Source organism: Pseudoflavitalea rhizosphaerae, from assembly GCF_003991355.1.
GTDB classification, from domain to species: domain Bacteria; phylum Bacteroidota; class Bacteroidia; order Chitinophagales; family Chitinophagaceae; genus Pseudobacter; species Pseudobacter rhizosphaerae.
Genome location: NZ_RCSU01000007.1, coordinates 57,672 through 115,342 on the forward strand (window position 1 = coordinate 57,672; position 57,671 = coordinate 115,342).

Here is a 57,671-nt window from a genome sequence, read left to right on the forward strand (position 1 = left end):
AAAACTGGTTGAATTCGATTCTGCTCTCGCCAACCGCTCCCTCAATGAAGGTTTCTCCGGTGGTGAAAAGAAAAGGAACGAGATCTTCCAACTGGCTATGCTGGACCCTAAACTGTCCATCCTCGATGAAACAGATTCCGGCCTGGATATCGATGCCCTCCGCATTGTTTCCCGCGGCGTGAACAAACTCCGCACCGGTAAGAATGCTTTCGTCCTCATCACCCACTATCAGCGCCTCCTCGAATACATCGTGCCTGATTATGTACATGTGCTCTGGAACGGGCAGATCGTGAAATCCGGCACCAAAGAACTGGCGCTGGAGCTGGAAGAAAAAGGATACGATTGGTTGAAAGAAGATGCAGCTGCTGCACCCAGCTTTCACTAATCAGAGCGGTAATCAGATAAAATTGTAACGCAGCCATGCTGCCGCTAAACAATCGGAATGGAAAATACGGCCACACAAATTATCAATTCGTTATACGATCAGTGCGTCGCAGACTTCGAACTGCGCAGCAGCATCACTGCCGAGCCTGCAGAACTGACTGCACTGCGTCAGAAAGCATTTCAGAATTTCAAGAAAGCAGGTTTCCCCTCCAATAAAGTGGAAGACTGGAAATATGTAAACCTTGCACCTTTTCTGAAGGAGTCATTCGCTACTTCCACTGAAGAAGCATTAGTGGAAGTTTCTGATGAAGTGATCAAAAACGCTACTATTCCTCACCTCGATGTTTGGAAGATCGTGCTCGTGAATGGTGAGTTCAGAAAAGACCTGTCAGATACAGTGAACCAGGAAGGCGTGTTTGTTCTTCCTATTGCTGAAGCAATCTCCAGGCCTGCATTCCAGAAACATTTCGGCGCATATACAGATCTTTCCAAAAATCATTTCGCAGCTGTGAACACCGCTCTGTTCCAGCACGGATTGTATGTTGAAGTAAAGAACAACGCTGTAGTGGACAAACCCCTGCACGTGATCCATATCAATACTGCTGATGAGCCGCTGTTTGTTCAGCCTCGTCACCTGTATATTACCGGTACATCTGCTAACGCAAGCATCATCGAAAGCTTCGTGATCAGCGGCACCAAAGCCAATGTATTTGTGAACAACGTGGCTGAAATTTTTGTAGGCGCCAATGCAAACCTGCATCACTACTATATTCAGGCCGGAAACGAAAAGAATCGTTACGTTCATCATACAGAAGTATACCAGCAGGAAGATAGTGTGTACAACAACTACAAGGCCAGCTTCCCCGGAACCAGCCTTCTTCGCAATAATCTCAATATTGCGCTCGATGGCGAAAACGTGGAAAGCCACCTGTACGGGCTGTACCTCTCCGGTGGCCGTCAACTGGTAGACAATCATACCATCGTTGACCACCGCAAACCACATTGCCAGAGCAATGAGCTGTACAAGGGTGTAATGAAAGATGAATCCACCGGCATTTTCAACGGTAAGATCTTTGTTCGTAAAGACGCACAGAAAACTAACGCCTTCCAGCAGAACAATAACCTCATGCTTGGAAAGAAAGCTGTAGTGGATTCCAAACCACAGCTCGAAATCTTTGCAGATGATGTGAAATGTTCCCACGGTTCAACCGTTGGTCAGTTCAACAATGATGCATTGTTCTACCTGAAAAGTCGTGGTATCGGGGAAGAAAAGGCGAGAGCCCTTCTCATCCACGCATTTGCTTTTGATGTAACAGAAAAGATCCCGCTCCCCGAAGTGCAGGATCATATCAATCACCTGATCGAAGAAGGTCTGAAAGCTTAATTGAATCATGAACGCTACTTCCTCCATATTACTGGATGTTGAAAGGATCAGAAAAGATTTTCCGATCCTTTCACTCACAGTGAACGGTAAACCATTGGTGTACCTGGATAATGCGGCCACATCACAGAAACCCAATTCCGTGATCAAGGCCATCGAGCATTATTACACACATCAGAACAGTAATATCCACCGCGGAGTACACTTTCTCAGCCAGCGCGCTACGGAAGCATACGAAGTGAGCAGGAAGAAAGTAGCGAAATTCATCAATGCTGCCCATGACCATGAATGTCTTTTTACCAAAGGCACTACCGATGGAATCAACCTGGTGGCTTACAGTTTCGGAAAACAATTCGTAAAAGCTGGTGATACCATCATCATTTCGGCGATGGAGCACCATTCCAATATCGTTCCCTGGCAGATCCTTTGTGAAGATCGCGGAGCCAATCTGAAAGTGATTCCCATCAATGAGAAGGGCGAATTGCTGATGGAAGAATACAAAAAGTTTTTGAACGAAGACAAGAACGTGAAGCTGGTTTCAGTTTGCTGGATCTCCAACTCGCTCGGAACTGTGAATCCCGTTAAGGAGATCATAGCGTTGGCGCACGAAAAAGGAGTTCCCGTATTACTGGACGCTGCACAAGCCGTGCAACACGTTGCCGTAGATGTGCAGGACCTGGATGTTGATTTCCTTGCTTTCTCCGGGCATAAACTGTATGGCCCCACCGGTAGCGGCATCCTTTACGGAAAAGAGAAATGGCTGAACCAGATGCCTCCCTACCAGGGCGGTGGTGACATGATCAAACATGTTACGTTCGAAAAAACAACCTACAACGAACTGCCCTTCAAATTTGAGGCAGGCACTCCCAATATTGAAGCCGGCATTTGCATCAGCGCAGGTCTCGATTATCTGAATGAACTCGGCATCGATGCAGTAGCACAATATGAGCATGAACTGCTCGAATACGTGACTGCAAAATTATCAGCAATCCCGGGTTTAAAGATCATCGGCACGGCTGATCAGAAAGCCAGTGTGGTTTCTTTCATCGTGGAAGGAACTCATCCTTCGGATATCGGTGTACTGCTGGATAAAATGGGCATCGCTGTGAGAACAGGACACCACTGTACACAGCCACTCATGGAGTTCTTCGGGATACCCGGAACAGTCAGGGCCAGCCTTGCATTCTGTAATACTAAACAGGAAATGGACCAGTTGGTGGATGGCGTGAAACGCGCAGTTGCCATGCTGGTATAATTCCACGGAGCCAATATGACCATCAAAGAAATACAGGACGAACTGATAGAGGAGTTTTCACTTTTTACAGACTGGATGGAGAAATATGAATACATCATCCAGATGGGAAAAGAGCTGCCACTCATCGATGAGCAATACAAAACGGATGATAATCTTATCCGTGGTTGTCAATCGCGCGTGTGGCTGCATGCAGATTACAAAGATGGAAAAGTGATCTTCACCGCAGATAGTGATGCCGTAATCACCAAAGGTTTGGTGAGCATGGTAGTACGTGTGCTCAGTGATCATGCGCCCGCAGAGATTGCACAGGCAGAATTGTATTTTGTAGATAAAGTGGGCCTGCGCGAACATCTTTCCATCACCCGCAGCAATGGCCTGCTTTCCATGATCAAACAAATGAAATTATATGCAGTGGCCCTGCAAACGCAGGCAAAGTAAAATCCTCCGCTATGCTGAACAAGGTGAAAATAGAAATGGATATTTACGAAAAGCTCAGAACGGTCTTCGATCCGGAGATCCCGGTGAATATCGTTGAGCTGGGATTGATCTATTCCGTAACTATTAACGATGATGGATATGTGAATTTGAGTATGACCCTCACTGCGCCTGCCTGTCCGGTTGCCGGAGAGATCATCCGTGAAGTGGATGAGAAGATCAGGGAAGTGGAAGGAGTGAAAGATGCGAATGTAATGCTGACGTTTGACCCACCCTGGAACAGGGAAATGATGAGTGAGGAAGCGAAACTGGAACTGGGGTTTCTGTAAATAAATGTAAAGACTTAAATGAAAAATGACCGATTTATCGGTCATTTTTCATTTAAAAAGACTGATAAATCATTCGATGGATAATAAATGTATGATTTATCAGTCATTTCGTTGTATTTTTGAATGAAATTTCAGGCATGTCAAAAAAAGAACTGAATGTGGGACCTGCAACGGAGGATCTGCTGAAGGATGTTGGTCACAACCTCAGGTTAGCCAGGTACCGAAGGGGCTTGTCTGCTTCACAGGTTGCGGACAGGGCCGGGATTTCCAGGTCAACTTTACAATTGATCGAAAGCGGAGAATCCAACATGTCATTGGTTTCGCTTGTGAGTATTTTACATGCTCTCAAATTGGATATAGTCGACTTTTTCCGGGGCGATGATCCGCTGGGAAGGAAGCTGCAGGATATCCAGTTGTTGTCTGGTAAGACAAAGAAAAATAAGAAATGAAAACGCAGGCAGGAAATAAGGAGATACTGGTTTACGCCGACTGGAGAGAACTGAAAAAGCCAATGCTGATGGGCAGGCTTCATGTTGATCAGTTACGGGGTAAGGAAGTGTTTTCTTTTTCTTACTCAACGGATTGGTTGGAAAACAGGGAAGCTTTACTGCTTGACCCCGATCTGGGTTTTTATGATGGACCACAATATAACAGTAAGGGTAAGCCGAATTTTGGACTATTTCTTGACTCCAGCCCGGACAGATGGGGACGAGTATTGATGCAGCGAAGAGAGCAGCTTATGGCGATGAAAGAAAAACGAAAGCCAGGAACGCTACTCGAGAGTGATTATTTATTAGGAGTGTCAGATCAATACAGGATGGGGGCATTACGATTTAAGTTGGTGGAGGATGGCCCGTTTCAAAATGAAGATATTGCGCTGGCTGCGCCACCTGTTGCATCCTTAAGAACACTGGAGGAAGCCAGTTTACGCCTGGAAGATGATAATGCCATTTCCGATCCGGCATTTGCGCAGTGGCTTAATATGTTGATCTCTCCCGGTTCTTCTTTAGGTGGAGCCAGGCCCAAAGCAAGTGTGATTGATCCTAAAGGGCAGTTGTGGATTGCCAAGTTTCCCAGCAAGAGAGATGACAGGAATATCGGTGGATGGGAATGGGTGGTGAATGAGCTCGCCCGGAAAGCAGGTCTTAATGTAGCGGAAGGGCAAATAAAGAAATTGACGAAAGAGCATCATACCTACCTTTCAAAAAGATTCGACCGTGTAGGAGAAACAAGGATCCATTTTGCCAGCGCCATGACTTTACTAGGGCGCAATGATGGAGCGGATGCGGCTGCAGGCACGTCCTACCTGGAGATAATGGATTTCCTGGCTTCAAATGGTGGGAATGCCACCGCAGATATGAAAGAGCTCTGGATGCGGATCGTTTTTAATATTTGTGTCAGCAATACTGATGACCATTTACGGAATCATGGATTTCTGCTGACTGCAAAAGGATGGGTTCTTTCGCCTGCATATGATCTCAATCCTGTTCCATTTTCAAATGGCCTCTCATTGAATGTCGATCGCTATAGTAATTTGTCAGACCTGGAACTGGCTCTGGGGGTTGCAGAAAAATTCCGTGTCAGTCACAAAGATGCGAAATCACTTATTTCGAAAACCAGGAAAGTGGTTGCTGCATGGCAGAAAACTGCTGCTGCGATAGGGATCCCGCGCAATGAGATTGCTGCCATGCAGCCGGCATTTGCTGTTTGATCCCAACAAAAAGCCCCACCCTTTCAGGTGAGGCTTGAAACACAACCTCTATACTGAGACACAACCATATATGAACACAAACTTCTGTTCTGATCCTTCTCTTCTATTTCGCTAATCCTTCATTACCTCTCGTTCTTGCCAGTTCGATCCCTGCACTGAGGTATTCAAATACTGCTTCTAAATAATTCAATTGTGCTGTGGTCAAAGCCAGTTCTGCATCGGTCAGTTCCAATCTTGAGGTTACTCCTTTCGCATACCTGTACGCTACGATATCATAACTCAGCAATGCGGTCTCTTTTACTTTCAGTTGTGTCTGCATCCTGTCATGTGTCTCTTTCAGGTTGGCGATCACTTGTTTTACTGTGGTCTTCAGTAGTTGTTGTGCTTCCGTGATCCGGATGCCGGATTGTTGCCGGGCCAGTTCAGCTTGTTTGATCTTTGCCTGGTTGCTGAATCCTGTAAACAATGGCAGTACTACCTGTGCACCTGCAAAAGATGCGGAAGGCCAGTAAGCATTCGCGAAATCGAATTTGCGGGCCTGGCTTTGGATCTGGTATTGTCCAACGATACTAACAACCGGCAATCTTGCGGCTTTTGCCAGTGATGTCTGTTGTTCGCTCACCTGTTGTTGCAGGACGAGCGCCTGCAGGTCCGGTCGCTGGCGGAGCGCTTCTTCATATAAACTGTTCTCATCAGGAATGGCTTCAGGGGAACTCACTGCCAGCGAATCTGTAAGTGATATGCTCGCGAGCGAATCCAGCCCCATTAAGGTGATGAGTTGTTGTTTCCCTACTTCTATGGCGTAATTGAGTTTAAGGATATCGGGTTGCAAATTTTGAACGGCGGTATAAGCCCGCAGGGTATCTACGCGAAGTCCGCGGCCCTGTGCCAGCAATGATCTTGAATCGGCCAATGCCTTTTCATTACGTTGCAGGCTCTCGTGTTGCAGTTTCAATCGCTCAGCCAGTACCAGTATGCCGAGATAGGTTTGCTGAACATCGGCGGCCACATCAATTGAGGATTGCCGGTAGTACGCCCTGCTCACATTCTCCTGTAACTGTGCTGCACGACGGGATGGCGCTGCCACCGGATTGTACACGGGATAACTTGCACTTAATGTTCCGGAGAACTGATCGCGGCCACCGATCCGTGAATAAGGGATCTTGCTGTTGCTGCCGTTCTCGCCAAATCCAAAGAAAGCCGGCAAAGCGAAATAATGAGTATATGCTGCTCCCAGTTGGGCGGCAGGCAGCGAAAGGCTTTTCGCTACCCGCACCTGCTCACCGGCAATGGAAATATCCAGGGCATTTGCTTTCAATGTTCTGTTATGTTGCGATGCCAGCAGCACTGCATCCTGCAGACTGAGGCTTCTTGCCTGCTGTGCCGTGCCGGCAATGGAGCTACCGGCAATCAGCAAAGACAGGAATATATATCGGGGAAAGGATTGTAATCTCATGATAAAACTGTGTTGTGTTGAAGAGTAGGAGCCACAGGAGAAACTGCTGTCCCGTTTGTGTTGTTTTGTACGGGTTTGGTTTTGCGGCTGAAGAAACTATAAACCGCAGGGATCACAAAGAGTGTGAGTACACCGGCGAAAACAAGTCCACCAACTACCACAATACCGAGTGATGCACGGCTGCCGGATGAATTACCCAGGCTCAATGCAATAGGCAGGGCGCCGAAGATCATCGCGAGTGTGGTCATCAGGATCGGCCTGAAGCGGGACGCAGCAGCGGATATAACGGCATCGCGCACACTCAATCCCTCCTGCTTCCGGTGATTCGCGAATTCCACAATCAGGATACCGTTCTTCGTGATCAGCCCTATCAGCATGATCATTCCGATCTGGCTGAAGATATTGATGGAGCTATCGCTCACCCAGAGGCTCAGCAGTGCGCCGGTGACGGCCATCGGCACAGTGAGGAGGATGATGAAGGGATCGATCAGGCTCTCGAACTGCGCTGCCAATACCAGGTAGATCAGGATGATGGCGAAGATGAAAGCAAATACAAGACTTGAACTACTCTCCTTGTAATCGCGGCTCTGACCAGCGAGTGAAGTTCTGAAACCTGCTGGCAGATTGTTTTTCGCGATCTGGTCCATTTCTTCCAAAGCTTCGCCCATACTAACTCCCGGAGCAGGTGTAGCCTGGATGGTAACACTGTAGCTTTGGTTGTATCGATAGATGGCAGGAGGACTGATCCCTTCTTTCAAGCTCACCAGGTTATCCAGCGGCACCATTTCATCATTGGATGATTTCAGGAAAAGTGAACGGAGATTTTCAGGCGTTGACCGCTCGGACCTTTCCAATTGCCCGATCACTTCATATTGACGATCATTGTAAATGAAATAGCCATAACGTCTTCCACTAAGCGCCAGTTGCAGTGTTCGGCCGATCTCCTGTGTGGAGATACCCAACTGTGCAGCACGCTGACGATCGATGGAAATACTGATCTCCGGCCTGTTCACTTTGAAATCAGGATTCACGAACGATAGCTTCTTGCTGCTGTAGGCAGCACCGGTAAGTTTCGGCATCACATCAATCAGGCTCTTCAGGTCTGGCGCCTGCACTACATATTCGATCGGTTGGTTGGAAGCGAATCCTCCGATGGTGGGGATCTGGATCGGGATCACGATCACGTTCCTGAAGCGGCCACTGGCAGCTACCAGTTTATCGTATACCTGTTGTTGCGTCATGCCGCTCTTCCTTTTGTGCGGGTCTTCGAGGAAGACCCACTGGAAACCACTATTGGGAGGTAGAACGAGGTTCCCGCTACCGGCGGCTACTGATGCATAGGTCACATTGTTGTTGAGGTCAGGGATGGAATCGGCTACATAGTTGCTGATCTCCTTCATGGATTCTTCCATACTCTCGAATGAAGTTCCTTCCGGAGCAATCACGGCTAATCCAACCAGGGAGCGGTCTTCCAGTGGAGCGAGCTCGGAAGGAAGTTTGGGCGCCAGCAGGTAGGCAATGCCGAAAGAAAGCAGCAGCAACACAAATCCTAACCAACGGAACCGCATGAATCCGCGCAGCAGGTTCTCATATCCGTTGTTCAGCTTCACGAAGAAAGGTTCTGTTTTACGATAGAGCCAGTTGTGATGTGCGCCGGCTTTCAAAAGATAAGCGCTCATCATAGGCGATAAGGTCAGTGCCACAAAAGCGGAGATCAATACAGAGCCGGCTACTACCACCACGAACTCCTTGAACAGTTTACCGGTGATGCCACCCAGGAACATGATCGGCAGGAACACGGCGGCGAGGGTAATAGTGGTGGAGATCACGGCAAAGTAAATTTCGCTTGATCCTTTCCGTGCGGCTTCCACAGGCCCCATCCCCTGTTCCACTTTCGAGTAGATATTTTCAAGTACCACAATGGCATCGTCCACCACCAATCCAATGGCTAACACCAGCCCAAGTAAGGTGAGTACGTTGATGGAGTAATCCGCCAGGTACATGATGAAGAAGGCAGAGATGATGGATACGGGGATCGCTACCAGCGGGATCAGCGTACTGCGCCAGTCGCGCAGGAAGATGAAGATGATGATGGTAACCAGGCCGAAAGCCAGTATCAAAGTTTCTTCCACCTCATCAAGTGAATTCTTTACTGGCACGGTAAAATCTTTACCCAGCCTGATATTGTAATCCTTTGGAGCTGTTTTGATGATATCATCAAATCGTTTATTGAACTCATCCACGATGGCGAGGGAGTTGGCGCCACGTTGTGGCTGCACACCTGTGCCTACGCCATAGCGGGCTTGTTGTCCTTCCGCTACGATCATCGCTGTGCGTTCGTTCTGCGAGCTCATGATGGCCTGCCCTACATCACGGAAGCGAACAATGGCTCCATTCTTTTCACTGATGATCATGTTATTGAAATCCTCTTCGGTCACCAGTCTTCCGAGTGTGCGAAGGGTCATTTCTGTTTGTTGCCCTTCGATCCGTCCGCTGGGAAGGTCTACGTTCTCGCGCTGCAAAGCATTCTGAATATCCGCGGGAGAAAGACCATAGGATGAAAGTTTAACGGGGTCCATTCTCAGGCGCATGGCGCGTCTGCGGCCGGCATAGGTATCTACCAGCCGAACACCGGGAATGGATTGAAGGCGTTCCTTGATATTGATGGTTACGAAGTCTGTAATGTCTTCCAGACTTTTAGTATCACTCTGCACAGTGAGGAACACGAGGAAGTCCGGCGGGCCTGCTTTCTCCACGATGGTAGGCTCGATATCGGTGGGCAACTGCTGGCGCGATTTCGATACCTTGTCGCGCACATCATTGGCTGCGGCTTCGAGATCGGCATTCATATTGAATTCCACGGTGATGATGCTCACCTGTTCGCGGCTCACGGAAGAGAGGGCGCGGATACCGTTGGCTTCGGCAATGGCTTCTTCCAGTGGTTTGGTCACCTGTGAGGCGATGATATCGGCGCTGGCGCCGGGATACACCGTAGTAACGGTTACAATGGGCGAATCAGTTACAGGATACTCACGTGTACCGAGGAACGTATAGCCCACTATGCCAAATAAGATCAAAAGGACTGACATCACCCCCGCCAGTACCGGCCTGGAGATGCTCATTTGTGAAATGGCGCTCATATATTTATTTGTAAATGGTCAATAGTAGGGCAGTGCAGTGAAATACACTGCCCGTTTAGCTGTTGTGCGATAAAATATTTTTGTTGCGAAGGGACGGAGATAAAAACAAAAACCTTTGATGCGAAGTGCGGACTATTTGATGTTCACGATCCGTACATCGGCATTGGGGCTCAGGCGGAGCTGGTTACTGACTATAACGGTGTCGCCTATGTGAATTCCACTGGTGATCTGTACATTGTTGGCATCACGTTGTCCTACCACCACAGGGGCCAAAATTGCTTTCCCGCTTTTCAGGAGGAAAACCGAATATCCCTGGGAAGAAGGCATCAGGCTTTGGCTTGGGATCTGCATCGCATCTGCCGAGGTGCGCAACGCAATGGCCAGCCTGGCGCTTTGTCCTACCACCAGTTTATTCTTCGGATTGGGCGCAATTGCCCTTACCATCAGGGTTCTGGTAGACTGATCAACAAAGGATTCTTTGGAGATCACTGTTGCTTTGTATTCGGTGCTGTCGCCTTCCACTGTAAAGGTTTGTGCTTTCCCGGGAGTTACCAATGTGGCATATTTCTCGGGAACAGAAAATTCCACCTTCAATTGTGCATCGTCCACAATGGTAGTGAGCGGAGCGCTGGGGCTAACCAGCGCGCCGGGATACGTGCGGATGATTCCGATCCTTCCACTAAAGGGGGCACGGATACGTGTTTTGTCGATAGTGGTTTGTAAAGCCCGGATCTCTGCTTTCAATACGGCCAGGTTGGTAGCTGCCTGGTCATATTCCTGCTGTGAAGCAGCATCATGAGCAATCAGGTCTTTCATGCGGCCTTCATTGAGGGCTGCGAGTTTTTCCTGTTGACGGAGTCTTTCCAGTTGTGCCTGGAGGTCTGCATCATCCAACTGGAAGAGCAATGTGCCTTTGGCTACAATATTTCCTTCTCTAACGGGGACGCTCACTACTTTTTTGGTCAGCTCGCTGGAGATGGCCACTTCCTGGTTGGCGGCCAGGGTGCCGGTGATCTCGAGGAGTTGTTTCACTTCTCCTGGTGTTACTACATGCGCATCTGCAGGAATGCCGGGGGCGGCAGCGATGGCAGTGCTGGCAGCTGGCGCCGGTTCATTGGCGCGACTGGCACAGGCGTGCAGGAAGATCATCAGGGGAAGGCTCAGTATGAGTAAAAGGCTGGTGGCAATCGGGGTTGATTTCAGTGCCGGTGCGGAGGATGTCCGGAGCCGGTGATCGATAGGTCTGGTAGGTAATAAGCGGTTCATAACTCTCAGTTTAAATAGATGTATCGAAATGCTTCGATGTGTTAACTTTAAAAAAAATCCCGGGGTTGGGATGGAATCGGACTGCAAACCTATCGAAACATTTCGATATGTCGATAATTTTTTTCAAAAAAAATTTTAAACCTTGAGGGCTAGCAGGAAATGTACATACTGGTCGATCACTTTATTGTTCATGCTGTACTTCATATTCCGGCCTTCTTTTTCAGCGATGATCAGCTCTGCCTCAGTGAGTTGTTTGAGGTGATGGGAGATGGAGGGCTGCGTAAGGTCTATAATTTCGTTAATATCTGAACAATACAGACAACTTTGCTTCTTGTGGAGGGATTTCAGTATTTGAAGTCTGTTGGGATCAGCCAGCGCTTTAGAGATTTTCTCTACTTTTTTAAGTTCCATAGCAATCTGTTTACTACATGATAATTCGTTGGTTTCAAAGGGTTGTTTCAGCAGGTGGTCCCGATCTTCATACAAAGGTTATTGGCAAAATTACATTTTTATGAACAAAACAAAAAGGGTACAGATGAACTGTACCCTTTGCCTGTGTGTGAATAGAACCCTGAACGTATTCCCCCTAAACCCAACTGAGGAATGAAGTTTTTGAATAACAGTGTAACAAACCTATTGGACAATGACCCTGCTTGTACCAATCTTTTGATGATGCCTGTCATAAACAGTCAACCAGTAAATACCTGGCGCAGCATGGCCACGTTCAAAGAATTCGATCTGGTCTGTCTGTTGGATATTGATATTTTTTATCAGGTGCAATTGTCCGGCAATATTCCTCAACTCAGCTACATAGCTGCCTTTCGGAAGTCCGCTGAAAATTGCCCTGATATTGCCTTTCACGGGATTTGGCGCGATGCTGATACTGCTATTGGGCAGTGCACCGGTTTTTGCTGCCACGATATTGGAATATTTGAAACTGCCATCTTTATCTACGATCCTGAGGCGGTAGAAGTTCATTCCATCGAATGGTTGTTTATCGTTGAAATGATAGTTGTTACTCACCTGCTGATTATCCCAGGGGAACACCATCCCGATATTCGTCCAGTTTGCTCCGTCTGCACTTTTTTCCACTTCATAAAAATTCAGGTTAAGTTCTTCGCGCACTTCCCAGCTAACTTCCACGGCTGTGTTTTTTAACGCAGCTTTAATTGAAACGATGGAAACGGGAAGTGTTGTTGATAGTGGATCGAAGCTGTATGCCTTGCCCAGTCCATTGCTGCCGGCAGCGAAGTCCAGAGTGGTTCCCAGTGTACTGTTGAGGTTGAGCAGGCTGCTGCTGAAGTCCAGCGCACTGAGCGGAGAACCGATCACCAGCCTGGAAGAACCGTTAGGTACGGAGCTCAGCGGAGCGGCTTTGCCGGCCGTGAGGGCTGCCTTGGCTGGGTCGGTGATCTTCTGCACTGCTGTTACGCTGTAACCGAAAAGCGCTGTGGCATTCACGCTGAGGAACTCATCGCCATAGGTTGCAGACACCTCAAAGCCTGGTGTGGTGTTGAAGGTCCCGTTCGCATTTCCGTAGTAGACATAAGTAGACCCTCCCACGAGATTGGTCTGCAGCAGGCTAAGATTAACACCGGATGATAATGGTTCGCCCACTACGATATCCGCATAGCCATCACCGTTCATGTCAAAAGCATTGTCTATTGCAGTACCGAAGAGCAGGCTGAGCTGCAAAGTACCGCTGAACAAGCCCTGCAGGAGACTGGAGGGCCTGGGTGATTCCAGTACCTGGTCTGCATTCACCAGGGACCCTGTGAAACCGGAAGCTTTTTGTTTGAACAGATGTACATTCCCGGTTTTGATATTGAGAGACAATGCATTTGCAAGCAGACCACCTAACGGTGCACCCACAACGATATTTCCGTTTCTTTTTCCATCGATACCGCGCATGCCTTTTACTTTCATGCCAAAGAAATTGGCTGCATTGCTGAGCAGGCCTGTTGAGGAAGCTTCCAGCCTTGTGCCGATGCTGCTGTTGATACCGGTCTTGTTTGTCTTACCATAATACACATACGCAGTTCCTCCCAGGATTTGTCCATTCAGGATATTGGTGAGGCTGGAGATGTTCACGCCGGCAGGAGCGCCTACAACCACATCCGGAGCGCCATCGTTATTGAAATCGCCCACGCCGTCCACGCTGAATCCGAACATCAGTCCGCTGATGCCGCTCAGTAACGGAACGTTGAGGATGCCCAGCAGGTTGAAACTGGGTGGGTCCAGTTGCACGATGCTGGAAAAATTGTTACTGTTCTTATCGGTAAGGAAAACGAAAGCCCCGCCGGTAGTAGTGGAAAGCAAAATGAGATCCACTTTCACAAAAGCGGGAGTGCCTACGATGATGTCTTGTTTCCCATCATTGTTCAGATCTTCCGTTACGGCCACTGAAAATCCGAAGAGTGCATTTGTTTTGATGCTGATACCGGTAACATGACTGGTATTCATATTCAGTGTGAGGAAATTGGTGGGATTGGTTGCTGCCTGGTTGCCGCCGGGAAACACATATACTTTTCCAACAGTTCCATCGATATTACCGAGTAAGCCCAGCGAGAGTTCCAGGTGGTCCAGCGGTGCGCCAACAACAATATCGTTGATGCCATCGCCTGTTACATCTCCTGCATCGATGCTCAGGCCGAAGAGGGCTCCGGCAACGGCAGTATTTGGTTGTAAAGTTTTTGCAGGCGTTTCGGCCAGACCTGTAGGTGTTCCGTAGTACACGAACACTGCGCCAACGCTTGCCAGGGAATTACCATTGAGCACACCGATCAGTCCGGGTGCGGATACAGCCACATCTCCGTAACCATCGTTGTTTACATCGCCTACACCACAAACAGCGTAGCCGTACAATGAGCTGAGGATCTGGGGGCCGGTAAGGCCAAGTCCTGCGAGAAGCCCGTTGGTATTGGTTTTCCAGTCGGCTGCCTTATTGATGGGATCAATGGTAACAGGATATTCTGCGCCGCTGTCATCCACTTCCAGCGTAAGGATATTGCCTTTCAGTTGCATGGTAGCCGGGAGCGGCTTGTACTGATTGTCCCATACTTTGAGATCTTCATACAGGAATACGGTTTGTTGCAGACTATCTTTTGTCTGGAACTCCAGCCGGTTATTTTGCAATACCGGTTCCAGATTACCGTTGATGGCTATGCGAATTTTAATTTTTCCTTTGCCTGATGGCTTTTGCTGAATGATAAAATTCTGACGAAGCCCTGCGTTGTTGTTGGTGTATTGTACTTCTATATTATTATAGGAGTAGCGGAGCATGTCTTTGTCTGTGTGCGGCGTACAGTAAGACCCTGGGGTCCAGAAAGATTTTTTTCTGTAGGCGCCGAGAATATTGAAGCGCATTATCCAACCAACCTCCTGGTATTGCTCCTGCACCTGTTGAACGGTGTAGCCTTTGGGGGAAATATCAAATGCCAGGCGGTTGGCGGAGTTGGCAACGCGGAAATGATTTTGTTGAGTGGATGGATAGAATTTGTTTTCAAGTTGCTGAATGTGATCCGTTATCTGTGCATACCAGTTGGCGTTGGCGGATGCAGGTAACTGATGTTTGGAAGAGCTGAGTTCAGGGATGCCATTGGCATTTAGCTGGGTACGTGAAAATGTTTGTTGGGCATGAATTGGATCAATGGTAAGGAACGGAACAACAAACATTACTGTGTAAAAAAGTTTCATAGAAGCTAATTTGGTGATTGACAGGATTGTCTTTAAAAGGCGAATACTGTCAGAGCCTTGCAATACGGATTTTTCGTCTCTGCCGTTCGGGCAATAAAGTAGCTGTTGCATAGGTTGAGACCTGTGCAGATGCAAGCGAATTCTTTCTTTCGAAAAAAAAGTTGCAAACAGAATAGTACAATGATGTCGCTTACTTGTTACTTAATTGAAGGGACATGCAGAGAGTCATGGATATTGAATGGATGGAGTTGTTGCTATTGGTTCTTTCTAAGGAATTGGATAATGAACAAGAAATAACCGGTGATCATTTCTGCGGTTAAAATTAATCACGAGTATCGTTGTGAGATGCCTGTAAGGATTCATAAAATACCCGTATAAGTTCAATAAACACTTAGGGTTTCTATTTAGTCGAAATAAATATTGAGAAAGATCAACAAGTAGTTGCATGACGAAAAAGTTTATCTAATTTTAGAGCTAACGATCTGGTATAATCGTTAACTCTCCACCCAAACCTTCATCCTTAGTTATTCACTCTGGTTTATCCTGATAGTAGCCAATCAGTAAGTCTGATGTTGCCGAACATGTTGTTGATAAGTATCAATTATTTGATACTAACTGTCAGCAATAGGGTATGTATGCAATAAAAAAAATGCCAATGTCAACCCGAACCAGTATGAGAAACTATCGAATCAAATTTCCTGCGATTGACCTCGATCATGAGTTTAAACAATTGAGCCACGAAATGAATGGAGAGGTGGTAGGCGAGGACCTGTTGAGGGTTTCCGGTCGCCTGGCCCGTGGTATCGTGCAAAGATGGCAACCTGAGCCGGCCTTTTCGCTTCGTGCATGGAACCTGCTGTTCCATCAGCCGGTGGAGTTTTATAAGCCCGGAACGGAAGGGGCTGATAAAAACTATACCATCATTTTTATTCTTACGCCTGAACATTGTACCTGGCAACAGATTGGCGCGCATCGCCAATATTCCAGACCCAACACTCGCAGTACCCTGTTGATTGCAGACAGTGTGCCGATGGACCTGGAGATCACGCCACATTTCCCTGCACAATGGATCGATGTGAATGTATCTGCCTTCTGGCTGGCGCAACAGTTCCAGAAAGCGAACCTTCCATTGGAGTCACTCTGGGAAAAACTGAGCGTTGATAATAAACCATTGGTATTGATAGAACCTGCTACTGCCACAGATAATGTTACAGTGAATGCTTTGTTCGAGGCGGCGATAAACCAGGGAAGTGATCCGCAATTGATCAGGACCATCACTATCAAGCTGATCAATAGCTTTCTGTTGCATGCATTGCGTCACCGGGTGCAGGGAATTCCTGCCACGCAGGATGTTCACTTTGAAAAGATCATGGAAGCGGAAGCCATCTTAAAAGCGCATTTGCAAAAAACACTTCCCAATCTCAATGCCATTGCGCAACAGGTGGCTCTTAGCGAGTCTACTTTAAAGCGTCACTTCAAGAATATTTTCGGCAAGAGTGTTTATGAATATTATCTCGATAAAAAAATGCAACTGGCCAAGAACCTGTTGATGGAAAAACCATTGACTGTGAATGAAGCTGCTGTGATGTTGGGATATGAGAAGGTGAGCAACTTTATCGATATATTTAAAAAGCATCACGGGATCTCTCCCGGCAGTGTAAAAAAGAAGGGGTTTCAGAGCTTATGAGGATGAAGTAAACACTATTGTTTTAAAATGCTTGTAGTAAAATAGCGGCATCGCTTAACCGTAAATAAAATTGGTCCGGCTGATTGGCTGAAATGGATTTTTTTCTAACTTTATAGAACAGTCCCTTCAGGTATCACCACACAACCAATGGGTATTTAGCAGCTCCACACGTAATCACATGAGTAGCTCTTCAATGATGAGCAAGTTTATTTCCTTTTTCTGGTTAAGTTTCTGATAGTGAAAATAATTATTGAAAAACCACAAAAACCAACAACCCCAGACTTTTAAGAACCGATAGAAGCCTCCGTACAATGAGCTTGATTGAGTGACACTATCCGGCAATGAACCTCCCGGCCGTATGGATGCGGCACGGTCAATTCTCTTATGAAAAGCCATTCCGATCTGTTACCCTACTGATTGCTATTTCTGTCTGTACGACCGCATGTACATCTCTATGTACATTTTTTTTCTTCTTGCTGCAGGCCTCCTATCCCGGCCAGCCCCTCTCAATTCCCCATCTTCCCGGGGCAATTATCTGTGTTTTAATTCACTTTTAATACGATATTTACAGCTCCGGCTGTATATAAGCCTGTTTATTTCTGATTTTTGCCGGCATAAGTCATAACTATGAATATGGATGAAGTCAAAATCTTGCTCGTAGAAGACGAAAAGAAGATAGCAGAAGCTCTCAGAAAAGGCCTGATGGAGCAACAATACCATGTGGAAGTTGCCTACGATGGATTGATCGGTAAAAAGATGGTGGAAACCTATAAGTTCGATCTCGTGATCCTGGACATCAACCTGCCGGGGATGAACGGTTACGAACTTTGCAAGGAGATCCGCAAACGCGATGAAAGGATCCCGGTAGTAATGCTTACCGCCCTCAGCGCCACAGATGATAAGATCGAAGGCTTCGATGCCGGCGCCGATGATTATATCGTAAAACCCTTCGATTTCAAAGAACTGCTCGTTCGCATCCGCGCTCTCCTCAAACGCATCTACCAGAACGTTCCCTCAGGGAATATGCTCAAAGTGGCCGACCTGGTAATGAACCTCGACAGTAAGGAAGTGACGCGCGCAGAAAGGCCCATCTCCCTCACAGCCAAAGAATTTCAATTGCTGGAATACCTGGTCCGCAATAAGAACCGCGTGGTGAGCCGCGCAGACATCGCACTCAATGTGTGGGATATTGACTTTGATACCAAAACCAATGTAATTGATGTGTATGTGAATTTCCTGCGCAAGAAACTCGACAGGGATTTCGATTCAAAACTCATCCATACACAGGTAGGCATGGGTTATATCCTGAAAGAAAATTCCTGATTGCTGATTGAAGATCAAGTATAAAATAACCGCCCTCTTTGCATTACTGGCTACTGCCATCATGTTATTAAGCAGTGTGAGTGTTTATTACTTTACTTCAAGCGACCGCGCCGAAGCATTTACGAGACGGCTGAAAGGCCGCGCCAATAACAATGCACAGATCTATTCCATCTTCGGGGACAGCAGTATCAAATTACTCACGCAGATAGATTCAGGCTCTGTAAGCACATTGCCCCGCAAGAGTGTAGTGATCTTCGATTACCTGGATAACCCACTCTATGTTTTCAATGCCAAAGGTGAAACCGCTCCGCCGGTTGACCGTACCATCCTGGAAAGATCACGCGTTGAAGAAGAGGTCTATTTCAAAGTCAAAGGCCGCGAAGCCATTGCCTTTCATCACACCGATGCCCGTAACCGGCTTGTGGTGGTAGTGGCGGCTTATGATGAAGACGGATGGGCAAGACTGGTGCAACTGCGGCATATCCTCTTTCTCGGACTCCTGATCGGGATTGCCATTGCGCTGATCGGAGGCTGGGTATTCTCCGTACAGCTGGTCAGGCCCCTATCCATGATCATACAGGAAGTAAAAGATATTTCTTTGCAAAACCTTTCCCACAGGCTGGAAGCCGGCAGCGGCCAGGATGAGCTTCATCAACTGGCCAATACTTTCAATGAACTGCTGAACCGCTTGCAGGAATCTTTCATGATCCAACGAAGGTTCATCTCCAATGCGTCGCATGAACTGAGCACACCGCTCACTTCCATCTCCAGTCAGCTGGAAGTTACCCTGCACAAAGACCGCAATATCGAAGAATACAAGCAGGTTATGCTGAGTATCCGCGAAGATGTAAAGCAGATGCAACAACTCACCAAAAGCCTGCTGGAGATTGCAAAGACAGGCTCCCAGGGCACCATTGAACTGGTGGAAGTGCGCATCGATGAAGTGATGTTCAAAGTGATGGGTGATGTGCAAAAGATCAGTCCGGATTATAAGGTGGAATTGCATTTTGAAGATATTCCGGAAGACGACAGGGAGTTCCTGGTATTCGGCAACAACGACCTGCTGTACAGCGCTATCAAGAATTTTGTGGAGAATGGATGTAAGTATTCGCAGGACCATACTTCATGGGTTGATCTCAGTTTTCAGAGCGGACAGATCATCATACGTGTGAAGAACCAGGGTGATGTGATTGCTGAAGAAGAGATCGAGCATATCTTCCAGCCATTTTACCGTACAAGTTCTGCCGCTACACGAACAAAGGGATTCGGGCTGGGGCTTGCGCTGGCCAAAAGAATCATCGGATTGCATAAAGGAGCCATCAATGTGCAGAGTGATATTGTTGCCGGCACTGTCTTTACCATCGTTTTACCCAGTATCAAAGCTTTCTCACGCTGATTTAATTCCTTTTTAATGCTGGATTAATGCACGTTTAAGGGGTTTAGATCAAATTTGGCGACTTATAAAATGGTATGAACTACCGATCGCTAATTCATTGGATCCCTCTTTGTTGTATTATCGCTCTGCTGGTAGCTGGCGCAATGCTCAAAAAAAAGAACGTTGAGCTTGCATCAAAGAATAAACGTTTGGTGCTCCAAAACGATTCCATCCTCTCTGTAAATATTGTCCTGGAAAAACAGCTTGCAAAACTGCAAAAATCACTTGACAGTCTTCGTCCTCATTAGGGTGAAACCCTTACTGCGTCTTACTTTAATAGGCTTTTAATATGTGCTTAACTGGGTTTTAATTACTTAAGCATAGCTTTATTTAAAGCGGAAGTCCGATAGCATGAATAAGCTGTTCAATAATATCCTGGTGCCTGTTGAATTCAGTAAACAGACCAGCCGGGTGATCAGTCAGGCAGTAATGATAGCCAATCACTTCAGGTGTGATCTGCACCTGGTGCATGTGGAACATAATAGTATGGCCGATGCTGAGAAACATCTGGTTCAGGCGCTCACGGAAGGTGAGCTGGCCGATTACGAAGTACAGATGATGGAACTCAAAGCAGAATTCTTCCCGCAACTGGAAGAGGGCCTGCAGCTCATAACGGCCATGCGCAGGGGCAGCAGGGAACTACATGTTACTTCTTACGCTTTACAGCACGCAATAGACCTCATTATCGTAGAGAAACCGCGAAGTATTCTTCCCATGCGGTTTTCAAGATCTTTCAATATCAACAGGATCTCCAAAAAGACAGGCTGCCCGGTCCTGACCGTTAAGGGAACGGCAAGACTGGAAGCAATCAAAAATATCGTGCTGCCGGTGGATGCACATCTTCCATTAAGAAAAGTGATGTTTGCCAGTTACCTGGCCAGGCATTTCAATGCAAGGATCCACCTGATTGCATTAAGTGAGCCCGGCGAGGAAGACAATGCAGTGAACAAAGTATACCTCTATAAGACTTACCAGTTGTTGCGCGAGAACACTAACCTGACGGTGGAATGTCATACCGTTCATGGTGGCAATATTGCGGATACAACATTGGAATATGCCCGTCAGATCAATGCAGACCTGATAGTCGTGAATCCCGGTAAGGAAATGCTGCTGAGCGGGTTTGTGAACAGGCTTTTTGCCCGCCTCCTCTTCAATGAAAGCAGGATACCTGTAATGACTGTAGCGCCTGCCCGTTAATCCGTCATTTGTTTGAATACGCATACATCCGTACCCTTACTTTCTTCCCTGGTTACGATAATTTAATCCGGTTCCGTTACGGAAATCCAGGAGTATTGTCGTAACTTTTACGTCCTCCCAAATACATACCGTCATTCAGTGTAGGCTATCCGTCTGTATGGACCAACGATTGATTGCTTAGGAATTGTTTTCTGCAAACCTAAAATGGAGCGATCATGAAAACGCATGAATATCCTTACGTGAACAAGCGGAAAAAGACCATCCGTTTTGTGGTGCACAACAGTTGCGCCGACCATATTGCACTCTGCGGCAGTTTCAATCACTGGGAACATGATAAACTACTGCTGAAGCCCGACAAGAAAGGGCAATGGTATATCGAAATCCCGATGCTGCCCGAGGGGAAGTATCATTACAAATTCTTTATCGACGACAGGATGTGGATGGAAGACATCGAGAATATGCACCGGGAGCCCGATGGTGTTTCGGGATGGAATAGTGTATTGATGATCGGTTGATCCTATGCGTTATTATACATCTTATAAACCGGCTCACGGATGGCATCGCCTTTTTCAGAGCAGATGAAATCCAGCAGGTCGGCTATTTGCTCCGGCTTCACCCATTTGCTGGTATCGGCATCAGGCATGTCTTTCCGATTGGCGGCTGTATCGATGGTGCCAGGGGCCACAACGGAAGTAACCACATTAATCCCTTTGGCGGTTTCATTGAGAAGCTCAGCCAGTTTGAAAAGCATATTCTTGGTGATGGCATAGGCCAGTACATTCTTCCCGGCAGCGGCATTGAGTGCAGGTTTGGAGCCGATCAGCACAATGCGGCCATAACCCTGCTGCATCATATGATTGAAGAGTGGCCTTGCCGCGTAATAAGCTGTTTCGAAATTGATCGAGAACATTTCTTTGATGGCCTGGCCATCCGTTGAATCGATATTCCCCATGGTAAATCCTCCTGCCAGGAGCAATGCGCCATCGATCTTCTTGTGCTTACTGATCATTGTATCTATGAATGCACTGGTTTCCGTTTCATCGGCCAGGTTCACTGCGTGGTATTCATACATGGGATGATCGGTAACAAACCGGGACTTGCTGTTGTGCCCGGTTGCAATCACGCGATAATTTGCCGAAAGAAATTTCTTTACTACCGTGGATCCCAGTCCTCCATTCGCTCCTGTGATGATGATGGTCTTTGCCATAGCATGTTCTTTTGTTAGCGCTACAAATGTACTGTTATTAATTCCCCGGCATTCTTTTTGAATAAAAAAAGGACCCTACGTTGAAACGTGCGGTCCTTTCCAACATGAGTTACATGTGGATCCTTTTTAAAACACAGCGTTCTGTTCCTGCCGGGGGCTTTCTCCATCCCGGGAAGAACGGGCGCTGTTATTGATCAGCAGCTCCATTTTGATATCAGATCTGATGTAATCGTTATCAGGTTCCAGGGGAACTTCCACAAAACCAAGTTTGCGGTACAATGACAGTGCTGGCAGCAAACCTGTATTTGAATACAGTACCACTTTTTGGGCTCCGAGCCTGGCTGCTTCTTCAATGATGGCATTTCCGAGAATGGCTCCGATCCCTTTCCCCTGTGAAGTTTCACTCACCGCCATTTTGATCATCTCGAAGTCGGAATCGTTGATCTTTTTCAAACCAACTACGCCAACGGCTGTGTTGTTCTCCAGTGCGATCAGGATAGAGCCTCCTGGTTTGATCACTGTTTCATCGGGGTTCAACAGCACATAATCGTCTGCAGGTTCAATGCGGAAATATTTTTCGATCCAGGCTCTGTTCAGGTTGTCAAAATCCTTACGGTATTTCGGTTCATACGAAACTACAGTTATTGGTTGCATTTTGTTTAGTTTAATCGTTAAATTTTAGCGTGAAAGCCCGCCTCCTATCTGTAGCACAGCTTTCACTAATTGATCAAGATCAGTTAAGCGTGTGCGATGATTGGTGATGGCTACCCTGATCACATATTTCCCGTTGAGGAAAGTATACGTGGGCGCTGCAATTCCCTTTTCGTGCAATTGCATCAGGACCTCTTTGTTGAGTTGATTGAGCTGTTCAGTATCTGTGGTATTGCCGGTAAACCTGAAGCAAACGATATTCAGCGATGGCTCCATCAACAATTCAAGAGAAGTTTCCTGTTTTATCAGACCAGCCAGATACTGTGCCTGGCGTATGTTCTGGCGAACGAGCTGCCGGTATTTCTGCATCCCGTTCTCCTTCATTACCATCCATACTTTCAAAGCCTTGAAGCCTCTCGACAATTCCATTCCATAATTGCTGAAAGGATCGGGGCCGGAAGAGAGACCGCGTTCATGATTTGCCAGGTAGCTGACTGCAATTGCAAATGCTTCGCGATGCGCTGCTGCATCTTTGATCAGTACGCAGGCTACTTCATAATTTACGTATAACCATTTGTGATAGTCGAATGCTAAACTGTCGGCCAGTTCGATTCCCTGCAAACGTTGTTGAAACTCCGGTAATATTTTCGGGATAGCCCCGAAGGCGCCGTCCACATGGAACCAGCAGTTATTGGCTTTGGCAATGGCTGCAAGTGCTGTCAGCGGATCGATGGCTCCTGTGTTGACAGTACCGGCGTTGCCGATGATGCAGAATGGAGTATGACCTGCGGATTTATCGGCGATGATCATTTGTTCGAGTACGTTGAGGTTGATGCAATAGTTTTCGTCAACGGGCACCTTCCTGAAGTTGTTACTTCCGATACCGATCACTTCAATTGCTTTGCTAACGCAGTTATGTGTTTCAGCGGAACCATAAACGATCAGTTGTGAAGGCATGGACTGCAATCCTTTCTGACGGATGTTTTTGTTGAAATGATTTCTTGCCACGATCATCGCTGTGATATTGGCGAGGGAGCCACCACTCAACAGGATGCCGCTGGCCGTAGAGGGGAAGCCCATCATTTCTTTTGCCCAGTTGATCACCTGACGCTCTACATACATGGGCATATGTTCTCCTATGCTCACATTGGCATTCATGCCACTCGCCAACATATCGGCCAGCATGCCGGTAATGGTGCCGCCTCCCTGTACCCAGCCCCAGAAACGGGGATGGATATTGTTGGTGTTGAAGGGAAGCACCTGCGTAAAAAAATCTTCGTACACGTCGGATGCATCCTGCGGAAGCTCCGGCAATGGTTGCTGCATACTGGCAACTGCATAGGATGATGGTTTTTTCCAGGCCGGCCTTTCTGCAGCTGATTGGATATAATCGATCATATCATCCAGCATCTGATGACCCAGCGCACGAATGGATGTCCAATCCTGCGGATCAAGTGTTGATTCTTCGGGGAGAATGGTTTCTGTTTTCATACACACCGTTTTGGAGCCCCGGGAGGGGAATAGAAAAGGTTATTGACAGAAACAAAGTTCCAATCAATTTTCGATTGAAAACAGATTCAGTTTTAGAAAAAGAGACTGTATCAGATGGGAAGGGAGGTATTGACTTAATTCATTATTATCCTGTTGGCATCCGGTGATGCAACAATGATACAATCCTGGATGGAAGGGCTGTTGGTCAGTGATGGCATTGAAAGGCCGGGTTGTTGAAAGTCTTTGCCTGCAATGGTAAAGCCCATATTGGCAAACACCAGCAATAGCAGCAATAGTGATTTCATACCCGGGAGTTGATTGATTAATGAAAAGTGTGCCTGTAAATATGCAATAGAAAACAGGGATTGGCAACTGAACTTAGCTCAACTGTGTTAATAATGGTCTGAGGCGTCAGTGTTTTCAAATGATTCGCGGGTAACTAAAAAGGGCAGCGAGTTGGCAGTCGCTCGCCTCCCGGCGAGTGACTTCTATTTGTTCGCCTCCGGCGAACACCGCATCGCCAGATGCGACTATACGAAATTCACTCGCCGCCCGGCGGGTGACTGCAGACACTCCACCGGGTATTACTCTTCAGAATGCGCCACTGCATTGAGATAGATGCGATCGATAGCATCCTGGTATTTCTCCATGATCACTTTTCTTTTGATGCTTAGCTTGGGCGTTAATTCTCCGGTATTGATGCTCCACTCGTTCGACAATAATTCAAATTTTTTCACCTGTTCAACGTGATTGAAGAATTTATTGAAATTCTCTATGAGGTCATTGTACAACTGTGTCACTTTGGGATGGCGGATCAGTTTGTTGTTGTCCATTTCTTCCAGGCCTTCCTTGCGGGCCCAGTCTTTCAGATTGGAGAAAGATGGAACGATGAGCGCACCCACAAATTTTCTTTCGGGGCCTACAACCATTACCTGTTCCACGAACCTGGACTCTTTGAGTTTGTTCTCGATAGGCAGCGGCGCTACATATTTTCCGCCACTGGTTTTGAAAAGTTCTTTTTTGCGGTCGGTGATTTTCAGGTATTTGTTGTTGACCATTTGTCCGATATCTCCGGTATGATACCAGCCATCGGTAATGGATTCAGCAGTGAGGTCTGGGCGCTTGTAATAGCCCATCATAATATTGGGGCCTTTGCAAAGGATCTCTCCGTCTTCGGCGATCTTTACTTCCACGCCGTCGATGAGCGGGCCAACGGTGCCGAACATACGATCCTGTACTTCATAGCGGTTCACGCTGATCACCGGAGAGGTTTCGGTAAGGCCATATCCTTCCATGATAGGGATGCCGGCAGCAGTGAAGATGCGGATCAGGCGTACCTGTGCGGCGGCGCCACCGGTAACGATGCAACGCAGCTGACCGCCCAGCGCTTCGCGCCATTTGCTGAAGATAAGTTTATTGGCAAGGGCCAGTTGCATATTGTACACCATGCCCTGGTTCCTGTTGATCTCGAATTTTGTGGCCAGGCTATGGGCCCAGAAGAACAGTTTTCTTTTGACGCCGGTAAGGTCTGCTCCTTTGGCCATGATCTTTTCGTAAACTTTTTCCAGGAGCCTGGGAACGGTAGTGAACATATGAGGTTTTACTTCACGCAGGTTATCCGCGATGGTATCCATACTTTCCGCATAGTAGACAGCAACACCGCGGAAGAGATAGAGATAAGTGACCATCCTCTCGAACACATGGTTCAGCGGAAGGAAACTCAATGACCGCATGTTATCGCCGGGTGGGAAGCAGGGCATGCAGGCGATCACATTGCTGAGGATATTCCTGTGCGAGAGCATTACGCCTTTGGGGGTGCCGGTAGTTCCGGATGTATAGATGATAGTGGCCAGATCTTCGTACTGGATGGTGTCTGCAATCTTCTGCACACGGGCAAGGCTGGCGGAGTCGGAAAGACTTAGGAGCTCACTCCAGTTACGACTGCTGCTCACCTCTTCGATGGTGAAGATGAACTGAAGTGTTGGCACCCTGTCTTTGATTGCGGCCACTTTATGATAGAGCTCTTCATCATTCACGAAGATGATCTTCACTTTGGCATCGTTGAGAATGAATTCAAGGTCTATAACGTTGATGGTTGGATAAACGGGCGTGAGCACGGCGCCGATCTGTTGTACGGCCAGATCGATCATCATCCATTCAGGTCTGTTCTTTGCTATGAGCGCCACCTTGTCTTTGCCTTCAACGGTATTGTCGCCGGGGCCGATACCCAGGGAAAGAAGGCCTGCGCTGAGCTGGTCCACAATATCTTTCACTTCTCTCGTGCTGAAATTTTTCCAGCTGCCGTTGATCTTTGCGGAGAGCATATCGGCAATTGGTTTTCGTTCCAGGTGATAATTCAGGCAATCGAAAAGGCGTCTGGGTTCGGTCATACAATCGTTTTTATACTGTGAATCAACTATCAAATTACCACTTCTGCGGCAATAAAAAAAGCTATTCCGGGCCTGCGGCCACAGAATAGCTATCAATTGATTGTTAATTATTTGGAAGCAGTCTGATAATACTGACCGGTGGCCGGTAATTTAAAAACACGGTTCTTTTGGAAATTATTGAACTGGCTGGCTTCTTCTGCATGAAGTTTTGTCCAGTTCTCATACGCTCCCAAATTGGCCGCAGCGCCGAAGATCCACTGGTTGTAAGCTTCAAACATTCCTCCTTTCAGCAGTTGCTGCTGGTAATCGAAAAGACGGAAAGGATGTCCGGTAGCATTTTTCGCAAACCAGTCAACAATGAATTTGGTACGGATGGCGGAAAGTGATTCGGGGGTGATGCCATTGCTGGCGATATAACCCGATTGTGATTGGATGGTTTCCAGGAAGAGGCGTACAAAATTGTTCTTCATATCCTGTCCCCTGGTGAGGTTACCATCGGTGAACAGTTTCTTATAGCTGTCCAGCAAAACGGTTTTTATTTCCGGTGTTCTTTTAGAGTAGCTTTCGAGGTTTACGAAGATCTCTCCGTAAATGATGCTCCATACTTTATCCTGTGTGAAATAATAGTATTTGGCAGCGTTGTAATAATTGCCGGAATGATTGGGGTCTGACTCGATCCCTTTTTCCCATAGTTTGATGGATTCCTTATAATCTTTTTTGCTCCAGAGCATTTCTCCATACTCACTATAGAGTACACCTTCATTGGGATATTTCTTCAGTGCTGTGCGATACATCTTTTCACAGTCCTTTCTTTCTTCCAGGGCTTTATAGACAAGGCCAAGGATCTGGAACGACTGCACGTCAGCATCTTCACGTTCAACAAGCGGTTTGGCTACGCCCATAGCATGGGCATAATCGCGTTGCAGGTAGTAGGCAAATGCGAGGTCTTTTTGTAATTCAAAGTTACTGGCGTCTTTTTGCAAAGCGCGGTTCAGGATGAGAATGGCATTGGGATAATCTCCCTGCCTTACAAATCCTTTAGCGGTCTCCTGCGCTGACTTGCTATCTGTATCCTGGGCAGTAGCGATACCTGCTGATAACAAGATGCCGGCGGCAAATAATAACTTTTTCATATCTGTCAAAGATAAGTGATTGAAGTTGATGAACGGCCAGGGCTAAACGGGGGCAGTTGAATAATATGAATTGATTAACAGGGTTTTGCTATGTGCGTAGCTGTTATATCAATCGATCAGATGCGTCAGTAATCCATCTCTGAGCTTGGGTTCAAACCATGTGCTCTTGGGAGGCATTACATTGCCGCTGTCCGCAATATCGAACAATTGCTGGATAGTTACCGGGTGCAAACTGAATGCCACAACCATTTCACCTGAGTTCACCCTTTTTTCCAGCTCGCCGAGGCCGCGGATACCACCAACGAAATCGATTCGTTTGTCTGTGCGCTGGTCCTTGATGCCGAGTATTGGATCGAGGAGGTTATTGGAGAGAATGGTTACGTCCAGTACGCCGATCGGATCTTCATTGAAGGTGCCGGGTTTGGAGTTGAGCTTGTACCACTGGCCACCGATGTACATTCCGAATTCATGAAGATTGGCAGGAGCCAATGCTTTGTCGATTTTTTCGATGGTAAAAGCTGCTTCCAGTTTTTTGAAGAAGTCTGCTTCGCTGAGGCCGTTAAGGTCTTTCACCACGCGGTTGTAATCCATGATGTACAACTGGTTGGAGGGAAAGAGCGTAGTCAGGAAAATGTCTGCACCGGCTTTGGCATCAGCGCCGAGGGCTTTGCGTACTTTGGCGGCAGAGGCAGCACGGTGGTGGCCATCTGCAATATAAGTGGCGGGTACTAATTTCAGGAACAGGTCGGAGATGGATCGGATAGTATAATCATCATCGATAGTCCAGATGGTATGGCTGATCTCATCATCTGCTGTGAAGAGGTAGCTGGGATGATTGGTAGCCTTCCATTCTTCGATGAGTTTGTCCAGCTCCGTAACATTACGATAAGCGAGGAATACATTACCGGTTTGTGCGCCCGTAGTTTTGATATGGTTGATACGGTCCTGTTCTTTTTCAGGACGGGTGAATTCATGTTTTTTAATAAGGTCTTTTTCATAGTCATCTACGGAGCTGCCGCAAACGAGGCCGGTTTGGCTGCGGCCATTCATTACGAGTTGGTAAATATAATAGCAGGGCTTTTGTTCACGGAAGAGGGTACCGCGACGGATGAAGTCCTGCAGGTTTTCTTTCGCCTTGTCGTACACAGCCTGCGTATGAATGTCAACGTTATCCGGCAGATCGATCTCGGATTTGGTGATATGCAGGAAGGAGTTGGGATGTCCCTTGGCTTCAATCCTGGCTTCCTGGCTATTGAGCACGTCATAAGGTCTTGATGCAACTTCTTTTGCCAGGTCTGCGGCAGGTCTTAACGCCCTGAAAGGTGAAATGGTAACCATAATAACTGATTATATGTATGATCTTTAAATACAGGTTTATGTAATAGCAGCCGGTCAGGTCCCCTGCGGGGCTTGAACCGTATTAGCGTGAACAAAATAAAAGGCTTTGGAAGGATTTACCAAAAGCCTTTTATTGGAGAGTGTAACTATCGGAAAGTTATCGAATGAGCAGAGTGCCGCCAGTCGCTCGCCTCCGGCGAGTGATCCGTATTTGTTCGCCTCCGGTGAACGACTGACACACGCTGCCTATTTACGCGCCGGCATTGTATAGGCTACAGAGGTTTTGCAATCGTAAATAGTAAAGCCATCGGAGAGCCCGCATCCATTGTTGAGCCCACCCTGGTTGAAGGCGAAAAAACTGTTTCGCTTCCAGCCCAGCTGACGGATGATATCATCCTTTGTTTTTACAGTGAATTCGTAGTTCAGTGGTTCGATGGTCAGTGATTTGAGTTTGGCCTGGATGGAACCGGAGAGAGTGCGGCTGCCCTCATTATCTTCTTCATAAATTGCAAACACCTGTTCGGGATTATCAGCTTCCCAGTTGGAATCCCAGATACTGTTCACTTCTTTCCATCTTTTCTTTCGGATCTCTTTGCGGGAACAATTGACGGAAATTACATTTTGGGGACTGGTGATCTGACCATTCGAATTATGCTGCAGGTAGCCATCGGCCCTGACGAATCTCAGTTCAGAGCCACCGCCATTGCCGGTGAAGCTGATCAGGTGATCGTATTGTTTGCTGCACATTACTTTTCCAATCATTACCATGGAGACGGTGGGTGAGGCAACAGGCGGAGCAGTTGTTGCAACCCGGCCTCCCGATTGTACGATATGTACAGCGCGTTGTTCGCAATAATCATCATTCACCAGAACGGGGATATAACAATTGTAACTGCCGCAGTTCAGCGGTTCGAGGCCCGGACCTTCATTGGCATCCCTGTCGGCAGCAACAAGGGTTGTGCGGACCCAGGTTTCTTCATTGTTCTGAAATACGGGCCTGTAATTTTCTGAGTAGGGAAAGTAAATAGCGGGTGCTTCTTCTTCACCACCAGTTTCAGGATCGATGTTCACCAAAGCGTTCACACGCATCAGGGAAGGCTTTTCCTGGGATGGCCAGTTGCTCCCTGTTTTGTATCCTGCTTTATCCAGGTATCGCGTCAGCAGGGGAAAACTGTCTTTGTTGATGAAGCGGTCGAATTGTTGCTGGAACCTGCCTTTGGCGGTATTGAATTTTTTGAAGGCATCCAGTGTGTACAGTGGGCTGGAGCCCGGCGCCAGTAAGGCTTTGAGCAAAACGCGTTCGTCTTCATAATAGCCGCTCCAGATAGCTGCCTGCACTTCGCGGAATGCTTGCTCGTCCTGGTAGATGTGGCGGAGCATGTTTGCAAATTCGGAATGCAGGGCTGCTTTTTCCTTTTCCTGCTCTGTGCGGGGGAAAGTAGTGGTTCCGGCAAAGCGGTCAATCTTATCCTTTTTACAACTGAGCATTGAGATGCAGAGGATACAGAAGAGAAGGCTCGCAAATTTTGCGGATCGATTCATACGGATTCAATTTAATGGTTTGAAAAAACGGATGTGATCACTATCCTGATGCAAACTTACGGGGAGGTTCATTCGAAAAATATTTTCAACACATCTCCGGATGCTTAATCGTCTTACGGTTTATTGTAGTTGTATAGGTTGTAAAGAGACCTGCAGTTGCGCTGAATCAAAAAAGACTGCCCCGATCCGGAGCAGTCTTTCTACAAATATTCGAAAGCGTTAAAACTTCTTTTTATCCATTCTTCTTTGCAAAATCTTTCATCAGCTCTGTGATAGCCTGCACACCTGCCAAAGGCATAGCATTGTACATGGATACCCTGAATCCGCCGGAGAGCCTGTGCCCTTTCACGCCCACCATTCCATTGTTCTTGCAGATATCCAGGAATGATTTTTCCAGTTCAGGATTATCGATGGTGAAAGTGGCATTCATCTTACTCCTGTCTTCTTTCGGAACTGATCCTTTGAAGAGCGGCAGTGAATCCAGTGTGCTGTACATCAGAGCGGCTTTCTCATCATTGAGTCTTTCGATAGCGGGGATGCCACCGAGCTCTTTCAGCCAGCGCAACGTAAGCATACAAACGTAGATGGCAAAAACCGGAGGCGTATTGAGCATGGAGCCATTCTCGATATGCTGGCGATAGTCCATCATGCTGGGGATCTTTCTGTCCACTTTCCCAAGGATGTTCTTGTTCACGATCACCATGTTCACGCCGGCAGCGCCTATATTCTTTTGCGCACCTGCATAGATGAGATCGAATTTATTGAAGTCCATAACGCGACTGAGAATATCACTGCTCATATCGCAGACCAGCGGAACGCCGGAGTTGTAGAACTGCGTGAAATCGTGCCACTGTGTTCCTTCGATGGTATTGTTGGAAGTAAGGTGCAGGTATTTGGCGGTTTTGGGGACCTGGATATTTTTAGAAAGCTCACGGAAATTGGAAGGCTTTCCATTGTATACCACTTCCACATGCCCGAAATTGCCTGCTTCTTTGATGGCCTTGGTGGCAAATACTCCGGTATCGGTATAAGCCGCCATTTCGTTCTCGTTGAGCAGGTTCATGGGGATCTGGAAGAACTGTGTGGATGCGCCGCCATGGAGGAACAGAACCTCATGCTGATCATCCAGTTTCATCAGTTCTTTTACGTGGGCGATGGCTTCGTCCAGTACTGCCTGGAACAAGGGAGTGCGGTGGCCGATCTCCAGGATCGATAATCCGGTGTTGTTGAAATCGAGGATTGCCTTGCTGGCTTGTTCAAATACTTCTTTGGGTAATACGCTGGGGCCAGAATTGAAATTATAGATCATGATCTTCTCTTCTATTGTTGATTACTATACTAACCTTATGGAATATCAAAATTATTCAATTCATGGCATATTCCTTTCTTCGTGCAGCCATAATTTATTCAGCAGTTGAACGGCCTTCTTTTTTTCTGCATTACCTGAATCCTTCAACAGCTGCTGGAGGTCCGGCTGGCCTGCATTCACCCAGGCTGTGTACCAGCTGGCTGCCACAGCCTGAATGGATTGCTTCAGTCTGCGTTCCGTCATTCCGTTCATGGCAAGATGATAAGCCGCTGCAAATTCAGCGCTGTATTGTCTTTGGAGTTTTCCATTTCGTTCAGAAAAAGCATAGCGTGCATCAGGTGGAAACTGACCGGAAAGCAAACGTTCAGTCCTCAGTACTGTATCCACTGCGGCGCCGCTTTCCAATACACGCTCCCAGAAAAAAGCAGCGGGATCAGGAAGATAAAATGCGCGCAATGTGAAAAGTTGCCATTGTTCTTCCGCCAGCAGTTCCGGCAGTGCAGATTCCCAGAGCGCATGGATACCACGCTGATTGGTTTGTTGGCCATCATAATTGCTGCAGGCATGAAGAGGCACATGGGCATCGCCGATATAATGCCCGATGTCTGCCGACAGTTTCAAAATAGCATCGGTCCTCTTCTCTTTAAAGGCCCTGGTAAGTCTTTGCTGCATGATCTGCAGCCACCAGGGAACAATGCCATGTGCATGGAGCGTATCTTCAGAATATTTCTCCACCGCTGCTTTCCAGTAACGGGGCAGGGAATCGGTCTGGTAATGATCAAGATCGATAAAATGCCTGGGGCCTTCACCTGGCACGATATAACGGCGCCGGTCAGGGTCTGTTGCATGGTCACGGAGGTAATGGATATGTGATTTGAAAAAGACGGTCATCTCCGGCGGCAACAGGAACACGGCCTGGAAATTGATCAGCTTATGGGCATAGAAGCCCCAGGAGAATGCTTTGAGCCCGATCAGCACAAAGCAAGAGAGGAGGAAAGGTTTTCTCATGTATAGGTATATTTTCGGTTATCCCGGCACGATAGCACCGGGGAAAAACCAACTATATACGAAAAGAAAACTATGCCGGATTTTCTTCGTCTATTTCCGTTACACCGCCAGAGATGGCGAATTTCATGGCATCTGTGGAACTGATATCTGTAAGAAGCCTTACCCTGTCTGACTTTACGAAGTACAACCTCCCGGTGAGCGCATAAGATTGCGGAACGTATACCGCCACATATTCTGTAAGGCCGAACTCGTGCAGCTCTTCACGCGTAATGAAACCTATCTGCCATACATCATTGCCTTCAATACTGACAAGAACGGATTTGTCGAACTTTCTTTTATTGCCTGCAAAGGCTTCAAAGAAATCCTTGATGGTGGTATAGATCAGTTTGATGCCCGGCGTTCTTTCCAAAACCTTATCGAAAAGTTCCACCAGTTTGCCGATGATGTACGAAGAAGAGATATAACCCACAAAGATCACTACCAGTAATACCAGTACGAAGCCCAGACCTGGTATATTGATCGCTTTTCCTTCCGCATCCGTTCCCAGGAAGCCCGGAAAAAATTTCCCGATAATGCCGGGAAGGATGCCATCGATAAAATTGAAGAGGGCGCTAACCGCATACACCGTAATGGCGATGGGCGCCAGGATGATCAGTCCCTGTAAAAAATATTGGAAGATCTTTTTCAGTACCTGCTTCACTGTCATACGATGAGGGAGATTTGAACTCAAAAGTACTATCCCGTACCTTACCGCCGAAATAGTTCCTGAAACCCGCTACTGCTCAGTGTTTCAACATTCAGAACGGCCCGGTTCTTGTGCAATTTCCAGAAAGCAGTCCCACTGCTGTCGTGTTTGCCCCCATATTTTCCTTTCATCACATTGGTCAGACAAAATCATCTAAAAAGCCAAAAAAAAGGGTCGGAAACTTGAACTACTTTCAAAGTTTCCCTAGTTTTGTCGCCGATTATGAGCTCAACAGATACACAAACCAGGGAAAGGATCCGGCAGAAAGCCGATGATCTCTTCATGCAACTGGGCACGCGGAATGTGAGTATGGATGATATCGCGCGGGAACTCGGCATGAGCAAAAAGACCATCTACCAGTACTATTCAGATAAAGATGAACTGGTGAATGCAGTGCTGGACTACACGCTCTCCAAAATGAAAAGGGAATGCGATGAATGCTATGCCGGGGCTAAAGACGCGGTGCATGAACTGTTCCTCACCATGGACCTGCTGGCTGAGCAGTTCCGCAACATGAATCCCATAATCCTGCACGACCTGGAGAAGAACCACTCGGAGGCATTCAAAAAATTCCTGAATTACAAACACGAGTATCTCTTCACTGTAGTACGGGAGAATATGAAACGTGGCATCAGTGAAGGATTATTCAGGAATGATCTCAATACAGACGTGATCAGCAGGTTCAGGCTAGAATCCATGATGATGCCTTTCAATACGCAGGTGTTCCCTACTTCGAAATACAATTTCGTGGAAGTGGTGCAGTTGATACTTGAGCATTATGTGTTCGGGATCGCCAGTACAAAGGGGCATGCCCTGATCATGAAATACAAAGAAGAAAGAAAAAAAAGCAAACCAATATGAACCCTTATCAGGTAGCAAGGCGAAGTTCAACAACGCTGATCATGTTCCTGGCAGGTTTTGCCCTTCCATCAACCCTGATGGCGCAGAACCGTCATGAAATGTCTGTACAGCAATGTGTGGAATATGCCAGCAAGAACAGTGTAACTGTAAAGAATGCACTGGTAGATATTCAGATCCAGCAGCAGACCAATAAAGAGATCACTGCTCAGGCTTTACCGAATGTTTCGGGAAATATCGAAGCCATTCATTATCCCAAAGTACCGGTACAATCCTTTCCCAACTTCATAGCGCAGGGCACTTACGGTGTACTGGTGGCGGAAGGTGTGAGAAAAGGCAATGGTGATCCCATCACAGCGCCCGAGGATTTCGGATTGATAGCCGCGCCATTCGGCACCAAATGGAATGCGTCTGCAGGTGTGAGCCTCAACCAGATCCTTTTCGATGGCCAGGTATTCATCGGGCTGCAGGCCAGGGAAACCAGCATGCAGTGGGCCACCAAGAACGCTGAAGTAACCATGGAGCTGATCAAGGCGAATGTTTACAAAGTGTACTGGCAGATCGTTATCGGAAGAAAACAAATGGAAACTTTTGATGCCAATATCGAACGTCTCGATAAAACACTCAGCGATACCCGCGCCATTTATCAGCAGGGGCTGGTGGAGAAACTGGATGTAGACAAACTGGAAGTTTCCGTCACCAATCTCCGCACGGAAAGAATGAAAGTGGAGAACAGCCTGAAGATCGGGCTCCTGGGATTGAAGTTCCTCATCGGAATGCCTTCCAAAGATGAACTGGTGCTCACAGATACCCTATCTGAAGAAAAGCTGAAAGAAAATATACTCGACGATAGCTACAAATACGAAGACCGCAAAGAATTCCAGTACCTGCAATTGGGCAAGAAGCTGAACGAATTCAATGTGAAACGTTACCAGCTCAGCAGGATCCCTACTGTTTCCGCTTTTGGCACCTTCAGTAAGAATGCGATGCGCGACAAGTTCAATTTCTTTAACGATGGAGATTGGTTCACTACAGCTTTTGTGGGTGTAAGGATCTCTGTTCCCATCTTTGAAGGCTTTGCCAAGAATGCAAGGGTTGCCAAAGCAAGACTGGAACTTCAAAAAACGCAGAACCAGGAAGAACTGCTGAAACTGAATATCGATAATGAAGTAGACACGGCACGGATCAAGATCGGAAATGCATTGCTGACAATGGAAAGCCAGAAGAAGAATATGGAACTGGCGGAAAGCATCTTCAACCAGGCTAAACTGAAATACGATCAGGGCTTGGGCTCCAACCTCGAAATCACCAATGCGCAAACTGAACTGAAGAATGCACAGGTGAATTATTACGCCGCACTCTTCGATGCAGTGATAGCAAGGATCGATTACCTCCGCGCCATCGGTAAACTCTAAAACAAACACAACTTCCATTACCAGATAAATGACTAATATGAATACGATACTTAAACTAAGCGCCGGTGTAGTGATGCTTTCGCTGGCAGCCTGCGGCGCTTCAGTGAACGACAATATCAGCAAGAAAAAAGAGGAGCTTTCAAAAGCCAAAGCTGAACAGCAGTCCCTGAGCAGCGAACTGGCCAGGGTCTCCGATCAGATCATCAAGCTGGAAAATGAGCTGAGCAAACTCGACTCCAGTTTTGCGAAACCTGAAAAGACCAAGCTGGTAGCCGTTTCCAGCCTGTCTACTTCCCGCTTCACTCACTATATCGACCTGAAAGGAAGGATCGATGCCGTGAACGTTGTTTACGTGACGCCGCGTGGTGCGGGTGGACAGATCAAAGCCATCTATGTAAAAGAAGGCGACAATGTGAGAAAAGGACAATTGCTGGTAAAGCTGGATGATGTGGCTTACCGTCAACAGGTAGACCAGGCAAAGATCCAGCTCAATACTGCCAAAACATATTATGAGCGCAGGAAGAATCTCTGGGACCAGAAGATCGGCGCAGAGATAGACCTGATCAATGCCAAAGCACAGATGGACAATGCAGCCAAGGTGGTGGAGCAGGCCGAGAACCAGCTGGACATGGCCAACGTGTATGCAGAAATGAGCGGCGTGGTTGATATGGTGAATATCCGCGTGGGTGAGGTACTTTCACCTGCATCAGCATCTCAGTTCGGTATCCGCATTGTGAATGTGAACGACCTCAAGGTGGTAGCGGAAGTGCCTGAAAATTACCAGAACAAGATCGGTGTGGGCAGCAATGTGCTGATTTCATTACCTGAATCAAATAATGATACGCTCCGCAGTAAAGTGAGCGTTGCCAGCAAGCTCATCAATATGGATACGAGAACTTTCAATATCGAGGCGCGTATCCCGGCCGGAAAAACAGTAAGGGCCAACCAGCTCGCTATTGTACGTATCCAGGATTATACAACGCCCGAGGCCATAACCATTCCCGTTAGCACCCTGCAAAGCGATGAAAATGGAAAATTCGTAATGGTGGCCATCAATCAGAATGGCAAGCTCACCGCAGTGAAACGCGCTGTGACAGTGGGCGAATTGTATGGCGACAGGCTGGAAATCAAAACCGGTCTCCAGGCAGGTGATCAACTGATCACTGAAGGATTCCAGGGGCTCTATGACGGACAGCTCATCATCACCAACGCAAAGTAAGTTCAGAAGATCTTTAAATCAACCTTATGAGTGTTTTAGAAAACCTTACGGGGAAATTCAAACAGTTCGGTCCTACCACCTGGAGTATCAGGAACAAGACTTCGATATACCTGCTCATGATCCTTGTGAGTACCATGGGTGTGTACCAGTTTGTGACCCTCCCTAAAGAACAGTTCCCGGACATTGTGATACCTACCATCTACGTACAAACGATTTATGTAGGTAACTCACCCAAAGACATAGAAAACCTGGTAAGCCAGCCGATCGAGAAACAGATCAAAGGCATTACCGGCGCCAAGATCAATAAAGTGACCAGCACTTCCGTTCAGGATTATTCAGCCATCATGGTGGAATTTGATACGGATGTGAAAACGGATATCGCACTGCGGAAAGTGAAGGATGCGGTAGACAAGGCCAAGCCAGATCTGCCGACAGATCTCACTGAAGAGCCCTCCGTAATGGAAGTGAGCTTCTCCGATCAGCCCATCATGTATGTGAACGTGAGCGGTAACTTTGATGTGGTGCGACTGAAGAAATATGCAGATGACCTGAAAGACAGGCTGGAAGAGCTTTCCCAGCTCAACCGCGTAGACCTGGTGGGCGCCCCGGAGCGCGAGTTCCAGATCAACGTTGACAATTACCGGATGGCCAGCGCCCACGTTTCTTTCGATGATATCGAATCAGCTATCAAGCGCGAGAACATGGATATCTCCGGAGGTTTGCTGGAAGCAGGGAATACAAAACGTAACCTGCAACTGAAAGGTCAGTTCAAAACAACTTTCGATATCGAGAAAGTGGTGATCCGCAATTCAAAAGGTGGCTCCATCTACCTGAAAGATATCGCACAGATCAAAGACACCATCAAGGAGCGCGAGAGCTATGCGCGTCTCAACGGAAAGAATGTGATCACGCTCAATATCATCAAACGCGCCGGTGAGAACCTCATCGAAACTTCCGATGCTGTGAAGGCAGTGGTAGACCAGATGAAGGCAGAGAACTTTCCGAAAAATCTCGATGTGGTGGTAACAGGTGATCAGAGTAAAACCACCAGGACCTCTTTCAACGAACTGGTGAATACCATCGTGATCGGTTTCCTGCTGGTATTGATCATCCTGATGTTCTTCATGGGTGTAACAAATGCCTTCTTTGTGGCGCTCTCTGTGCCGCTGAGTATGTTCGTGGCATTCATGTTCCTGCCCGCGGCAGACTTGATAGTGGGAACCCATGTGACACTGAACTTCATCGTACTGTTTGCATTGCTGTTCGGACTGGGTATTATTGTGGACGATGCCATTGTGGTGATCGAGAATACACACCGGATCTTTGTGCAGGCAGGAGGTAAGCTAAGTTCCGAGAAATCGGCCATGATGGCGGCGGGTGAAGTGTTTATTCCGGTACTGGCTGGTACGCTCACCACGCTGGCGCCCTTTGTGCCATTGTTATTCTGGCCGGGTATCATCGGTAAGTTCATGATCTATCTGCCAACGATGCTGATCTTCACTTTGACGGCATCATTGATAGTGGCCTTCATCATGAACCCCGTGTTTGCAGTAGACTTCATGAACCATGCAGAGCATGAGAAAAAGAAATCTGATATCTTCAAAAAGCCGGCTCTCTGGGTAGCGCTTATTGTAGGTATCGTTTTTGATCTGATGGGTTATAATTTCCTGGGGAACCTGCTGATCTTTATCGTGCTGCTGGTGATCCTGAACACCTATGTACTGGAAGGGATGATCCGTTCATTCCAGCATCGTGTACTTCCCTGGATCATGGGGCATTATGAAACCCTGCTGAGATGGGTTTTAAAAGGATGGAGACCTGTATGGATGCTGATCGCCACTTTTGTGTTGCTGATCTTATCTTTCATGATCTTTGGTGCTTCCAATCCTAAAGTGGTGTTCTTCCCAACCGGCGATCCCAACCAGATTTTCGTATACCTCAAATTACCGGTAGGTACCGATGTTGATTATACAGATTCTATTACCAAAGCTATGGAAAGCCGTGTTGCGCGTGTGCTGGACATGGAAAATGGAAAAGAGAACCCTGTAGTGGAAAGTGTGATCACCAATATTGCAGTAGGTGCGGGTGATCCGATGAGCGGCGACAGAAGCACGCGCCCCGAGCTGGGACGTATCCAGGTTTCTTTCGTGGAGTTTGAGAAGCGTCATGGCGTATCAACCAAACCATATCTCGATTCCATCCGTGCCGTAGTGAAAGGCGTACCTGGTGCAGAGATCACGGTGAACCAGGAACAGGGCGGTCCTCCCACCGAACCTCCCGTGAATATCGAGATTGCCAGTGAGGACTTCGATAACCTCACCAAAACAGCAGTAGCGCTCAAGAACTACCTGGATTCCGTTCAGGTACCGGGTGTGGAAGAATTGAAAATGGATATCGATCTAACCAATCCTGAAATTACGCTTACTGTAGACCGTGAGAGAGCAATGATGGCCGGTGTAACTTCTGCACAGATCGGTATGACCATCCGTACTGCCCTCTTCGGAAGAGAACTTTCAAAGATCAAAGACGGTGATGAAGAATATAAGATCCAGTTGCGAAACCAGGAATTGCAGAGAAAAGACCTGAGCTCGCTGCTGAACATGAACGTGGTGTTCATGGACCAGAGCCAGGGCCGCTGGAAATCGGTTCCTATCAGTTCTGTGGTGAAAGTGGATTATACCAGCACATTGGGAAGTGTGAAGCGCAAGAACCAGAAGCGCATGATCACACTCGTGTCTAACGTGCTGGAGTCGCAGGGCTATACGCCCACCGCTGTTAACCAGGAACTGGCGCAGCATATCGCCAACTTCAAACAGAAACCTGACGGTGTAACCATCAGGCAAACCGGTGAAGGCGAACAACAGGCGGAGACCGGGGCATTCCTTGGTAAAGCATTGATCGTTGCGCTGCTGTTGATCCTGCTGATCCTGGTGATCCAGTTCAACTCAATCAGTAAGTCTGTGATCATCTTAACGGAGATCGTGTTCAGTGTGATTGGTGTGTTGCTTGGTTTCGCTTTTACAGGAATGGAAGTGTCTGTGGTGATGACGGGTATTGGTATCGTTGGTCTGGCCGGTATTGTGGTGAAGAACGGTATCCTCGTGATCGAGTTTGCGGATGAGTTGCGCATGCGTGGTATGAAAACACGTGAAGCGGTGATCCAGGCAGGTAAAACGCGTATCATCCCGGTACTGCTGACGGCAGTGGCTGCGATACTCGGTCTGATCCCGCTGGCAGTTGGTTTCAATATCGACTTCGTCAAAATGTTCTCCGAACTGAACCCGCATATCTTCTTTGGTGGTGATAATGCCGTGTTCTGGAAGCCACTGTCCTGGACCATTATCTTCGGTCTCGCCTTCGCCTTCTTCATGACGTTGATCATTGTGCCAAGTATGTACCTGATTGCGGAAAGGCTGAGACGCCCGATGCGTAATTTATACGGAGGCAAATGGGTGAGCTTTATGGGCATCCCGCCGCTGACCCTGGTGTTTGCACTGATGATGATCGTTGAGATCTTCAGGCACAATTACAAACGGGCACGCAGGAGACACAGGCTCAGGAACAATCCGAACGTGAACGAAGCCTTTATCGGCAGCTGGTTCTGATGAACATGAATAATTGATTTGATGCGGGCCTCCGGTTATTTTTTGCCGGAGGCCCGTAATTTTTTAAACCGCTCCACTACTAATTGTAAGTAATCAATTTAAATGATAATATTGCGGACGCAGTATTTGCAATAAAACAAAAAGTATGAGAACGAACCACGAGATAGACTATCGCATTTACGGAGAAGAAATGCAATATGTTGAGATAGAACTCGACCCCAACGAAACCGCCATTGCAGAAAGCGGCGCCTTTATGATGATGGATGATGGCATCCAGATGGAAACCATTTTCGGAGATGGAGCCAAAGCACAGCAAGGCTTCTTCGGCAAACTGATGTCGGCAGGTAAGCGTATGCTCACCGGTGAAAGTCTTTTCATGACTGCCTTCACCAACCTGGGACATGGAAAGAAGAAAGTAAGTTTCGCTTCTCCTTATCCCGGTAAGATCATCCCGCTGGATCTGCAGCAAATGGGTGGAAAGATCGTTGCCCAAAAAGATGCTTTCCTTTGCGCAGCAAAAGGTGTGAGTGTTGGTATCGAATTCCAGCGCAAACTGGGAACAGGTCTTTTTGGTGGTGAAGGTTTCATCATGCAGAAACTGGAAGGTGATGGTATGGCATTTGTTCATGCAGGTGGTCACGTATTCGAAAGAGAATTACAGGCAGGTGAATTCCTCCGCATCGATACAGGTTGCTTAGTGGCTTATACACAAACCATCGATTACGATATTCAGTTTGTTGGTGGTATCAAGAATACACTCTTTGGTGGTGAAGGTCTATTCTTCGCTACACTGCGTGGGCCTGGTAAAGTGTGGATCCAGACATTGCCTATCAGCAGGCTCGCTGGTCGCATCCTCGCTTACGGATCTTACAATCGTAAGGAAGAAGGAAGTCTGCTCGGCGGTTTAGGCAATATGCTGGATGGCGACGGCTGGAAATAATCAGAGAGCCCCACTCGCTCGCCTCTGGCGAGTGAGTTTTATTTTGTCGCCTCTGGCGACACAGTGCTCGCCGGAGGCGAGCAAACATAAGTCATTCGCGGGGACGCGATCCACCGGGCAAACCAAAATAAAAAAAGCAGGCGCCGTTAAGATGCCTGCTTTTATATTTTGACCTGTTGAAATAAACTTATGCCTGCGGCTGTTGCGGCGGTGTGCCATCATTGCCCTGCTGGGGCTTTGGTGGGTTGTGCTGCTGCTGGTTTTGCGGACGTTGCTGTTGCTGAGGCCTTTGCCCTTGTGCCTGTTGGGGACGCTGGCCGTTTTGTTGATTGGTCTGTTGTGGCTTCTGTCCTTGCTGTCCCTGCTGAGGTTTCTGTCCCTGTTGCTGCGGCTTGCTATGATGAGGCTTTTGACCCTGTCCTTGTTGTTGCGGACGTTGTTGTTGCTGTGGCTTTTGTCCCTGCTGCGATTGTTGCTGAGGACGCTGCCCCTGCCCCTGCTGTGGCTTTTGTCCCTGACCTTGTTGCCCCTGCTGCGGTTTTTGAGATTGTTGTCTTGACTGCTGCGCAGGTTTTTGTTGCTGGCCTCCTTTATGCTGACCACCTTTCTGGTCTTTGCCCTGGTGGCGTTTTTTCTTTTCTGCTTTTTCCAGGCTGCGCAGGCTGATCTGTCCAACCACATCCACAAATTCAGGTTCCACTTCTTTGGGTTTGTTGGTGGTAACATCAACTGGTTCCAGTTCATCTGGGATGATGCCCTGTGCATTCAGTTGTTTGATCTTGCGAACGCGTTCGATGCTCAGTGGATATTGTTTATTGCTGTCGGGCAACATATACCACATGAGATTTTTGAAAATGTCTTTCTTGATGAGGTTGGCGTAACCTTTGGCTACCTGGATGCTTTCTGCATTTTCGGGGAATGACTGCAGTGCATCGAGATAGGTATCAAGTTCGTAATTAAGACAGCATTTGAGACGGCCGCATTGTCCGCTCAGTTTGCTCTGATTGATACTGAGGTTCTGGTAACGGGCAGCGGTAGTGTTCACTGATTTGAAATCGGTGAGCCAGGTGCTGCAGCAGAGCTCACGTCCGCAACTTCCGATACCGCCTACTTTGGCGGCTTCCTGGCGGGCGCCGATCTGGCGCATTTCCACTTTCAGTTTGAACTCTCGTGCATAGATCTTGATCAGTTCACGGAAGTCAACGCGGTCATCCGCAATATAAAAGAAGGTTGCTTTTCGGCCATCTGCCTGGATCTCCACTTCGCTTACCTTCATCGCCAGGTTCAGTTGTTTGGCAATGGCGCGCGACTGGATCAGTGCCTCTTTTTCGCGGGCTTTATTCTGGGCCTGGATCTCGAGGTCTTTATCAGAAGAACGTCTGAGTACTTTTTTCATTTCAGGCTCAAATTCATTGAGCCCTTTCTTTTTCAGCTGCAGTCTTACAATTTCACCGGTCACACTTACAGAGCCCACGTCGAAACCACTGATGCCTTCAACGGTAACCTGGTCTCCTTTTTCAAGATTGTGAACAGTACTGTTTCTGAAATAATCTTTACGGCTGCCATTGTTGAAAGCCACCTCTATTACTTTGCAGGCGCTTTCTTCATCATTGATCGGAAGATTGACAAGCCAGTCGAACACATTCATACGGTTGCAGCCACCCGTGCTGCATCCTCCGTTACTTTTACAGCCGGCAACTTTGCCACCTGTACCACATGAACTACATCCCATTCGTATGTTGAATTGACGATGATTAAATTGGATTTATGTTGAAGCCGTAGTACAGGGATCAAAAGGGAGGGAGTACATGCAAACCGGTATGCTAACAGTTGTAATCCTGATAAGCATACCAATACTATATATATAGCAGGTGTAGGATGACTCAGTTGATGCTTTCGCTCCAGCTCACAATATCTTGCCTCACAAGCCTCTCTTTTTCACATTTCTGCACAGGCTGATATTACAAATATAGGTTTTTCAGAACAAAAGGGGCTTTATAAGACAGTCAGCGTCTGGCGGGTAGCCAGGATATGGTATAATTTGATGGTGAGCGCATGGAAAAGCATTTTCGCATTAGCGTTTCTTTCAATATAATAGGCAGCGTTGTCCAGCTCTTTAATAATGGCCTCCTGCTGAGCGAAACCAGATAGTTTGTTGAGGCGGGAGGCAAAATCCTTCTCTGTCTCGGGCAGGTGAATGGCATCGGGACCCATCGCCTGCAGACGGATGGCCTGTTCCAGGAGGTGATTGAAATAGCGGAGGAACTGTTTTTGTTTTTCACGGCCCAGTTTGCTGACTTCGTCCACCCACTTCACCTGTGCAATGGGACCATTCTTCAAAACGGCATTGAGCCATTCGCGAACCAGGGAGATCCAGTCTTCCCCGGCATGGTTCATCAGTTGAAGGGCTTCGCGATAATTACCTGAAGCAATACTCGCGATCTGCCGGGCCTGGTCAGCTTGCAGGTTGGCCCTTGAGCTGAGCGCTTCGGTAATTTCATTGGTGGTGAGTGCAGGGATCTTCACCAGTTGGGTGCGGCTAAGGATAGTGGCCAGTATCTGCGCTTCATTCTCGGCTACGAGGATAAAGAGTGTATCTGGTGGCGGCTCCTCGATCAGTTTGAGGAGTTTGTTGCCTTCATTACCGAGGTACTCCGGCATCCAGAGCACCAGTATTTTGAAACCGCTCTCAAAACTTTTGAGATTGAGTTTGCGGATGATATCGTTGCATTCGTAAGCGGTGATATTCCCCTGTTTGTTTTCTGCGCCGATGAACTGTAGCCAGTCGTACACATTTCCGTAAGGGTACTGCCCGAAGAATTCTCTCCATTCAGTGATGTAATCTGTACTGAGGGGTTTGTCGCCTGCTTTGCGCGGGATCACCGGATAGGAGAAATGGATATCCGGGTGCATCATCTGCTGTGCTTTCATACAGGAGGGGCATTCGCCGCAGGCATCGTTCAAAAGAACGGGCTCCATTGCTGGCTCTGCTTCTCCAAATAAAGATGGTCCGGGATCGGCAGCGCCGGCCCTGTTCACTTTATCACACACTATATATTGGGCAAAGGCCATCGCCATCGGCAATGCGCCGCTTCCTTCTTTTCCGAGAAAAAGCAGCGCATGGGCCAACTTGTTCTGTTGCACCATTTCTACCAGGTGCTGCTTTGTATCAGCCTGACCAATTACTTTTTTGAAAGACATGGACGCGAAGATAACAAAAGGAAAATTGCTAATTCAGGGTGCCCAATTGCTCGCCTCCCGGCGAGTGAGTTATATTTGTTCGCCTCCGGCGAACATTGCGTCGCCAGAGGCGACTAAATAAAAGTCACTCGCCGGGAGGCGAGCGACTGGCGGCACTCTGTTAATTGAGGTATTTAATTAATTCAGGATCGGTGGGTTTCACCTTACTGGGGAAAACAGTGATGAGCTTTCCTTTCTCGTCTACCAGGAATTTGGTGAAGTTCCATTTTACGGGATCTTCAATGCCCAGTTTCTTTGCTTCTTCCAGGAGATATTTATACAATGGATGAATGTCATCGCCTTTTACAGAGATCTTTTCAGCCATTGGAAAGCGGACGCCGTAATTCTTCTGGCAAAATTCCTGGATCTCTTCATTGCTGCCGGGCTCCTGCCCACCGAAATTATTAGCGGGGAAACCAACGATCACCAGTTTGTTCTTATGCGCTTCATACAGGCTTTCCAGTTCCGCATATTGCTTCGTGTAGCCGCATTTGCTGGCAGTATTCACGATCAGGATCTTCTTTCCCTTGTATTGTGAAAAATCGATGGTGCCGCCGGAAAGAGCCGGGACCTTAAAATCATAAATGCCCATAGCCACCGTAAGCGTCAGCGAAAGCAATAACAGACGTATCATAAATTATTGTTTTGAAATATTGTATTGTAATACAAGAATTGTACTAAAAAAGTTGCCGGTTTACTGTTTTTCATAGCAGCCGAGATCGGGCTGCCCAACAGGTCGTGGCTTACCGTCCAGATCGATGCTGATTCCGGAAGCAATGCCAGCATCGATAGCCGGTGATCCATCTTTTAACCGGAAATTGAAATTCTTCTTTTGTGTATCGATCGTTTCAAATTCGGGCGACTGGTTCAGCAATACACCTGTAAGCGTACTGTTGGCCGGATTCGCTTTCACTTTCATGATACAATTGGTGAAACTGACATCGAAAATGCTGTTGCCTTCTTTCTGAACAACTACTTCGTTTTCCACAATACTATTTTCAGACCAGAAGATGCAGTTGGTGAAACTGGCAGTCAGGTCAGTGGCAACCGTATTGTTATTTTCCTTCACGAAGTTGGTGAGTCCCAGCACCGGGTCTTTGTGTTGAATGAAAGAAGTGGTATAAGAAGCAGCGGTAAGATGATTGAAAGTATACTCACCGCCTTTCACCAGTACCAGGTTCTTGCCACAATTGCTGATCAGGCAGTTTTCTGAATTGATGGAAGATGAAATGGCGAGGATGCCTGCATCATATGCATTGTTTATAATGGATCCTTTTAATTGCAATTTCGGTTGTCCGTTACTGGCAGGGTTATTTAGAACGATGGCCTGGTAGGCATTCTGAATTGTCGTGTATTGGATACTGTTATTGATGCTTGGGTCCCTGAAGATCAGTCCCGGCCAGGCAGCGGGATAATCCCTGTAAGGAATATCAAGCCTGTCGCCGCGGAAAATGATCCTTTCGTTTTCATCTGCTCCTCCGTTGGCATGGAGGGTGCCATCTACAAATAAGGGTGCGTCTGCATGAACATAGATGCGCGTTCCCTTTTCGATAGTGAGGGTTACATTCTCTTCCACCAGCATTCCGCCGAGGATCACATAAGGTTTATCGTTGGTCCAGGTTTCATTGGCATCAATGAGGCGGTTGCGGTAGAAATGAGCGTTCTGCCCCCATGCATCCAGTTGTACCCATTGTTCCTGGTCATTGTATTTGATATGCACGCTGTCCTGTACAATGAAGGGCAGGTTGGCTGCGGTAGGATCGATCTTTACTGTAACGAAAACGTAGAGACTGTCATTGGCTTCCAGTTCCAGATCACGAACAACCGGCCCGGGATATCCGTCCACATTGATCTTGAAGAAGGAGGCTGCTCCTCCGCCGAGTGAAACTTCGCTGATGCGGAGTTTCTGATCGTTCTGGTTATAGATCCGGAAGAACTGGGTAACGGAACCTGTTGTAGTGAACAGGGTATCAAAATGTAGTGTATCGGAGGAAGTGATAACAGTGGCGTTACCGGTAATGAATGAGTTTTTCTTGCACGCGCTGGCAGTGATCAACACCAGCAGTATGGCAACAAGGATTTGTTTCATGCAGATCAAAAATAAGGTTTTCATTTCATGGCGCAAGCCAGGGTACAAATGCTTAGGCTGGTGCCGGGAGCTTTGAGCAGGGTTGCACCGCAGGCTTCCAGGGTGGCGCCCGTGGTGATCACGTCGTCCACCAGCAGCAGGTGTTTACCGGCAATAGCTTCAGGAGCCTGCAGTATGAAGCTGCCGGAAATATTCTCCCATCTTTCTATCCTGTTCTTATGCGTTTGTGATACCGTGGGGCTGATACGTGTAATGATATGCTCCAGCACCGGGCGATTGATGATTGCGCCGATACTGTTGCTGAGAATACCAGCCTGGTTATATTTCCTTTTTTTCATTTTGTGTTTGTGCAATGGCATCGGGATGATGGCATCGATACGCTGGAAACGGCCAGATTGTAAAATGGCTTCGCCCATTCTCTTTCCAAAATATTCACCGATCTCCTGCCTGCCTTTGTATTTGAACTGGTGCATCAGTTCCTGTATGAGGGATTGCTGCGTATAAAAATAATGGCTGGCTGCATTCAGGAAAGGCAGCCGCCCGGCAAGTATCTTTTCCGTGGCGTTACCGCTATGCGGATAAAAATCGGTTGCTGGTAATCGTTGGAGGCAGGAAAAGCAGAGCAGTTGTTCTTTACTCACCGCGTCAGATCCGCATCCCCGGCAGGTTTGCGGGAAGAAGAGCTGTATGAGCGATTGAGCGGCTTGCCTGAACTGCATAGGGATGGTTAACCGAAAAGATAGCGGTAGAGTTCTTCAACCCTTGCCATCTGTATTACTTCTATATTAAATGATTGCTGACTGATCGCTTTTTGTGTGTATTTGGAAACGATGATCTTTTCGAAACCGAGTTTCTCCGCTTCGGCGATCCTTTGTTCGATCCTGTTCACGGCTCTGATCTCTCCACTGAGTCCAACTTCTCCTGCGAAACAAATATCATAAGGAAGCGGAATGTCTTCATAAGAGCTGAGCAATGCACAGAGAACAGCGAGATCGATACTCGGGTCTTCCACTTTCAGTCCGCCTGCGATATTGAGGAAAACATCTTTAACGCCGAAATGGAAGCCTCCTCTTTTTTCGAGTACGGCCAGGAGGAGCTGGAGCCTGCGCAGATCGAAGCCTGAAACCGTTCTTTGGGGCGTTCCGTAAACCGACTGGGTCACCAGGGCCTGCACTTCCACCAAAAGGGGGCGCATTCCTTCAATGGTGGCGGCAATGGCGATACCGCTTAGTTGTTCCTCCTTCTGGCTCAGGAGGATATCGCTGGGATTGTTCACGCCCCGCATCCCGTCTGAGCCCATTTCGTAGATCCCCAGCTCCGCGGTGCTTCCGAAGCGGTTTTTGAGGGTCCGGAGGATGCGGTAGGCATAATGTCTGTCGCCCTCAAACTGCAGTACAGTATCCACCATATGCTCCAGTATTTTGGGGCCCGCAATACTGCCGTCTTTTGTGATATGTCCGATCAGGAAAACAGGAATATGCGTGTCTTTCGCGAAGCGCTGGAATTCTGCTGTGGTTTCGCGGATCTGCGATACACTTCCGGGAGAAGAATCTATATAAGGGCTTTGAATGGTTTGAATGGAATCTACTATCACCAGGTCTGGTTTCAGTTTTTTGATTTCCTGGAAAATAGTTTGTGTGAGGGTTTCGGTAAGCAGATAGAAAGAATCGTTCCGGATCTTCAAACGGTCTGCCCGGAGTTTGATCTGTTGATCGCTTTCTTCCCCGCTGATATAAAGTGTTGTGATATTTTTCATCTGCAAAGCGATTTGCAGAAAGAGCGTAGACTTACCGATACCTGGTTCGCCGGCTACCAGAACAAGACTTCCGGGAACTATGCCACCGCCTAAAACCCTGTTCAGCTCTGCGTCTCCGGTGATGATGCGTTCCTGCGCATTACTTTTTATTTCATTGAGCGCAACGGTTTTCGCTGTTCCGTTCTTCTCATCTTCGTTCTTCCATTGCTTCTCTTTTTGGGAAACATCTTTATGGACCACTTCTTCGATGAACGTATTCCAGTTACCACATGAAGGACACTTACCTGACCACTTTGGACTTTCATAACCACAGTTCGAACAAAAGAAGGCGGTTTTTATTTTACTCATATGATAAAGATACGTTGGTAAGGATCAATTTCCGGAGTTCGAAAGAGAAGGGTAACTTTTGACTAAGCGAAGAAAAAAATATGGACGATGTATGATCGAAGAAAATTCCAAATCGCAATTCGGGAATATCATTCGATGTAGAAAATGAACAAAGAAAATAAGTAGAAAAATTATGGAAGAAACCTGTTGGGATAATGGCAAAAAAAAGAAGAAAACAGAGATAAAAAAAGAAGAAAAAAGTGTAGGGATTTTTTTAAAGTAAAAGGGCCAACATTACTGTTGACCCCTTACTTACTAACCCATTAAATTCTTGCACTAAATTACAAATTCACGCCACATAACAAAATTATTTTTTGGGGTTGTGAATAAATAATAATCGTTATGGAGGATCTGTTTTAATGCAGTTATAATATTGCAAATCAATTAGTTAAATTAATTTTGGTATCTCAGGAGAGCCAAACGGTGATAAAATGTCAGCCATGTTTTTTTGAATAGATTTAAGGTGACAAAACTGCTCATTTATATGCCTTAATATGACCAAAAATCTCAAAAAAAAGTTTGGTAATTCTTTTGATATTTAATTAGAATATTCATTAAAAATCCTAGTACAAATGACACCATCGATTTTGATTGTTTCCCTCGTGTTTCTTGGTATCAGTATGTTAGTTTCCGGGGTGTTAAAAAGTAAGTTTAATTCTTATGCAAAGATCCGGTTAACCTCCGGAATGACTGGCAGTGAAGTAGCCCAAAAGATGCTCCGTGATAATGGTATATATGATGTTCAGGTGGTATCTGTGGACGGTTTTTTGAGCGATCACTATAATCCGGCCAATAAAACCGTCAATCTGAGCCCCGATGTATATAATGGAGTGTCTATTTCAGCGGCTGCGGTGGCGGCCCATGAATGCGGACACGCCGTTCAGCACGCCACGCAGTACCCCTGGCTGAATATGCGGAGCAAGCTGGTTCCCGCGGTTCAATTGAGCGCAAACCTGGTTAACTGGGTATTGCTGCTGGGTGTGATTATGGTCAATACCTTCCCCCAGTTGTTGCTGGTTGGTATCATTCTTTTTGCTCTAACTACCTTATTTTCAGTGATTACGCTGCCTGTTGAGTTCGATGCCAGCAAAAGGGCGCTTGCCTGGTTGCAGCATACCAATATAACCACTGCCCAGGAATATCCCAAGGCCAAGGATGCTCTGAAATGGGCCGCCACTACATATGTAGTTGCCGCACTGGCTTCCGTTGCCACCCTGGTCCAATATATTTTGATCTTTTTGGGAGGCAGCCGGAGCAGGGATTAAAGAAAGACAGCAATTTTTTAATATTCTGGTAAAGCCATGCAGCATCCTGCATGGCTTTCCTGTCTCAGAAATATAACAACACAAGCTAACGATTGCTGACTTATACTTTTTCATGTTAACGTTGCCATTTTCCTGAGTAAGGAGAATGGTATCCCGGAAACGGGGATACTCTTACTCAAAACCAAACTGCAAAGAAAACTCTGGTTAACCACCGGAGTTTTTGATTTTTAGGGGCTACCATTGTTTTGTTTGATAATTGTCATGATACAGAGTCCTCAGACATGGATTCTAATCCTTAATGTCCGCAGGACTAATTGCCTGGATTGCTCAGGATCGATTTGTAAGCTTCTTTGGCAGAATTCAAAGGGTTTCCCGTGTATTTTGCTTCCCTTCACCCATTGAGCCTCCATTTAGAGTTACAGCATGGCGTGACAAATAATCTTCCAATTGCTTTTGTTCATAAAAATGCACAGTTACAATTCATCCTGTCACAGTTGCTAGTTTCTTATTGTTGCACCGATGCCAGGGGTATATCTTTACTTCCGTACATATACTTTGTACAGGGCTGGTTCATTGTATATAATACATCCGGGCAACTTTAGGGTTGCCCGGTTTTTTTCTCCCTTGCACTGACCCTGTTTTTAGCAAGGTTCACTGCATCGCTCCAACGAATCTTCACAATATTATTTGATAATTTCTTATCAGCCTGTTTGCGCAGCTGGGGCAGGTGCTCCTGCAGAAATTTTCCCTGATCCAAATATTGTAATCCGGAAAAATAGATAAAAGAAAAACGGCGCAGAATTTTCTGCGCCGTTACTGTTTATAATTTGATCTCTTCGTCGTGTTTATCAAAGAAATGGAATTCTGTGAGATGGTAGTTGGTGTTTTCTCTCACTTTCACTTTGCGGCCATACTTGAACCGCCATTTCCACTGACGTGAACTGAACCATTTGCCTTTGGTGAGATAGGCGTACATGATCGGGTGTACAACCAGTGCAAGATCTTTGTGCTGATGAGTGATGAGATAAGAAAGATTCTTTTCAATTTCATCTTCCAGCAATAAGGTAGACGAGATCTTACCGGTTCCCGCGCAGGTAGGACAAACTTCTTGTGTATTGATATTCACTTCCGGCTTCATTCTTTGCCGGGTGATCTGCATGATACCGAATTTGGAGATCGGGAGCACAGCATGTTTTGCTCTGTCGGCTTTCATGAACTCTTCCATCGCATCGAGGAGCTTGCGTTTGTTCTCGGGGAGTTTCATATCTATGAAATCCACTACGATGATACCACCGAGGTCGCGCAAACGAAGTTGGCGCGAGATTTCGGCTGCAGCTTCGAGATTTGTTTCCAGCGCGTTCAATTCCTGGTTATTGCCAACAGATTTGTAGCCGCTGTTCACGTCTATAACGTGGAGGGCTTCTGTGTGCTCGATGATCAGGTAAGCGCCACTGGGAAGATTCACTGTTTTGCCGAATGCGGCTTTCACTTGTTTTGTGATACCGAACTGGTCGAAGATGGGGAGGCCATTGTTATAGTAAGTAACGATCTCAGATTTTTCGGGAGCGATACGCTGGATATAATTCCTGGTATCATTGAAAAGGTTCCTGTCGTTAACTACTATCCGGTTGAAATCTTCGTTGAGCAGATCGCGGAGGATGCTGGTGGTTTTGGTCTGTTCACTCAGGATCTTGGCGGGAGCTACGGCGCCTTTGAGGTTGTGCTGGATGGTTTTCCAGGTTTCAACCAGCATGGAGAGGTCTTCATGCAGTTCTGCCGTATTCTTGCCTTCAGCAGCAGTACGAACGATAACGCCGAAATTTTTTGGCTTGATCGCTTCCACGATCTTCTGCAGGCGTTTGCGTTCGTCCGCGGAATGGATCTTCCGGGATACCGCTACAATGTCGTTAAATGGAGTGATGACTACAAAACGACCGGGGAGGGAGATCTCGCAACTCAGACGTGGTCCTTTGGCCGCAATGGGTTCTTTGAGGATCTGAACCAGTATGTTCGGCTTACCGCTGAGCACTTCATTGATCTTACCGGTTTTGATGATCTCGGGTTCTACCACAAAATTGCCGAAATCGAAACCTGGTTCAGAAGTATCGTTGATGGCCTGCTGGGTGAATTTCAGTAAAGAACGTGCATAAGGGCTGAGGTCTGTATAATGCAGGAATGCATCTTTTTCAAACCCCACATCCACAAAGGCGGCATTCAGTCCGGGAATAAGTTTTTTCACTTTCCCCAGATAGAGATCACCTACAGCAAAACTGCCATCCGCTTTTTCGTGATGAAGTTCTACCAGCTTTTTGTCCTCTAACAGGGCTATTTCTACCCCCTGAGGCGCAGCATTAATTATTAATTCCTTATTCAAGCGTAAACTTTTACCGTCTTACCAATCACCACTACAAGGAAGGTTGCTGAAGAGGTATTAATTGTCAGATATATCTTATCAGGGCGGGGAAAACTTGAATAAATGACAAGTAATGAATTCAGCTAAAAGGAAGAAGGAATGGGCCGGTGATCGCCGGCCCTGTGTAAAAAGAAAAAACTCTTAGCGATTTTTCTTCTTATGACGGTTCTTTCTCAGTCTTTTCTTACGCTTGTGCGTAGCGATCTTATGACGTTTTCTCTTTTTTCCACAAGGCATATAACACCAATGAATTAAAGTTAACAAATGATTTTTCTATCCTATTGTTTCAGCGCTTTTATACGCTGGTCAATATCTGCAATGATCTCGGGGTTACCGAGTTTTTTCTTTGCGGCTTCATACCAGTGAATGGCTTCGGTTTTATTGCCTCTGCCTTCATGGATATCTGCCAGCATCAGTACGGCTTCCAGGTTATTCGGTTCTTTGGTGGCCACTTTGGTAAGCCTTTCGATGGCTTTATCCATCTGACCGGACATCAAAGCGCCCTGACCTAACATGAATTGCGCGTACATATTGGTTGAATCTCTCTCCGCCACTTCGCGGATCTTCAGGATTCCTTCCATCGGATTGCTGCTGATATTACCGAAAAGGTAACAACTTCCCAGGCCGATTTTCAACGAATCATTATTGGGATCCAGCTCTAATCCTTTCTCAAACAACTCTTTAGCCTGTGTGGCCATCCAGGTCCTCAGGGAGGGGGCAGGCTGACGACGAACCCCGTCCAAAAAGAATTGGGCAGCAAAGGTGAGGTTTTTTTGAGAATTTTCCAATTTAGCTGCTTCTGCAGTGTAATATGCAAAAGGAAGCAGGGCATGGGCGGAGTCTCTCCAGAACCCAGCCATCTGCTTATACATTTGGATCTGTTGCTCCTTCACGTCGCCGCGCACAACGGATGCTTCCAGCCGGGTAATGTACTCCTGCTGGGAAACAGACAGTTTTTGCTTGGATGCCGAAAGAATAGCTTTAATGTCGATCGCGGTAGAGTCCTGATGGGTAGCGGCGGCAACAGGTCCTGCCTTTTGAGTGGGAACTGTTCTGCCAAAAAAATAAATTAGGCAGAGGAGGGCCACTCCGCCACCTACAACGATGATCTGCTGCTTTTTCACGTATCAGAATAATTTAGGCAGCAAAATTACATCTCATCGTCCGGGTTTGGTTGATCTTCTTTGATTGATTGTAACTTTTTAACTTCTGCAACAAATTCTTTTGCAGGTTTGAATGCGGGAATGTAATGTTCAGGGATGTGAACCGCAATGTTCTTTTTAATGTTGCGGCCGATCTTGGCGGCTCTTTTCTTGGTGATAAAGCTACCAAAACCACGGATGTAGATGTTCTCCCCCTGGGACAAGGTGTCTTTCACTTCCTTGAACATGGTTTCCAGCGTAACCAGAACATCAACCTTCGGAATACCTGTTTTTTCAGATATTTGGTTAACGAGGTCTGCCTTTCTCATGTCGTTTGAGTTTTAAACAGTTTAAAAATTTTTTTATAGGCTATTGATCACCCTCTGGGGCAATCCGCACAAAATCAATTCTTTACCCAAATTAAAAGTTAATTCGCACATTTGCAAGAAAAGTATAAATTATTGATTATGAATTTTCAACATGCCAGTTGCTAAAAAGTTTATAGAAACACTCATTTTCAATAAGTTATTTGTCATAACTTGTGCCAACCGCAAGTTTCCCATTTGCTGGCAAAAGTTCAAAACGGGAATGGCGGCAGCGTAGAAACCACAAAAAAAGAAACCTGTTTTCGGATGAAACCTGATTTTACCCGGAAATTATTGCAGTGGAATAAAGATTCCAATACAAGGTCCATGCCCTGGAAAGGAGAGAAGAATCCTTACAGGATTTGGCTCAGTGAGATCATTCTCCAGCAAACCCGCGTGGAGCAAGGATTAGCCTATTATCAGAAATTTCTCGAAACATTTCCTACCATTCAACACCTGGCAAATGCGCCCGAGCAGGAAGTTTTCAAATGCTGGGAAGGACTTGGGTATTACACGCGCTGCAAGAACCTCATTGCTACTGCAAAAAAAATTGCCGGCGAACTCAATGGTGTATTTCCTTCCACGTATGAATCCATTAAAGAACTCAAAGGCATCGGTCCATATACGGCCGCTGCCATTGCATCCTTTGCATTCGATGAGCCTAAAGCCGTGGTGGACGGCAATGTACAACGCGTATTGAGCCGTTACTTCGGCATCTCTACTCCCATCGATACCACTTCCGGAAAAAAGTTATACCAGGAACTTGCGCAAGCGCTCATAGACACTGATCAACCGGCGGCATACAACCAGGCCATCATGGATTTTGGCGCTGTGATCTGCAAACCTCAGTCACCCTTATGCGCAAACTGTGTCCAGAATGAAGATTGCGAAGCATTCAAACATGATCTCGTAAAGCAATTGCCGGTAAAAGAAAAAACGCTGGTGAAAAGCACGAGGTGGTTGTATTACTTTATTATCGTATCTGACGATCATGTTTATATCCGTCAGAGAACGGGTAAAGACATATGGGAAAATCTGCATGAGTTTGTCCTCTATGAGGCCGAAGGGCCTGTGCATACTGCATTTCAGGAGCTGCCCTTCCTGAATGAATTTCTTGGTGATATACCTTTCTCCATTTTGCATATTAGTAAAATGTTCAAACAGCAGTTGACACATCAAACTATTAACGGACAGTTTATTACTGTAGATATATCCAAACCCCTTCCCACCGCATCAGGATATTTTCAGGTTTCGAAAGCACATTTGTCGAACTACCCTTTCCCGCGATTCATTAATATGTTCCTTGAAGAAACCGCCTCCCCGGCACGATTATTTTAGGCATGTGAAAGTTGGTTTAGAACCATCCATGGATACCTGTAGAACGGCCAAATAATTGTGATAATATCTCTGAAAAAAATTAACTTTAAAAGTAATTAAAACCGACAGGCGATTCATTAACATTCAAACTTACCATTATGCGCGGTGTAAACAGGGTTATGTTAATTGGAAATTTAGGACGAGATCCGGATGTGCAATACCTGGAAGGTAATATCGCAGTAGCCAAATTCCCGCTCGCCACTACCGAAACTTTCAAAGACAGGGCTGGTAAGCTCATCTCACAAACAGAATGGCATACAGTAGTGCTCTGGCGCGGCCTGGCCGAGTTGGCTCAAAAATACCTGCATAAAGGAAGCCTGGTTTATATTGAAGGTCGTTTGCGTACCCGTAGCTGGGAAGACAAAGAGGGTAACAAGAAATTCGCTACCGAAGTTGTGGGTGATAACCTGATCATGCTGGATAAACGCTCTGATTCCGGAGGCCAAAGCTCGCATACTCATCCCCATGGTGAAAACGCGGAAGGGTTCGGTAATCACGATGTTCCCCCGCCCATGCAGGAACCCTCGCCAGACCTGCCTTTCTAAGAAGCCCCTTTTCCGTTACAAGTAATATCTTTACAACCCAAATCGATAATGGTCAGGCTAAAACCCTTTGCCATACACGAAAACAACCAGCAAAACCGTTGTTTTGTCTGGTAAGACATTGATCACGCAAACCCTTTGAGTTGGACAACCATTCTACGCTGCTTTTTAACGGAGTGAGCTTTCAGCCACTATTACTGGCTGTAAATGCACAATCCACTACTATTCTTGGCACCGTAATCCTGATGTTGCTCCTCCTGAGCTTCTTCGTATCAGGAGCAAAGCTCGCATTCTTCTCACTCACTTTCCGTGACGTGAACATGTTGAAAACAAAGCAGGACGCAGGTTGGAAAAGGATCGCCACCCTCCTGGAAGAGCCGCGCAAATTGCAGGCCTCGCTCACTGTTGCCAATACACTGATCAATGTTGCTATCATCATTCTCTCCAATTACCTCATTGATGAGATCCTCATTTACGACGAGGCCCAGGAAGGGTCCTCATTGATGATCTTCCTCCGTTATACCATAAAAGTACTGATCATCGCATCATTGCTAATCCTTTTTGGAGAAGTCCTGCCCAAGATCAGAGCCACCCAGAATAATCTCCGCTCTGCATACGAAACATCCTTTCTTGTAGAAGTACTGTATTATGTTTTCCGCAGGATTGGCGACTGGATGATCGGTCTCAGCGATTCCGTGGAAAAATTCTTTGGTGGCAACACCGCCCGCGCCAGCATCCAGCAACAACTGGAAGCCGATATCAAAAAATCCGTAACGCAGGAAGGCGAACAAAAGATCCTTGCCGGCATTTACAAATTCGCGGATATAACAGTCAAACAGGTGATGCGCACCAGACTAGATGTAAGCGGCATCGAATACGGCATCAGTTTCGGTGAGCTTAAGAAACGAGTGGAAGACCTGCACTATTCAAGGCTGCCAGTGTACAAAGGAAGCCTCGATGATATCGTCGGTATCGTACAAACAAAAGATATCATTCCACACCTGCTGGAGCCCGATACCTTCGACTGGCACACTATTCTCCGCACTCCTTACTTCGTTCATGAACAAAAGTATATCGAAGACCTCCTCGGCGAATTCCAGAAAAAGCATATCCATTTCGCAGTAGTGGTGGATGAGTTCGGAGGCACCAGCGGCATCATCACCCTCGAAGATATCATGGAAGAGATCGTAGGCGAGATCAAAGACGAGTTCGATGAAGAAGAATCCACCAACAAAAAAATTGACGACCATACTTATATCTTTGAAGGCAGCACCATGATCCACGATGTTTGCAGCACCATGGGGCTGGCCGCCGATACTTTCGACCAGGTGCGCGGTGAAAGCGATTCCCTCGCCGGACTGGTGCTGGAGCTCGCCGGCGAGATCCCCAAAGTGAATGATACCATCAACGTGGGCGACTTCGATTTCGTGGTATTGGATATAGAAAGAAACCGAATCAAAAAAGTGAAAGTAGTGGTGAACCCACATGAAATATGAAACCAGTAGCCCTCCTCAGCCTAATAGCCCTTTTTGTGATCAGTTGTAACAGC

General features: G+C 47.0%; 47 protein-coding genes (2 of these 47 cut by a window edge). 22 read left to right on the forward strand and 25 right to left on the reverse strand.

Going from position 1 to position 57,671, the window contains the following annotated elements; translation table 11 throughout:
* From sufC to D9Y29_RS13540, 7 genes are all read left to right on the forward strand, one after another.
* Positions 1 to 385 carry the 3' portion of a Fe-S cluster assembly ATPase SufC gene (gene sufC, locus D9Y29_RS13510; protein ID WP_127128979.1) on the forward strand. The gene continues 383 nt to the left of window position 1, outside the view, so the window shows 385 of its 768 coding nt (coding positions 384-768); its start codon lies beyond the left edge, outside the window; the stop codon is at positions 383 to 385.
* A 57-nt stretch (positions 386 to 442) separates the two neighbouring features.
* Positions 443 to 1,768: a Fe-S cluster assembly protein SufD gene (sufD, locus tag D9Y29_RS13515; protein WP_127128981.1), complete on the forward strand. Its 1,326-nt coding sequence runs from the start codon at positions 443 to 445 to the stop codon at positions 1,766 to 1,768.
* Between the two features lie 7 nt (positions 1,769 to 1,775).
* Positions 1,776 to 3,020, forward strand: a complete 1,245-nt coding sequence (locus tag D9Y29_RS13520; protein ID WP_127128983.1) for a SufS family cysteine desulfurase — start codon at positions 1,776 to 1,778, stop codon at positions 3,018 to 3,020.
* 15 nt (positions 3,021 to 3,035) lie between these two features.
* Positions 3,036 to 3,458 (forward strand): SufE family protein, encoded by a 423-nt coding sequence (locus tag D9Y29_RS13525; protein WP_127128985.1) that lies wholly within the window; start codon positions 3,036 to 3,038, stop codon positions 3,456 to 3,458.
* Positions 3,459 to 3,469: 11 nt separating this feature from the next.
* A complete protein-coding gene (locus tag D9Y29_RS13530; RefSeq protein WP_127128987.1) occupies positions 3,470 to 3,784 on the forward strand; it encodes an iron-sulfur cluster assembly protein in 315 nt (104 codons plus the stop codon).
* Positions 3,785 to 3,921: 137 nt separating this feature from the next.
* Complete coding sequence (locus tag D9Y29_RS13535; protein WP_127128989.1) at positions 3,922 to 4,233, forward strand: helix-turn-helix domain-containing protein; 312 nt, start codon at positions 3,922 to 3,924, stop codon at positions 4,231 to 4,233.
* Positions 4,230 to 5,495, forward strand: a complete 1,266-nt coding sequence (locus D9Y29_RS13540) for a type II toxin-antitoxin system HipA family toxin (protein WP_127128991.1) — start codon at positions 4,230 to 4,232, stop codon at positions 5,493 to 5,495. The genes D9Y29_RS13535 and D9Y29_RS13540 overlap by 4 nt, the downstream gene beginning before the upstream one ends.
* A 103-nt stretch (positions 5,496 to 5,598) precedes the next feature.
* Here D9Y29_RS13540 and D9Y29_RS13545 read toward each other — a convergent pair whose 3' ends face one another.
* From D9Y29_RS13545 to D9Y29_RS13565, 5 genes are all read right to left on the reverse strand, one after another.
* Positions 5,599 to 6,951: a TolC family protein gene (locus tag D9Y29_RS13545; protein WP_127128993.1), complete on the reverse strand. Its 1,353-nt coding sequence runs from the start codon at positions 6,949 to 6,951 to the stop codon at positions 5,599 to 5,601.
* The gene (locus D9Y29_RS13550; protein ID WP_127128995.1) at positions 6,948 to 10,091 is read right to left on the reverse strand and encodes an efflux RND transporter permease subunit; all 3,144 of its coding nucleotides are present in this window, start codon (positions 10,089 to 10,091) and stop codon (positions 6,948 to 6,950) included. Before D9Y29_RS13550 ends, D9Y29_RS13545 begins: the two co-directional genes overlap by 4 nt.
* Before the next feature lie 132 nt (positions 10,092 to 10,223).
* A complete protein-coding gene (locus D9Y29_RS13555; RefSeq protein WP_127128997.1) occupies positions 10,224 to 11,357 on the reverse strand; it encodes an efflux RND transporter periplasmic adaptor subunit in 1,134 nt (377 codons plus the stop codon).
* A 135-nt stretch (positions 11,358 to 11,492) separates the two neighbouring features.
* Positions 11,493 to 11,768 carry an ArsR/SmtB family transcription factor gene (locus tag D9Y29_RS13560; RefSeq protein ID WP_127128999.1) on the reverse strand — a complete coding sequence of 92 codons (276 nt, stop codon included), beginning with the start codon at positions 11,766 to 11,768 and terminating at the stop codon, positions 11,493 to 11,495.
* A gap of 222 nt (positions 11,769 to 11,990) precedes the next feature.
* Entirely contained in the window at positions 11,991 to 15,053 is a 3,063-nt protein-coding gene (locus tag D9Y29_RS13565) for an integrin alpha (protein ID WP_164735401.1), read from the reverse strand.
* Between the two features lie 673 nt (positions 15,054 to 15,726).
* On the opposite strand from D9Y29_RS13565, the gene D9Y29_RS13570 reads away from it, so the two are divergent.
* The 5 genes from D9Y29_RS13570 (at position 15,727) to D9Y29_RS13590 (ending at position 21,210) form a co-directional block, all read left to right on the forward strand.
* Positions 15,727 to 16,740: a helix-turn-helix transcriptional regulator gene (locus D9Y29_RS13570; protein ID WP_164735402.1), complete on the forward strand. Its 1,014-nt coding sequence runs from the start codon at positions 15,727 to 15,729 to the stop codon at positions 16,738 to 16,740.
* 633 nt (positions 16,741 to 17,373) lie between these two features.
* Positions 17,374 to 18,063: a response regulator transcription factor gene (locus tag D9Y29_RS13575; protein ID WP_127129005.1), complete on the forward strand. Its 690-nt coding sequence runs from the start codon at positions 17,374 to 17,376 to the stop codon at positions 18,061 to 18,063.
* Positions 18,064 to 18,070: 7 nt separating this feature from the next.
* Positions 18,071 to 19,459, forward strand: a complete 1,389-nt coding sequence (locus D9Y29_RS13580; RefSeq protein ID WP_127129007.1) for a sensor histidine kinase — start codon at positions 18,071 to 18,073, stop codon at positions 19,457 to 19,459.
* A gap of 390 nt (positions 19,460 to 19,849) precedes the next feature.
* Complete coding sequence (locus tag D9Y29_RS13585; protein ID WP_127129009.1) at positions 19,850 to 20,695, forward strand: universal stress protein; 846 nt, start codon at positions 19,850 to 19,852, stop codon at positions 20,693 to 20,695.
* Between the two features lie 215 nt (positions 20,696 to 20,910).
* Complete coding sequence (locus D9Y29_RS13590; protein ID WP_127129011.1) at positions 20,911 to 21,210, forward strand: early set domain-containing protein; 300 nt, start codon at positions 20,911 to 20,913, stop codon at positions 21,208 to 21,210.
* A 2-nt stretch (positions 21,211 to 21,212) separates the two neighbouring features.
* Here the strand turns inward: D9Y29_RS13590 and D9Y29_RS13595 are convergent, their stop codons facing one another.
* From D9Y29_RS13595 to D9Y29_RS13640, 11 genes are all read right to left on the reverse strand, one after another.
* Positions 21,213 to 21,902 carry an SDR family NAD(P)-dependent oxidoreductase gene (locus D9Y29_RS13595; protein ID WP_127129013.1) on the reverse strand — a complete coding sequence of 230 codons (690 nt, stop codon included), beginning with the start codon at positions 21,900 to 21,902 and terminating at the stop codon, positions 21,213 to 21,215.
* A 126-nt stretch (positions 21,903 to 22,028) separates the two neighbouring features.
* Positions 22,029 to 22,556 carry a GNAT family N-acetyltransferase gene (locus D9Y29_RS13600; protein ID WP_127129015.1) on the reverse strand — a complete coding sequence of 176 codons (528 nt, stop codon included), beginning with the start codon at positions 22,554 to 22,556 and terminating at the stop codon, positions 22,029 to 22,031.
* A gap of 24 nt (positions 22,557 to 22,580) precedes the next feature.
* Positions 22,581 to 24,044: a pyridoxal phosphate-dependent decarboxylase family protein gene (locus tag D9Y29_RS13605; RefSeq protein ID WP_127129017.1), complete on the reverse strand. Its 1,464-nt coding sequence runs from the start codon at positions 24,042 to 24,044 to the stop codon at positions 22,581 to 22,583.
* 134 nt (positions 24,045 to 24,178) lie between these two features.
* Positions 24,179 to 24,349, reverse strand: coding sequence for a hypothetical protein (locus D9Y29_RS26550; protein ID WP_164735403.1), 171 nt, complete (start codon positions 24,347 to 24,349; stop codon positions 24,179 to 24,181).
* Between the two features lie 279 nt (positions 24,350 to 24,628).
* Positions 24,629 to 26,434 carry an AMP-dependent synthetase/ligase gene (locus tag D9Y29_RS13610; protein WP_127129019.1) on the reverse strand — a complete coding sequence of 602 codons (1,806 nt, stop codon included), beginning with the start codon at positions 26,432 to 26,434 and terminating at the stop codon, positions 24,629 to 24,631.
* Between the two features lie 107 nt (positions 26,435 to 26,541).
* Entirely contained in the window at positions 26,542 to 27,567 is a 1,026-nt protein-coding gene (locus tag D9Y29_RS13615) for a tetratricopeptide repeat protein (RefSeq protein ID WP_127129022.1), read from the reverse strand.
* 108 nt (positions 27,568 to 27,675) lie between these two features.
* A complete protein-coding gene (locus D9Y29_RS13620) occupies positions 27,676 to 28,905 on the reverse strand; it encodes a DUF1015 domain-containing protein (RefSeq protein ID WP_127129024.1) in 1,230 nt (409 codons plus the stop codon).
* A gap of 246 nt (positions 28,906 to 29,151) precedes the next feature.
* Positions 29,152 to 30,447 carry a hypothetical protein gene (locus D9Y29_RS13625; protein ID WP_127129026.1) on the reverse strand — a complete coding sequence of 432 codons (1,296 nt, stop codon included), beginning with the start codon at positions 30,445 to 30,447 and terminating at the stop codon, positions 29,152 to 29,154.
* A 232-nt stretch (positions 30,448 to 30,679) separates the two neighbouring features.
* Positions 30,680 to 31,756 (reverse strand): 3-phosphoserine/phosphohydroxythreonine transaminase, encoded by a 1,077-nt coding sequence (gene serC / locus D9Y29_RS13630; protein ID WP_127129028.1) that lies wholly within the window; start codon positions 31,754 to 31,756, stop codon positions 30,680 to 30,682.
* 60 nt (positions 31,757 to 31,816) lie between these two features.
* Entirely contained in the window at positions 31,817 to 32,764 is a 948-nt protein-coding gene (locus D9Y29_RS13635; RefSeq protein WP_127129030.1) for a zinc dependent phospholipase C family protein, read from the reverse strand.
* Positions 32,765 to 32,834: 70 nt separating this feature from the next.
* Positions 32,835 to 33,470: a DUF502 domain-containing protein gene (locus D9Y29_RS13640; RefSeq protein WP_127129032.1), complete on the reverse strand. Its 636-nt coding sequence runs from the start codon at positions 33,468 to 33,470 to the stop codon at positions 32,835 to 32,837.
* A 261-nt stretch (positions 33,471 to 33,731) separates the two neighbouring features.
* On the opposite strand from D9Y29_RS13640, the gene D9Y29_RS13645 reads away from it, so the two are divergent.
* The 5 genes from D9Y29_RS13645 to D9Y29_RS13665 all read left to right on the forward strand — a co-directional run bounded on the left by D9Y29_RS13645 (position 33,732) and on the right by D9Y29_RS13665 (position 41,546).
* A complete protein-coding gene (locus D9Y29_RS13645; protein WP_127129034.1) occupies positions 33,732 to 34,370 on the forward strand; it encodes a TetR/AcrR family transcriptional regulator in 639 nt (212 codons plus the stop codon).
* Positions 34,367 to 35,782: a TolC family protein gene (locus D9Y29_RS13650; RefSeq protein ID WP_127129036.1), complete on the forward strand. Its 1,416-nt coding sequence runs from the start codon at positions 34,367 to 34,369 to the stop codon at positions 35,780 to 35,782. The genes D9Y29_RS13645 and D9Y29_RS13650 overlap by 4 nt, the downstream gene beginning before the upstream one ends.
* A gap of 37 nt (positions 35,783 to 35,819) precedes the next feature.
* The gene (locus D9Y29_RS13655) at positions 35,820 to 37,001 is read left to right on the forward strand and encodes an efflux RND transporter periplasmic adaptor subunit (protein WP_241237925.1); all 1,182 of its coding nucleotides are present in this window, start codon (positions 35,820 to 35,822) and stop codon (positions 36,999 to 37,001) included.
* Between the two features lie 26 nt (positions 37,002 to 37,027).
* Positions 37,028 to 40,606: an efflux RND transporter permease subunit gene (locus D9Y29_RS13660; RefSeq protein WP_127129040.1), complete on the forward strand. Its 3,579-nt coding sequence runs from the start codon at positions 37,028 to 37,030 to the stop codon at positions 40,604 to 40,606.
* A 145-nt stretch (positions 40,607 to 40,751) separates the two neighbouring features.
* Positions 40,752 to 41,546: a TIGR00266 family protein gene (locus D9Y29_RS13665; protein ID WP_127129042.1), complete on the forward strand. Its 795-nt coding sequence runs from the start codon at positions 40,752 to 40,754 to the stop codon at positions 41,544 to 41,546.
* Between the two features lie 187 nt (positions 41,547 to 41,733).
* On the opposite strand, the gene D9Y29_RS13670 is transcribed toward D9Y29_RS13665, so the two are convergent.
* From D9Y29_RS13670 to radA, 6 genes are all read right to left on the reverse strand, one after another.
* A complete protein-coding gene (locus D9Y29_RS13670) occupies positions 41,734 to 43,278 on the reverse strand; it encodes a PSP1 domain-containing protein (RefSeq protein WP_127129044.1) in 1,545 nt (514 codons plus the stop codon).
* A 263-nt stretch (positions 43,279 to 43,541) separates the two neighbouring features.
* Positions 43,542 to 44,747: a DNA polymerase III subunit gene (locus D9Y29_RS13675; RefSeq protein WP_127129046.1), complete on the reverse strand. Its 1,206-nt coding sequence runs from the start codon at positions 44,745 to 44,747 to the stop codon at positions 43,542 to 43,544.
* Between the two features lie 160 nt (positions 44,748 to 44,907).
* Positions 44,908 to 45,420: a glutathione peroxidase gene (locus tag D9Y29_RS13680; protein WP_127129048.1), complete on the reverse strand. Its 513-nt coding sequence runs from the start codon at positions 45,418 to 45,420 to the stop codon at positions 44,908 to 44,910.
* Positions 45,421 to 45,480: 60 nt separating this feature from the next.
* Positions 45,481 to 46,875, reverse strand: a complete 1,395-nt coding sequence (locus D9Y29_RS13685) for a choice-of-anchor Q domain-containing protein (protein ID WP_127129050.1) — start codon at positions 46,873 to 46,875, stop codon at positions 45,481 to 45,483.
* Between the two features lie 20 nt (positions 46,876 to 46,895).
* On the reverse strand, positions 46,896 to 47,594 hold the full coding sequence (locus D9Y29_RS13690) for a ComF family protein (RefSeq protein WP_127129052.1): 699 nt from the start codon (positions 47,592 to 47,594) through the stop codon (positions 46,896 to 46,898).
* A gap of 8 nt (positions 47,595 to 47,602) precedes the next feature.
* Complete coding sequence (radA, locus tag D9Y29_RS13695; protein WP_127129054.1) at positions 47,603 to 48,979, reverse strand: DNA repair protein RadA; 1,377 nt, start codon at positions 48,977 to 48,979, stop codon at positions 47,603 to 47,605.
* Between the two features lie 611 nt (positions 48,980 to 49,590).
* On the opposite strand from radA, the gene D9Y29_RS13700 reads away from it, so the two are divergent.
* Positions 49,591 to 50,283 (forward strand): zinc metallopeptidase, encoded by a 693-nt coding sequence (locus D9Y29_RS13700; RefSeq protein WP_127129056.1) that lies wholly within the window; start codon positions 49,591 to 49,593, stop codon positions 50,281 to 50,283.
* Positions 50,284 to 51,103: 820 nt separating this feature from the next.
* Here D9Y29_RS13700 and D9Y29_RS13705 read toward each other — a convergent pair.
* From D9Y29_RS13705 to D9Y29_RS13715, 3 genes are all read right to left on the reverse strand, one after another.
* Positions 51,104 to 52,657 (reverse strand): Rne/Rng family ribonuclease, encoded by a 1,554-nt coding sequence (locus tag D9Y29_RS13705; RefSeq protein ID WP_127129058.1) that lies wholly within the window; start codon positions 52,655 to 52,657, stop codon positions 51,104 to 51,106.
* Between the two features lie 317 nt (positions 52,658 to 52,974).
* On the reverse strand, positions 52,975 to 53,820 hold the full coding sequence (locus tag D9Y29_RS13710) for a tetratricopeptide repeat protein (RefSeq protein ID WP_127129060.1): 846 nt from the start codon (positions 53,818 to 53,820) through the stop codon (positions 52,975 to 52,977).
* 26 nt (positions 53,821 to 53,846) lie between these two features.
* On the reverse strand, positions 53,847 to 54,167 hold the full coding sequence (locus D9Y29_RS13715; RefSeq protein WP_127129062.1) for an HU family DNA-binding protein: 321 nt from the start codon (positions 54,165 to 54,167) through the stop codon (positions 53,847 to 53,849).
* A gap of 303 nt (positions 54,168 to 54,470) precedes the next feature.
* Between D9Y29_RS13715 and mutY the strand changes: the two genes are divergently transcribed.
* The 4 genes from mutY to gldD all read left to right on the forward strand — a co-directional run.
* Positions 54,471 to 55,541 (forward strand): A/G-specific adenine glycosylase, encoded by a 1,071-nt coding sequence (gene mutY / locus D9Y29_RS13720; RefSeq protein ID WP_127129064.1) that lies wholly within the window; start codon positions 54,471 to 54,473, stop codon positions 55,539 to 55,541.
* A 137-nt stretch (positions 55,542 to 55,678) separates the two neighbouring features.
* Positions 55,679 to 56,125, forward strand: coding sequence for a single-stranded DNA-binding protein (locus D9Y29_RS13725; RefSeq protein ID WP_127129066.1), 447 nt, complete (start codon positions 55,679 to 55,681; stop codon positions 56,123 to 56,125).
* Between the two features lie 140 nt (positions 56,126 to 56,265).
* A complete protein-coding gene (gene gldE, locus D9Y29_RS13730; protein WP_241237927.1) occupies positions 56,266 to 57,618 on the forward strand; it encodes a gliding motility-associated protein GldE in 1,353 nt (450 codons plus the stop codon).
* A protein-coding gene (gldD, locus tag D9Y29_RS13735) for a gliding motility lipoprotein GldD (RefSeq protein ID WP_127129068.1) crosses the window boundary here: on the forward strand, positions 57,615 to 57,671 show its start. The gene runs 528 nt beyond the window's last position; only the first 57 of its 585 coding nucleotides appear in the window; it begins with the start codon at positions 57,615 to 57,617; its stop codon lies beyond the right edge, outside the window. Before gldE ends, gldD begins: the two co-directional genes overlap by 4 nt.

Coding starts and splice junctions, on each gene's coding strand:
- sufD (WP_127128981.1), top strand. CDS start 443: ATGGAAAATACGGCCACACAAATTATCAATTCGTTATACGATCAGTGC.
- D9Y29_RS13520 (WP_127128983.1), top strand. CDS start 1,776: ATGAACGCTACTTCCTCCATATTACTGGATGTTGAAAGGATCAGAAAA.
- D9Y29_RS13525 (WP_127128985.1), top strand. CDS start 3,036: ATGACCATCAAAGAAATACAGGACGAACTGATAGAGGAGTTTTCACTT.
- D9Y29_RS13530 (WP_127128987.1), top strand. CDS start 3,470: ATGCTGAACAAGGTGAAAATAGAAATGGATATTTACGAAAAGCTCAGA.
- D9Y29_RS13535 (WP_127128989.1), top strand. CDS start 3,922: ATGTCAAAAAAAGAACTGAATGTGGGACCTGCAACGGAGGATCTGCTG.
- D9Y29_RS13540 (WP_127128991.1), top strand. CDS start 4,230: ATGAAAACGCAGGCAGGAAATAAGGAGATACTGGTTTACGCCGACTGG.
- D9Y29_RS13545 (WP_127128993.1), bottom strand. CDS start 6,951: ATGAGATTACAATCCTTTCCCCGATATATATTCCTGTCTTTGCTGATT.
- D9Y29_RS13550 (WP_127128995.1), bottom strand. CDS start 10,091: ATGAGCGCCATTTCACAAATGAGCATCTCCAGGCCGGTACTGGCGGGG.
- D9Y29_RS13555 (WP_127128997.1), bottom strand. CDS start 11,357: ATGAACCGCTTATTACCTACCAGACCTATCGATCACCGGCTCCGGACA.
- D9Y29_RS13560 (WP_127128999.1), bottom strand. CDS start 11,768: ATGGAACTTAAAAAAGTAGAGAAAATCTCTAAAGCGCTGGCTGATCCC.
- D9Y29_RS13565 (WP_164735401.1), bottom strand. CDS start 15,053: ATGAAACTTTTTTACACAGTAATGTTTGTTGTTCCGTTCCTTACCATT.
- D9Y29_RS13570 (WP_164735402.1), top strand. CDS start 15,727: ATGAGAAACTATCGAATCAAATTTCCTGCGATTGACCTCGATCATGAG.
- D9Y29_RS13575 (WP_127129005.1), top strand. CDS start 17,374: ATGGATGAAGTCAAAATCTTGCTCGTAGAAGACGAAAAGAAGATAGCA.
- D9Y29_RS13585 (WP_127129009.1), top strand. CDS start 19,850: ATGAATAAGCTGTTCAATAATATCCTGGTGCCTGTTGAATTCAGTAAA.
- D9Y29_RS13590 (WP_127129011.1), top strand. CDS start 20,911: ATGAAAACGCATGAATATCCTTACGTGAACAAGCGGAAAAAGACCATC.
- D9Y29_RS13595 (WP_127129013.1), bottom strand. CDS start 21,902: ATGGCAAAGACCATCATCATCACAGGAGCGAATGGAGGACTGGGATCC.
- D9Y29_RS13600 (WP_127129015.1), bottom strand. CDS start 22,556: ATGCAACCAATAACTGTAGTTTCGTATGAACCGAAATACCGTAAGGAT.
- D9Y29_RS13605 (WP_127129017.1), bottom strand. CDS start 24,044: ATGAAAACAGAAACCATTCTCCCCGAAGAATCAACACTTGATCCGCAG.
- D9Y29_RS26550 (WP_164735403.1), bottom strand. CDS start 24,349: ATGAAATCACTATTGCTGCTATTGCTGGTGTTTGCCAATATGGGCTTT.
- D9Y29_RS13610 (WP_127129019.1), bottom strand. CDS start 26,434: ATGACCGAACCCAGACGCCTTTTCGATTGCCTGAATTATCACCTGGAA.
- D9Y29_RS13615 (WP_127129022.1), bottom strand. CDS start 27,567: ATGAAAAAGTTATTATTTGCCGCCGGCATCTTGTTATCAGCAGGTATC.
- D9Y29_RS13620 (WP_127129024.1), bottom strand. CDS start 28,905: ATGGTTACCATTTCACCTTTCAGGGCGTTAAGACCTGCCGCAGACCTG.
- D9Y29_RS13625 (WP_127129026.1), bottom strand. CDS start 30,447: ATGAATCGATCCGCAAAATTTGCGAGCCTTCTCTTCTGTATCCTCTGC.
- serC (WP_127129028.1), bottom strand. CDS start 31,756: ATGATCTATAATTTCAATTCTGGCCCCAGCGTATTACCCAAAGAAGTA.
- D9Y29_RS13635 (WP_127129030.1), bottom strand. CDS start 32,764: ATGAGAAAACCTTTCCTCCTCTCTTGCTTTGTGCTGATCGGGCTCAAA.
- D9Y29_RS13640 (WP_127129032.1), bottom strand. CDS start 33,470: ATGACAGTGAAGCAGGTACTGAAAAAGATCTTCCAATATTTTTTACAG.
- D9Y29_RS13645 (WP_127129034.1), top strand. CDS start 33,732: ATGAGCTCAACAGATACACAAACCAGGGAAAGGATCCGGCAGAAAGCC.
- D9Y29_RS13650 (WP_127129036.1), top strand. CDS start 34,367: ATGAACCCTTATCAGGTAGCAAGGCGAAGTTCAACAACGCTGATCATG.
- D9Y29_RS13655 (WP_241237925.1), top strand. CDS start 35,820: ATGAATACGATACTTAAACTAAGCGCCGGTGTAGTGATGCTTTCGCTG.
- D9Y29_RS13660 (WP_127129040.1), top strand. CDS start 37,028: ATGAGTGTTTTAGAAAACCTTACGGGGAAATTCAAACAGTTCGGTCCT.
- D9Y29_RS13665 (WP_127129042.1), top strand. CDS start 40,752: ATGAGAACGAACCACGAGATAGACTATCGCATTTACGGAGAAGAAATG.
- D9Y29_RS13670 (WP_127129044.1), bottom strand. CDS start 43,278: ATGGGATGTAGTTCATGTGGTACAGGTGGCAAAGTTGCCGGCTGTAAA.
- D9Y29_RS13675 (WP_127129046.1), bottom strand. CDS start 44,747: ATGTCTTTCAAAAAAGTAATTGGTCAGGCTGATACAAAGCAGCACCTG.
- D9Y29_RS13680 (WP_127129048.1), bottom strand. CDS start 45,420: ATGATACGTCTGTTATTGCTTTCGCTGACGCTTACGGTGGCTATGGGC.
- D9Y29_RS13685 (WP_127129050.1), bottom strand. CDS start 46,875: ATGAAACAAATCCTTGTTGCCATACTGCTGGTGTTGATCACTGCCAGC.
- D9Y29_RS13690 (WP_127129052.1), bottom strand. CDS start 47,594: ATGCAGTTCAGGCAAGCCGCTCAATCGCTCATACAGCTCTTCTTCCCG.
- radA (WP_127129054.1), bottom strand. CDS start 48,979: ATGAGTAAAATAAAAACCGCCTTCTTTTGTTCGAACTGTGGTTATGAA.
- D9Y29_RS13700 (WP_127129056.1), top strand. CDS start 49,591: ATGACACCATCGATTTTGATTGTTTCCCTCGTGTTTCTTGGTATCAGT.
- D9Y29_RS13715 (WP_127129062.1), bottom strand. CDS start 54,167: ATGAGAAAGGCAGACCTCGTTAACCAAATATCTGAAAAAACAGGTATT.
- mutY (WP_127129064.1), top strand. CDS start 54,471: ATGAAACCTGATTTTACCCGGAAATTATTGCAGTGGAATAAAGATTCC.
- D9Y29_RS13725 (WP_127129066.1), top strand. CDS start 55,679: ATGCGCGGTGTAAACAGGGTTATGTTAATTGGAAATTTAGGACGAGAT.